Annotated in this window: 50 protein-coding genes (1 of these 50 running past the window's edge); 33 read left to right on the forward strand and 17 right to left on the reverse strand. The window is 46.7% G+C overall.

The window, feature by feature from the left end; genetic code table 11:
• Positions 1 to 181 precede the first annotated feature (181 nt).
• The 3 genes from MJO46_RS01835 to MJO46_RS01845 all read right to left on the reverse strand — a co-directional run bounded on the left by MJO46_RS01835 (position 182) and on the right by MJO46_RS01845 (position 3,172).
• Positions 182 to 637 carry a hypothetical protein gene (locus MJO46_RS01835; protein ID WP_253987858.1) on the reverse strand — a complete coding sequence of 152 codons (456 nt, stop codon included), beginning with the start codon at positions 635 to 637 and terminating at the stop codon, positions 182 to 184.
• 629 nt (positions 638 to 1,266) lie between these two features.
• Positions 1,267 to 1,626: a tyrosine-type recombinase/integrase gene (locus MJO46_RS01840; RefSeq protein WP_253987859.1), complete on the reverse strand. Its 360-nt coding sequence runs from the start codon at positions 1,624 to 1,626 to the stop codon at positions 1,267 to 1,269.
• Positions 1,627 to 1,981: 355 nt separating this feature from the next.
• Positions 1,982 to 3,172 carry an amino acid aminotransferase gene (locus tag MJO46_RS01845; RefSeq protein ID WP_253987860.1) on the reverse strand — a complete coding sequence of 397 codons (1,191 nt, stop codon included), beginning with the start codon at positions 3,170 to 3,172 and terminating at the stop codon, positions 1,982 to 1,984.
• A gap of 435 nt (positions 3,173 to 3,607) precedes the next feature.
• Here MJO46_RS01845 and aroA point away from each other — a divergent pair, with 435 nt between their 5' ends.
• The 10 genes from aroA (at position 3,608) to MJO46_RS01895 (ending at position 13,661) form a co-directional block, all read left to right on the forward strand.
• Complete coding sequence (aroA, locus tag MJO46_RS01850) at positions 3,608 to 4,888, forward strand: 3-phosphoshikimate 1-carboxyvinyltransferase (RefSeq protein ID WP_253987861.1); 1,281 nt, start codon at positions 3,608 to 3,610, stop codon at positions 4,886 to 4,888.
• A 184-nt stretch (positions 4,889 to 5,072) separates the two neighbouring features.
• Positions 5,073 to 5,765 carry a (d)CMP kinase gene (gene cmk, locus MJO46_RS01855; RefSeq protein ID WP_253987862.1) on the forward strand — a complete coding sequence of 231 codons (693 nt, stop codon included), beginning with the start codon at positions 5,073 to 5,075 and terminating at the stop codon, positions 5,763 to 5,765.
• Positions 5,766 to 5,867: 102 nt separating this feature from the next.
• Positions 5,868 to 7,535, forward strand: coding sequence for a 30S ribosomal protein S1 (gene rpsA / locus MJO46_RS01860; protein ID WP_007647759.1), 1,668 nt, complete (start codon positions 5,868 to 5,870; stop codon positions 7,533 to 7,535).
• 75 nt (positions 7,536 to 7,610) lie between these two features.
• Entirely contained in the window at positions 7,611 to 7,898 is a 288-nt protein-coding gene (gene ihfB, locus MJO46_RS01865) for an integration host factor subunit beta (RefSeq protein WP_007647758.1), read from the forward strand.
• Positions 7,899 to 8,020: 122 nt separating this feature from the next.
• Complete coding sequence (locus MJO46_RS01870; RefSeq protein ID WP_198780033.1) at positions 8,021 to 8,296, forward strand: LapA family protein; 276 nt, start codon at positions 8,021 to 8,023, stop codon at positions 8,294 to 8,296.
• A 1-nt stretch (position 8,297) separates the two neighbouring features.
• Complete coding sequence (gene lapB / locus MJO46_RS01875; protein WP_253987863.1) at positions 8,298 to 9,458, forward strand: lipopolysaccharide assembly protein LapB; 1,161 nt, start codon at positions 8,298 to 8,300, stop codon at positions 9,456 to 9,458.
• Between the two features lie 42 nt (positions 9,459 to 9,500).
• The gene (gene pyrF / locus MJO46_RS01880) at positions 9,501 to 10,196 is read left to right on the forward strand and encodes an orotidine-5'-phosphate decarboxylase (RefSeq protein ID WP_253987864.1); all 696 of its coding nucleotides are present in this window, start codon (positions 9,501 to 9,503) and stop codon (positions 10,194 to 10,196) included.
• 51 nt (positions 10,197 to 10,247) lie between these two features.
• Positions 10,248 to 11,069, forward strand: a complete 822-nt coding sequence (locus MJO46_RS01885; RefSeq protein WP_253987865.1) for an SDR family oxidoreductase — start codon at positions 10,248 to 10,250, stop codon at positions 11,067 to 11,069.
• Positions 11,070 to 11,140: 71 nt separating this feature from the next.
• Positions 11,141 to 11,683: a DUF2058 domain-containing protein gene (locus tag MJO46_RS01890; protein WP_107947622.1), complete on the forward strand. Its 543-nt coding sequence runs from the start codon at positions 11,141 to 11,143 to the stop codon at positions 11,681 to 11,683.
• Positions 11,684 to 11,903: 220 nt separating this feature from the next.
• Complete coding sequence (locus tag MJO46_RS01895; protein WP_253987866.1) at positions 11,904 to 13,661, forward strand: acyl-CoA dehydrogenase C-terminal domain-containing protein; 1,758 nt, start codon at positions 11,904 to 11,906, stop codon at positions 13,659 to 13,661.
• A 39-nt stretch (positions 13,662 to 13,700) separates the two neighbouring features.
• On the opposite strand, the gene MJO46_RS01900 is transcribed toward MJO46_RS01895, so the two are convergent.
• From MJO46_RS01900 to MJO46_RS01910, 3 genes are all read right to left on the reverse strand, one after another.
• A protein-coding gene (locus tag MJO46_RS01900) for an IS3 family transposase (protein ID WP_253987867.1) occupies positions 13,701 to 14,929 on the reverse strand; the annotation gives its coding sequence in 2 pieces (ribosomal slippage) (positions 13,701 to 14,587 and positions 14,587 to 14,929; 1,230 coding nt in all).
• 108 nt (positions 14,930 to 15,037) lie between these two features.
• Entirely contained in the window at positions 15,038 to 16,531 is a 1,494-nt protein-coding gene (gene dacB, locus MJO46_RS01905) for a D-alanyl-D-alanine carboxypeptidase/D-alanyl-D-alanine-endopeptidase (RefSeq protein ID WP_253987868.1), read from the reverse strand.
• Positions 16,532 to 16,557: 26 nt separating this feature from the next.
• Positions 16,558 to 16,737, reverse strand: coding sequence for a hypothetical protein (locus tag MJO46_RS01910; RefSeq protein WP_253987869.1), 180 nt, complete (start codon positions 16,735 to 16,737; stop codon positions 16,558 to 16,560).
• A 305-nt stretch (positions 16,738 to 17,042) separates the two neighbouring features.
• Here MJO46_RS01910 and MJO46_RS01915 point away from each other — a divergent pair, with 305 nt between their 5' ends.
• The gene (locus MJO46_RS01915; RefSeq protein ID WP_253987870.1) at positions 17,043 to 17,375 is read left to right on the forward strand and encodes a DUF1904 domain-containing protein; all 333 of its coding nucleotides are present in this window, start codon (positions 17,043 to 17,045) and stop codon (positions 17,373 to 17,375) included.
• Between the two features lie 12 nt (positions 17,376 to 17,387).
• The gene (pssA, locus tag MJO46_RS01920; protein ID WP_198780025.1) at positions 17,388 to 18,701 is read left to right on the forward strand and encodes a CDP-diacylglycerol--serine O-phosphatidyltransferase; all 1,314 of its coding nucleotides are present in this window, start codon (positions 17,388 to 17,390) and stop codon (positions 18,699 to 18,701) included.
• 57 nt (positions 18,702 to 18,758) lie between these two features.
• Here pssA and emrD read toward each other — a convergent pair whose 3' ends face one another.
• Together emrD and ampC are read right to left on the reverse strand one after the other, a co-directional pair.
• On the reverse strand, positions 18,759 to 19,988 hold the full coding sequence (gene emrD / locus MJO46_RS01925) for a multidrug efflux MFS transporter EmrD (protein ID WP_253987871.1): 1,230 nt from the start codon (positions 19,986 to 19,988) through the stop codon (positions 18,759 to 18,761).
• A 390-nt stretch (positions 19,989 to 20,378) separates the two neighbouring features.
• Positions 20,379 to 21,563 carry a class C beta-lactamase gene (ampC, locus tag MJO46_RS01930; protein WP_253987872.1) on the reverse strand — a complete coding sequence of 395 codons (1,185 nt, stop codon included), beginning with the start codon at positions 21,561 to 21,563 and terminating at the stop codon, positions 20,379 to 20,381.
• A gap of 284 nt (positions 21,564 to 21,847) precedes the next feature.
• Here ampC and MJO46_RS01935 point away from each other — a divergent pair, with 284 nt between their 5' ends.
• The gene (locus MJO46_RS01935; RefSeq protein WP_253987873.1) at positions 21,848 to 22,612 is read left to right on the forward strand and encodes a tRNA-uridine aminocarboxypropyltransferase; all 765 of its coding nucleotides are present in this window, start codon (positions 21,848 to 21,850) and stop codon (positions 22,610 to 22,612) included.
• Between the two features lie 119 nt (positions 22,613 to 22,731).
• On the opposite strand, the gene MJO46_RS01940 is transcribed toward MJO46_RS01935, so the two are convergent.
• Positions 22,732 to 24,789, reverse strand: a complete 2,058-nt coding sequence (locus MJO46_RS01940; RefSeq protein WP_253987874.1) for a PhoX family phosphatase — start codon at positions 24,787 to 24,789, stop codon at positions 22,732 to 22,734.
• Between the two features lie 271 nt (positions 24,790 to 25,060).
• On the opposite strand from MJO46_RS01940, the gene MJO46_RS01945 reads away from it, so the two are divergent.
• The 3 genes from MJO46_RS01945 to MJO46_RS01955 all read left to right on the forward strand — a co-directional run bounded on the left by MJO46_RS01945 (position 25,061) and on the right by MJO46_RS01955 (position 27,948).
• Positions 25,061 to 25,384 (forward strand): hypothetical protein, encoded by a 324-nt coding sequence (locus MJO46_RS01945; RefSeq protein WP_253987875.1) that lies wholly within the window; start codon positions 25,061 to 25,063, stop codon positions 25,382 to 25,384.
• A 287-nt stretch (positions 25,385 to 25,671) separates the two neighbouring features.
• Positions 25,672 to 27,654, forward strand: a complete 1,983-nt coding sequence (locus MJO46_RS01950; protein WP_253987876.1) for an ATP-dependent DNA helicase RecQ — start codon at positions 25,672 to 25,674, stop codon at positions 27,652 to 27,654.
• An 18-nt stretch (positions 27,655 to 27,672) separates the two neighbouring features.
• Complete coding sequence (locus MJO46_RS01955) at positions 27,673 to 27,948, forward strand: hypothetical protein (protein WP_253987877.1); 276 nt, start codon at positions 27,673 to 27,675, stop codon at positions 27,946 to 27,948.
• A gap of 74 nt (positions 27,949 to 28,022) precedes the next feature.
• Here the strand turns inward: MJO46_RS01955 and eco are convergent, their stop codons facing one another.
• The 3 genes from eco to MJO46_RS01970 all read right to left on the reverse strand — a co-directional run bounded on the left by eco (position 28,023) and on the right by MJO46_RS01970 (position 31,993).
• The gene (gene eco, locus MJO46_RS01960) at positions 28,023 to 28,574 is read right to left on the reverse strand and encodes a serine protease inhibitor ecotin (protein ID WP_253987878.1); all 552 of its coding nucleotides are present in this window, start codon (positions 28,572 to 28,574) and stop codon (positions 28,023 to 28,025) included.
• A gap of 220 nt (positions 28,575 to 28,794) precedes the next feature.
• Positions 28,795 to 31,602: a TonB-dependent receptor gene (locus MJO46_RS01965; protein WP_253987879.1), complete on the reverse strand. Its 2,808-nt coding sequence runs from the start codon at positions 31,600 to 31,602 to the stop codon at positions 28,795 to 28,797.
• A gap of 244 nt (positions 31,603 to 31,846) precedes the next feature.
• A complete protein-coding gene (locus tag MJO46_RS01970) occupies positions 31,847 to 31,993 on the reverse strand; it encodes a hypothetical protein (RefSeq protein ID WP_253987880.1) in 147 nt (48 codons plus the stop codon).
• Positions 31,994 to 32,174: 181 nt separating this feature from the next.
• Between MJO46_RS01970 and MJO46_RS01975 the strand changes: the two genes are divergently transcribed.
• From MJO46_RS01975 to MJO46_RS02005, 7 genes are all read left to right on the forward strand, one after another.
• Positions 32,175 to 35,540 (forward strand): LamG-like jellyroll fold domain-containing protein, encoded by a 3,366-nt coding sequence (locus MJO46_RS01975; protein WP_253987881.1) that lies wholly within the window; start codon positions 32,175 to 32,177, stop codon positions 35,538 to 35,540.
• 259 nt (positions 35,541 to 35,799) lie between these two features.
• Complete coding sequence (locus MJO46_RS01980; protein WP_253987882.1) at positions 35,800 to 36,696, forward strand: SMP-30/gluconolactonase/LRE family protein; 897 nt, start codon at positions 35,800 to 35,802, stop codon at positions 36,694 to 36,696.
• Positions 36,697 to 36,945: 249 nt separating this feature from the next.
• A complete protein-coding gene (locus MJO46_RS01985; RefSeq protein WP_253987883.1) occupies positions 36,946 to 38,619 on the forward strand; it encodes a ribulokinase in 1,674 nt (557 codons plus the stop codon).
• 1 nt (position 38,620) lies between these two features.
• The gene (locus MJO46_RS01990; RefSeq protein WP_253987884.1) at positions 38,621 to 39,316 is read left to right on the forward strand and encodes an L-ribulose-5-phosphate 4-epimerase; all 696 of its coding nucleotides are present in this window, start codon (positions 38,621 to 38,623) and stop codon (positions 39,314 to 39,316) included.
• 38 nt (positions 39,317 to 39,354) lie between these two features.
• The gene (gene araA, locus MJO46_RS01995) at positions 39,355 to 40,857 is read left to right on the forward strand and encodes an L-arabinose isomerase (RefSeq protein ID WP_253987885.1); all 1,503 of its coding nucleotides are present in this window, start codon (positions 39,355 to 39,357) and stop codon (positions 40,855 to 40,857) included.
• Positions 40,858 to 40,933: 76 nt separating this feature from the next.
• Positions 40,934 to 41,542, forward strand: a complete 609-nt coding sequence (locus tag MJO46_RS02000; RefSeq protein ID WP_253987886.1) for an HAD family phosphatase — start codon at positions 40,934 to 40,936, stop codon at positions 41,540 to 41,542.
• A gap of 233 nt (positions 41,543 to 41,775) precedes the next feature.
• Positions 41,776 to 42,492, forward strand: coding sequence for a FadR/GntR family transcriptional regulator (locus MJO46_RS02005; protein WP_253987887.1), 717 nt, complete (start codon positions 41,776 to 41,778; stop codon positions 42,490 to 42,492).
• A gap of 105 nt (positions 42,493 to 42,597) precedes the next feature.
• Here the strand turns inward: MJO46_RS02005 and MJO46_RS02010 are convergent, their stop codons facing one another.
• Positions 42,598 to 43,557, reverse strand: a complete 960-nt coding sequence (locus MJO46_RS02010) for a glycoside hydrolase family 43 protein (protein WP_253987888.1) — start codon at positions 43,555 to 43,557, stop codon at positions 42,598 to 42,600.
• Between the two features lie 185 nt (positions 43,558 to 43,742).
• Between MJO46_RS02010 and MJO46_RS02015 the strand changes: the two genes are divergently transcribed.
• From MJO46_RS02015 to MJO46_RS02060, 10 genes are all read left to right on the forward strand, one after another.
• Positions 43,743 to 45,476, forward strand: a complete 1,734-nt coding sequence (locus MJO46_RS02015; RefSeq protein ID WP_253987889.1) for an IlvD/Edd family dehydratase — start codon at positions 43,743 to 43,745, stop codon at positions 45,474 to 45,476.
• Between the two features lie 60 nt (positions 45,477 to 45,536).
• Positions 45,537 to 46,307: an SDR family NAD(P)-dependent oxidoreductase gene (locus MJO46_RS02020; protein WP_253987890.1), complete on the forward strand. Its 771-nt coding sequence runs from the start codon at positions 45,537 to 45,539 to the stop codon at positions 46,305 to 46,307.
• A 79-nt stretch (positions 46,308 to 46,386) separates the two neighbouring features.
• A complete protein-coding gene (locus MJO46_RS02025; protein WP_253987891.1) occupies positions 46,387 to 47,442 on the forward strand; it encodes an aldose epimerase family protein in 1,056 nt (351 codons plus the stop codon).
• A 97-nt stretch (positions 47,443 to 47,539) separates the two neighbouring features.
• The gene (locus tag MJO46_RS02030; RefSeq protein WP_144346532.1) at positions 47,540 to 48,481 is read left to right on the forward strand and encodes an ABC transporter substrate-binding protein; all 942 of its coding nucleotides are present in this window, start codon (positions 47,540 to 47,542) and stop codon (positions 48,479 to 48,481) included.
• A gap of 29 nt (positions 48,482 to 48,510) precedes the next feature.
• Entirely contained in the window at positions 48,511 to 50,022 is a 1,512-nt protein-coding gene (locus MJO46_RS02035) for a sugar ABC transporter ATP-binding protein (protein ID WP_253987892.1), read from the forward strand.
• On the forward strand, positions 50,023 to 51,222 hold the full coding sequence (locus tag MJO46_RS02040) for an ABC transporter permease (RefSeq protein ID WP_253987893.1): 1,200 nt from the start codon (positions 50,023 to 50,025) through the stop codon (positions 51,220 to 51,222).
• Positions 51,219 to 52,181 (forward strand): galactofuranose ABC transporter, permease protein YjfF, encoded by a 963-nt coding sequence (gene yjfF / locus MJO46_RS02045; RefSeq protein WP_253987894.1) that lies wholly within the window; start codon positions 51,219 to 51,221, stop codon positions 52,179 to 52,181. The genes MJO46_RS02040 and yjfF overlap by 4 nt, the downstream gene beginning before the upstream one ends.
• On the forward strand, positions 52,156 to 53,298 hold the full coding sequence (locus MJO46_RS02050; RefSeq protein WP_253987895.1) for a family 43 glycosylhydrolase: 1,143 nt from the start codon (positions 52,156 to 52,158) through the stop codon (positions 53,296 to 53,298). The genes yjfF and MJO46_RS02050 overlap by 26 nt, the downstream gene beginning before the upstream one ends.
• Positions 53,299 to 53,363: 65 nt before the next feature.
• A complete protein-coding gene (locus tag MJO46_RS02055; RefSeq protein ID WP_253987896.1) occupies positions 53,364 to 54,365 on the forward strand; it encodes a family 43 glycosylhydrolase in 1,002 nt (333 codons plus the stop codon).
• A 276-nt stretch (positions 54,366 to 54,641) separates the two neighbouring features.
• The gene (locus MJO46_RS02060) at positions 54,642 to 55,232 is read left to right on the forward strand and encodes a DUF4303 domain-containing protein (protein ID WP_253987897.1); all 591 of its coding nucleotides are present in this window, start codon (positions 54,642 to 54,644) and stop codon (positions 55,230 to 55,232) included.
• A gap of 248 nt (positions 55,233 to 55,480) precedes the next feature.
• Here the strand turns inward: MJO46_RS02060 and MJO46_RS02065 are convergent, their stop codons facing one another.
• The 4 genes from MJO46_RS02065 to MJO46_RS02080 all read right to left on the reverse strand — a co-directional run.
• Entirely contained in the window at positions 55,481 to 55,918 is a 438-nt protein-coding gene (locus tag MJO46_RS02065) for a DUF6805 domain-containing protein (RefSeq protein ID WP_253987898.1), read from the reverse strand.
• A gap of 36 nt (positions 55,919 to 55,954) precedes the next feature.
• Positions 55,955 to 56,086, reverse strand: a complete 132-nt coding sequence (locus MJO46_RS02070) for a DUF4986 domain-containing protein (protein WP_253987899.1) — start codon at positions 56,084 to 56,086, stop codon at positions 55,955 to 55,957.
• On the reverse strand, positions 56,083 to 56,280 hold the full coding sequence (locus tag MJO46_RS02075) for a beta-L-arabinofuranosidase domain-containing protein (RefSeq protein ID WP_253987900.1): 198 nt from the start codon (positions 56,278 to 56,280) through the stop codon (positions 56,083 to 56,085). The genes MJO46_RS02070 and MJO46_RS02075 overlap by 4 nt, the downstream gene beginning before the upstream one ends.
• A 93-nt stretch (positions 56,281 to 56,373) precedes the next feature.
• A protein-coding gene (locus MJO46_RS02080) for an MFS transporter (RefSeq protein WP_253987901.1) crosses the window boundary here: on the reverse strand, positions 56,374 to 57,671 show its 3' portion. It continues 109 nt past the right edge of the window; 1,298 of the gene's 1,407 nt are visible here — the last part of the coding sequence; the start codon falls outside the window, past its right edge; its stop codon occupies positions 56,374 to 56,376.

The following is a 57,671-nucleotide window of genomic DNA, read 5'->3' on the forward strand; positions in this document are numbered from 1 at the left end:
ACGATTATTCACTGCGAAGGTGAAAGTTATCGTCGTAAAACGGCCCTGAGTAAGGGCGATTAAAATTCGGTATCAACCGGCCAAGATAATTGTCGGAAAACCGGCCAAGATAATTGACGCTAGATATTGCCCACAGATAAGGCTTCGACATCCTGTAAAAATGCGGTTGCTGTTATCATTTTTACCTCATTTTTTGGGGGAGTGTTATTAGTGCTTCTAGGGTGAGCTTTTTAGGTATAAGTCTGTTATTAATCATATTTAACCAAACAATTTGCGAGCTGTTTTCTGGGCCAATACTAATGTGGATGGGTTTGTCATCGCCATAATAATAAAGTCGATCAAAGGGCAAATGGCTCGCGACCCAAATAGCGACTGCTTGCGATGAGGTGTTGTTTATCCGTAAATCCATTGCAGCACCGAGGCGAGGGCAGATAGGCTTGCCCTTGGAATTGAGCTCATAGGCAGCATGTTGATCTAACGCTGGGGCGATTCTTGGGGAAGCATTTTTGCGGATTAAACTTCTAAGTTGTTGCCCACAAAATCCAAACGTGAGTTGTACTGGGCCAAAGTGGTCGGTAATGGGGTCGAGTATATCTTGCGCGAGTTTTTGGTAGGCTTCCCAGCTTTGTGTTTGCATGGGCAGGTTATCGCATTTGGCCTTGTGCCAGGTTTCGCCACAGTGAAATAAATCTCTAAATCGATAGTAATGGCTACAGTATTCATCAAGTTTTTCATTTAGCGTTTGAAGTGATATCTCACTTTTCAATTGCTGGGTCACGGTGATTAGTCTGTTGTTTTATTCCTTTGCTATCAGAATCAATGTTGCGGATTAATTTTGCAAACATCTTTTCAAATTTAGGTCATTTCTTATGCCATTTATCTTTATTAGAACGGAGATAAAGTTACAATTAATGTCCAAACTTGAAAAATTTTGTTGAATTAACGGAAAATTCAACTAATGATAATTAGTTTTAAATACAAAGAGTTAATAAATCAATCCTGTTCTTTGATTAGGAACCCGCTTGGAGGCGTATCTTATTGTTCTCCATACGGATTATGATGATGGAATAAAGTAATGCTTAAGGTAATGCCAATTGTAATGCTAAAATTTTAAACTTTATATTTATATTTTATTATCAATAGATTAAGTTGTGAAGTGGACTCCCTCTCTCACCGCCAAATTAAAGCAAAGGGAATCAGTATCTTACTGGTTCCCTTTGTTGTTTTGGGACCAATTGGGGACCATTTCAGCGTTTTTTAGTCCGCTTATGTCCGCATAAAGCCCATCATTTCAGATATACGACTTGCCATGCGTTGCGAGTCTTTGGGGATCCATTTGCCGTAATGCTTCTTGATCATGGTGGCATCACTATGACCAAGTTGGCGCGCTACCCATTCAAGTGGAACGTAGTTTGAAAGTAACTGACTAGCGAAAGTGTGGCGGTTTTGATTGGGCCCACGGTGTCGCAACTTGGCGTGCTTAAGTATGCTGGTAAACCAGCGGCGCACGGAATTGTCATACCACGGTTCATTACTTTTACCGTTCAGGAAAACCAAACGGATGCTTTCTTGCCTGCTGGTGATATTGTCCCGTTGCTTCACGCCCTGCTCAGCTGAGCCAAACATGATTGAATATTTTATTTGGCGCTTTTATAGGACCCAAAAGTACGATGACTCTGGTACGTTCATGTTCCTTAGTTCTCCGTCCCATCAATCCCTTTTTTACAGCAAAATCAGCAGATTTTTACTCTTCAAATAACAGAGTGACTTAATAATTTAATAATAAAAATCCAAAGCTTGTATGGAATTAAAGTAAAGGTATTCTTCGGTTTTTAGTTCGTATGTATGAGAAAGCGATTTATAAAATAATCGCTCGAATTTTGATTGGGAGAGTAGGTGATATTCTGCTATGGGATCTATCGGTGTAGCCCCAATAAATATTGGGCTACACCGATAAAGTCAGTCTATTTTTTGACAAGACTTAAAGTACTTTAGCGATTGATTGGGCTAAATAGTCAACATTGTCTTCACTGATCCCGGCGATGCTGATGCGGCTTGAGCCTACCATATAGATGCTGAATTCTTTTTGCAGGCGCGCCACTTGCTCTGGATTCACCCCGAGGAAGGAGAACATGCCTTTTTGGCGGGCGATAAAGCTAAAGTCCCGGTCCACGCCATTGGCTTTGAGTTTATCCACTAAAATGGAACGGTTACCATTGATACGATCGCGCATGACTTTTAATTCATCAAGCCATTCTTGGGTTAATTCTTTTGATCCTAAAATCGTCTCAACAATGGCGGCTCCGTGGGCAGGTGGCATAGAGTAGAGGCAACGAACCACATAAAGCAGTACCGATTGCGCGATATTGGCGGTATTGGCATCTTTAGCAATCACAGAGCAAGAACCAATACGCTCACGGTACAAACCGAAGTTTTTCGAGCATGAGCTGCAGAGGATCATATTGTCGACCGCTGCCGCCATTTGGCGTACGCCATAGGCATCGATATCTACGCCATCACCAAAGCCTTGGTAGGCCATATCAATCAGTGGGGTAAAACCTTGATCTTTGGTCAGGGCAACCACTTTATCCCATTGCTCTGTGGTGAAATCCATTCCGCTGGGGTTATGGCAACAGGCGTGGAATAATACCACATCATCAGGACTCACTTGCGATAATGCAGCGAGCATCTCATCAAATTTCAATGATTTGCTATCGTAATCATAATAAGGATAGGTTTTAACGGTAATCCCCGCCGCTTCGAATAATCCTGTGTGATTTGCCCACGTTGGGTCGCTCACCCATAACACCGCATTCGGGTTACAGCGTTTGATAAAGTCACCCGCGACACGCAAAGCGCCTGTACCACCTGGGGTAGAAACTGTGCGGATACGATTAGCGATAATGGCGCTGTGGCCAGCACCAAAGGCTAATTCAGTCATTAAGGTGTTGAATTGTGGTGAACCCGTTGGGCCGATATACACTTTGGTGGTTTCGGTATCGAGACGGAATTTTTCGGCTTTTTTGACGCAGTTAAGGATGGGAGTATGGCCAGCGGGATCTTTATAAACCCCTACACCTAAATCCACTTTTTGTGGATGAGTGTCTTCGCGGTACTGAGTCAGCAAGCCAAGGATAGGATCTGCAGGCATTGCGGTAAGTTTATTAAACATAGCTCCATCTACCTTTCTGGTTGTATAGCAATCGTGATTTTCGGTTCAGATCTGCATTATTTATCGTTTGAGGCCTAGAATAGCGTGGAAAGGTAACGCTTTTAAAGTGAAAACTGTGATTAAACGCCAGTGAGCTTGGCAAAAAAGCCTGCCAAAAGTGCGATTAAATCATAAATTAACCGCTTAAATTTTGCATTTTTGTTATTTTGGCACTGACTTAAGTAAATAAAGCCACCCAAAAGGCATTTTTATCGAAAAAACGGTTGAATCCTTAGCGACAATCGGTAATTTTATAACAACGAAGCACCAACAGGGCCCCAATCTCCTTTTATTTGTAATTTTAACTTGACGCGCCGTAGCGTGAAGTTGCCATTTTGCCTATTCAGTCTGCGTGATCGTGATGATGACGCCCTCATTGAGAAAGAAGATTTATTCATGAAGCAATTACGTCTTGAACCTGTTGTGCAAGTCCGCGGTGAAATCAACATTCCCGGCTCAAAAAGTATTTCCAATCGTGCCCTTTTATTGGCGACCTTAGCCCAAGGCACGACCACACTCACCAATTTGCTCGACTCAGATGATATTCGCCATATGTTGGCCTCCCTCAAACAGTTAGGGGTGAACTTTCGTTTATCTGCCAATAACACTGTGTGTGAGTTAGAGGGGTTAGGCGGTGCTATTTCTGCGGCATCTGCACAGGAATTATTTTTAGGTAATGCGGGTACGGCAATGCGCCCCTTGTGCGCTGCTTTAACCTTAGGCCAAGGTGAATTTACCCTCACGGGCGAACCGCGTATGGAAGAGCGCCCGATTGGCGACTTAGTCGATGCCTTAAGGCAACTCGGTGCTAATGTTGTGTATCTTAAAAATGACGGTTTTCCACCACTGACCATTAATGCCACAGGCCTTAATGGCGGTGATGTTGAAATAGCAGGGGATTTATCAAGTCAGTTTTTAACGGCCTTATTGATGGTGGCGCCGCTTGCCAAGGGCAGCGTGAATATCCATGTCAAAGGCGAGTTAGTCTCTAAGCCTTATATCGATATCACCATCGCCTTGATGGCGCAGTTCGGCGTAACAGTTATCAACCATGATTATGCCCGATTTGAGATTATTGCAGGTCAGCGTTATATATCACCGGGTAAAGTACTGGTAGAAGGTGATGCGTCATCGGCATCCTATTTCCTCGCCGCAGGGGCGATTAAGGGCGGCGAGGTCAAAGTCACTGGTGTTGGCCGTTTGAGTATTCAGGGCGATGTGAAATTTGCCGATGTGCTGGAGAAAATGGGCGCCGATATTGAGTGGGGCGATGACTATATTATCGCCCGAGGCTCGCCATTAACGGCAGTCGATTTAGACATGAACCACATTCCCGATGCGGCCATGACCATTGCAACGGCCGCGTTATTTGCCAAAGGCACGACGGTTATTCGCAATATTTACAATTGGCGCATTAAAGAGACAGACCGGTTAGCGGCGATGGCAACGGAGCTGCGAAAAGTGGGCGCTGAGGTAGAAGAGGGTAACGATTACATCAAAATTACGCCACCTGCCGTCATACATACGGCTGAAATTGATACCTATAACGATCACCGTATGGCCATGTGTTTTTCTATGCTCGCATTTGCCGATTGCGGTATTACTATCAATGATCCTGGTTGCACATCTAAGACCTTTCCGGATTATTTTGTGCAATTTGCAAGCCTTCAATCCTAACTTGCCCAGTCTGACTAAAACCAAATTTGTCTCCCTTCGAAGATGAAGCCGTATTCGTGCGGCTTCTAATCTTCATAAAAAATCCACGGATTTTGTTTATCTTTTGTTGTACAATGCGGCGCGCTCATTTTCGGGGCTCATTTGATGAACTCACGGATGATGATTATTTTTTGCGGAGGAATGTATGTCTGAACGGGCTCCTGTAGTCACAATCGACGGCCCAAGCGGTGCTGGTAAAGGAACAATAAGCCAATTATTGGCACAGCATTTAGGTTGGCAACTGCTTGATAGTGGCGCTATTTACCGAGTTCTTGCGCTTGCCGCAATTCATCACAATGTTGAATTGGAAAATGAAGAATCCGTCACACTGCTCGCGGCACATCTTGATGTGAAATTTTTAACGGGCAATGAGAAAGATCCAGTTCAAGTGATATTGGAAGGTGAAGATGTCACGAGTGCGATTCGCACCCAAGAGTGCTCTAATGCTGCCTCTATAGTCGCAGCATACCCACGGGTCAGGGAAGCATTATTACGCCGTCAACGTGCCTTTAGAACGGCACCGGGATTAATTGCCGATGGCCGCGATATGGGGACTGTGGTTTTCCCTACCGCACCGGCAAAATTATATTTAACTGCATCGGCAGAGGAGCGGGCTCAAAGACGCTATAATCAGTTGCAGGACAAGGGCTTCGATGTTAATATCGAGCGCCTTTTAAGTGAAATTATCGAACGTGATGAACGTGATATGAATCGTCCGGTGGCTCCTTTAGTCCCCGCCGAGGATGCGCTCGTTATCGATACTAGCGGAAAAGGCATCAACGAAGTGCTTGAGCTCGCGCTCAATCACATCAACCAAAAGTTATCCAGTGCTAACTAAGGTTATTCTCTGGGTAGGTATTCGTATTATGGACGATACGGATAATTAGACTGACTCCACGTCCAGGACGGGCTGTGGTTTATTAAAGAAAGTAACCTAAACATGACTGAATCTTTTGCTGATCTATTTGAACAATCCCTTCAAACTCTGGAATTCCGTCCAGGTTCTATCGTTCGTGGTACTGTTGTTGCCATCGAAAACGGTATGGTACTGGTTGACGCAGGTCTGAAGTCTGAAAGCCCAATCCCAGCTGAACAATTCAAAAACGCTCAAGGCGTTTTAGAAATCGCCGTTGGTGATGAAGTTGACGTAGCTCTTGACTCTGTTGAAGACGGCTTCGGTGAGACTCAACTGTCTCGCGAAAAAGCGAAACGTCATGAAGCTTGGATCGTTCTGGAAAAAGCTTACGAAGATGCTGAAACTGTAATCGGTATCATCAATGGTAAAGTGAAAGGCGGTTTCACTGTTGAATTAAACGGTATCCGTGCCTTCTTACCAGGTTCTCTAGTTGACGTGCGCCCAGTTCGCGACACCGCTCACTTAGAGTACAAAGAATTAGAATTCAAAGTTATCAAACTTGACCAGAAGCGTAACAACGTTGTTGTTTCTCGTCGTGCAGTTATCGAATCAGAAAGCAGCGCTGAGCGTGATGCACTGTTAGAAAACCTGCAAGAAGGTCAAGCAGTTAAAGGTATCGTTAAGAACCTGACTGACTACGGTGCATTCGTAGATTTAGGTGGTGTTGACGGTCTGCTACATATCACTGATATGGCGTGGAAACGTGTTAAACACCCATCTGAAATCGTCAATGTTGGCGACGAAATCAACGTTAAAGTGCTGAAGTATGACCGTGAGCGTACTCGTGTGTCTTTAGGTCTGAAACAACTTGGCGAAGATCCATGGTTAGAAATCAGCAAGCGCTACCCAGAAAACACTAAGTTAACTGGTCGCGTAACTAACCTGACTGACTACGGTTGTTTCGTTGAAATCGAAGAAGGCGTTGAAGGTCTGGTTCACGTTTCTGAAATGGATTGGACTAACAAGAACATTCACCCATCTAAAGTGGTTAACTTAGGTGACGAAGTTGAAGTTCTGGTTCTGGACATCGATGAAGAGCGTCGTCGTATTTCTCTAGGTCTGAAGCAATGTAAGACCAACCCATGGGATGACTTCGCAACTCGTTACAACAAAGGCGACAAGGTTTCTGGTAAGATCAAGTCAATCACTGACTTCGGTATCTTTATCGGTCTTGACGGCGGTATCGATGGTTTAGTTCACCTGTCTGACATTTCTTGGAACGGTACTGGCGAAGACGCAGTTTCTGAATACAAGAAAGGCGATGAAATCCACGCAGTGGTTCTGTCTGTAGACCCAGAGCGTGAGCGCATCAGCTTAGGTGTTAAGCAAACTGAAGATGATCCATTCAACGCTTATTTAGCTGACAAGAAGAAAGGTACTATCGTAAACGGTACTGTTTCTGCTGTTGATGCTAAAGGTGTGACTGTGGAACTGGCTGACACTGTTGAAGGTTACATCCGTGTAGCTGACATCAGCCGTGAGCGCATCGAAGATGCATCTACTGTTTACAATGTAGGTGACGCTATCGAAGCTAAGTTCATGGGTGTTGACCGTAAGAACCGTTCTATCAGCCTGTCAATCAAAGCGAAAGACGAAGCTGAAGAAAAAGAAGTAATGGCGACCTTGAATAAACAAGAAGACGCTGTTATTAGTAATGCAATGGCTGAAGCGTTTAAAGCAGCTCGCAAATAATCGCCTGTTGTTAGAGGGTGGTTCGCCACCCTTTATAGGTGACTGTGTTTGGCTTGATAATAGGGGATAGCTAGGATGACAAAATCCGAACTGATCGAAAAACTCGCCACCAGGCAGTCGCAGCTGTCGGCGAAGGAAGTTGAAAGTGCAATCAAAGAGATGTTGGAGCAAATGGCAACAACATTAGAAAGCGGTGACCGTATTGAGATCCGTGGCTTTGGTAGTTTCTCGCTTCATTATCGTGCGCCGCGTACTGGCCGCAATCCAAAGACAGGTTCATCTGTCGAATTGGAAGGCAAATACGTCCCGCACTTTAAGCCAGGCAAAGAACTGCGCGAGCGCGTTGACGCCGTTAATGTGTGATTGACCGCATAGTGAAAAGCCTCCGTTAGGGGGCTTTTTTATATCTATTGCAAGGCAAAGCTGGTCAGCCCAGTGAATTTCTTGGATAATCAGAAAATTGAAACGCGTTTAGGGAGTGCAGCGTGAAATCTTTTGTGGTGACTGTCCTTGTGGCACTGTTATTTATTCTGGCATTAATCTTTGGTGCACGTAATGAGCAAATGGTGACGATCAGCTATTTTGTGGCCCAAGGTGAATATCGTCTACCCGTAGTATTAGCGATTGTTTTCTTTGCTGGCTTTATGCTGAGTTGGTTATTTGCTTGCTATTATATTGTGAGACTGAAACTGACTTTAGCAGCAACCCAAAAGAAGTTAAATGTGCAACTTGCTAAAATGCCCCAGGACGTAGACGCCTAATATGCTTGAGATCCTCTTTCTGCTGCTTCCGATTGCTGCCGGTTACGGTTGGTATATGGGGCGGCGGAGCATAAGGCAAAATCAAACTAATCAGCGTAAGCAACTAAGCCGTGATTATTTCACTGGCCTTAATTTCCTGTTGTCTAACGAGTCAGACAAAGCGGTTGATTTATTTATCAGCATGCTCGATGTTGACGATGAAACTATCGACACTCATCTGTCCTTAGGCTCACTTTTTCGTAAACGCGGCGAAGTCGACCGCTCCATCCGTATCCACCAAAACCTGATCGCTAGGCCAACGCTCACCAATGAGCAGCGCGATATTGCCATGATGGAATTGGGCAAAGATTATTTGGCGGCGGGATTTTACGACAGGGCGGAAGAAATTTTTATCAACTTGGTTAGCCAAGACGATCACAGTGAAGAGTCTGAAACCCAGCTAATCGCTATCTATCAAGTGATTAAGGAATGGCAAAAGGCTATCGATATCACTAAGCGCTTAAGCCGCAAACGCCAGCAAACGTTAAAGCCCATCATAGCCCACTTTTATTGCCAGCTCGCCGATGAAGCCAATGATGATGTAGAGAAGATTAAACTGCTACAGCAAGCACTTAAACAAGATCCTAAGTGTGGCCGGGCCTTACTCACACTCGCCAAAAAATTCCTCGATATTCAAGATTATCCACAGTGCAAAGCCATGCTAGCGGCACTTAAAAAAGCGGATATTGAACTCTTTGCCGATGCCCTGCCGACGGCGAAACAAGTGTACCGCGATACCCAAGATAAAGAGGGCTATCAGGAATTACTGGCGGGCGCCATGGCTGAAGGCGCTGGCGCATCTGTGGTGGTGGCGCTAGCCCAACATATGATAAGCCTTGATGAGCTAAAAGCTGCCGAAAACATGGTCCTCGATGCGCTGTATCGTCATCCGACGATGAAAGGCTTTCAGCATCTGATGCAGATGCATTTGCGTCAGGCCGAAGAAGGGCAGGCTAAGCAAAGTTTAACTATGCTAGAGCAGCTGGTTGAGCAACAAATTAAATTCCGTCCAAGCTACCGTTGTAAGGAGTGTGGTTTTCCTTCCCATGCGCTTTACTGGCATTGTCCTTCCTGTAAAAACTGGGGCAGTATTAAACGGATCAGAGGTTTAGACGGCGAATAACCTTTTGAAATACCTAGTTAGTGTAACCCCGTTGGAGAGATGATGACGACTAAACCTATCCTCGTAGCGCTTGATTACGATAATAAAAACCACGCTTTACAACTGATAGACAAACTCGATCCCAACATGTGCCGCCTTAAAGTCGGCAAAGAAATGTTTACTCTGTTTGGCCCGCAACTGGTGAAAGATATCCATGATCGCGGTTTTGATTTGTTCCTCGATTTGAAGTTTCACGATATTCCCAATACTGTCGCTAAAGCCGTAGCGGCTGCCGCTGAGCTTGGCGTTTGGATGACAAACGTGCATGCTAGCGGTGGTTTAGCCATGATGGAAGCGGCAAAAAAGGCTTTAGTTCCCTACGGTAAAGATGCACCAATGCTGATCGCCGTGACGGTATTGACCTCTATGAGCGATGAGGATCTTAAATTGATAGGCATCGATGTGCCTGCCTTTGAGCATGTTCAGCGTTTAGCTAAGCTGACCAAACAAGCAGGCCTTGATGGTGTGGTTTGTTCGGCTCAAGAGGCGAGTGTACTTAAGTCATTATTAGGTCAAGATTTTAAACTTATCACCCCAGGTATTCGCCCAGTGGGCAGTGATGCTGGCGATCAACACCGAGTGATGACACCACCAGAGGCGCTGGCTGCCGGTTCTGATTACCTAGTCATCGGCCGCCCCATCACCAAAGCCGCCGATCCATTAGCAGCATTGCAAGCGATTTATCAATCATTGGCATAGAATAATAAATCACTCCTAGAGTGCTTATCTCACTGTTCACGGAGAACGCCCATGTTTAATGCTACGATGTTTAACTATCAGGGTAAGAATGTTGTCGTTGTCGGTGGTACCAGTGGGATAAATCTGGCGATTGCCATTGCGTTCGCACAGGCTGGCGCCAATGTCGCAGTCGCGAGTCGCAGCCAAGATAAAATTGATGCCGCGGTATTGCAGTTGCAACAGGCTAATCCTGACGGTATTCATTTAGGGGTGAGTTTTGATGTGCGCGATCTTAGCGCCCTTGAAATCGGTTTTGATAAAATTGCTGCTGAGTTTGGTTTTATCGATGTGTTGGTCAGCGGCGCGGCGGGTAATTTCCCCGCCAGCGCGGCTAAGCTTTCGGCCAATGGATTTAAGTCGGTGATGGACATTGATTTGCTTGGCAGTTTTCAAGTGCTAAAGCAGGCGTACCCTTTGCTGCGTCGCCCCAATGGCAATATTATCCAGATTTCGGCGCCGCAGGCTTCGATTGCTATGCCAATGCAAGTACATGTATGTGCAGCAAAAGCGGGTGTGGATATGCTGACGCGAACCTTAGCCTTAGAGTGGGGCTGTGAGGGGCTAAGGATTAATTCGATTATGCCTGGCCCCATCGCGAACACTGAAGGCTTTAATCGCCTTGCACCCAGCGCCGCATTACAGCAAAAGGTTGCCCAATCCGTTCCATTAAAACGCAATGGTGCAGGTCAGGATATTGCCAATGCCGCGTTATTCTTAGGCTCTGAATTAGCATCCTATATTACGGGTGTTGTGCTGCCAGTTGATGGCGGTTGGTCACTTGGCGGTGCCAGTATCGCGATGACAGAGCTTAGCGAATTGGCCGCAAAAATGTAGTTTGGTTTTAGATATTTGATATTAAAATTTAACACTTTGATTTTATAGATAGATTAAGTAGGTAATGATCCATGGCTAACGCATTACAAGAGCAGCTACTTAAAGCTGGGCTTGCCAGTAAACAAAAGGTTCGCGACGTTAAGACCCAAAAACGCCGTGACAAAAAATCCCGAATAGACGATGGCTCAAGTGCTTTTAAGCAAGAAGTGGCCGAGCAAAAACGGCTTCAGGCGGAAAAAGATAAAGCGCTAAACGAGCAACGTTTTGCAGAGGCATCCGAGCGTGGACAGGTGCGCGGTTTAATCACTGAGTTCACTAAGTCTGCGATTAAGATCCCAACTTATGCCGAAGTGAAGTTTAACTATACCCTTGATAATAAAATCTATTCTTTGTACATAGATGAAAAACTACAGGCTGAATTGCTCAAAGGGCAGTTAGGTATAGTGCGTTACGAAGATAAGAGTTACTTAGTGCCCCATAAGTTAGCCGAACGGGTCAAACTGCTGGTGCCACAGTGGTGTGGTTATCTGTGGCAACAGGATGAATCTAAAGCTGTAGTGGTTGAAGATGACCCCTATGCGGATTATGCGATCCCCGACGATTTAATGTGGTAATTGCTCCAAGCCTGTGAGCTACCGCCGCGACAATCTTGTGGTAAAGCTTATAAAATAGAGACCCTTAAGTTCAAGCTTAAGGGTTTTTTATGGGTTGAATTTGTACTTTGTTCACGTACCTTCATATTATTCGCGGCTGTATTTGTAATGAGATTGTGTTCTACAGTGAACTGGTATAAATTAAAACAACTGTTTTAATCCTACGTTTAAGAGTCTACCAATGAACCCTTATCAAGCCCCGTTAACGGATATGCGTTTCCTACTGGAACAGGTATTTGATGCCCCTAACACTTGGGCACAATTGCCTGAAATTGCTGAAATGGTCGATATTGACACGGCTAATGCCATTCTTGAAGAAGCCGCCAAGATCAGCAGTGAGTTGATCCATCCGCTGAACCGGACGGGCGATGAGCAGGGCGTGTTGCATCAAGATAATCAAGTGATTACCCCTGATGGCTACAAAGCCGTTTATGAGCAGTATTCCCAGGGCGGTTGGGTTGGTTTATGTGGCGATCCTGAATTTGGCGGCATGGGGATGCCGAAGATGCTGGGGATCTTAGTCGATGAAATGGCCTACAGTGCCTGTAATGCGTTTACGCTGTATGGCTCCTTAACTGCAGGTGCGGCGTTATGTATCAATGCCCACGGCAGTGAAGCATTAAAACAAGCTTATTTGCCTAAGTTATATTCCGGCGAATGGGCGGGCGCTATGGATATGACAGAGCCGCAAGCGGGTTCTGATCTACGTAATATTCGCACCCGTGCTTTACCGCAGGATGATGGCAGTTATTCCATCACGGGCAGCAAGATTTTTATTACGGGTGGCGATCATGATTTAACTGAAAACGTCATCCACTTAGTGCTTGCCAAGTTACCGGATAGCAAAGGGATTTCACTCTTCCTTGTGCCTAAAATATCGGTGAATGCCGATGGCAGCTTAGCCAATGCCAATGGAGTATCAGTGGGGTCTATCGAGCACAAGATGGGCCTTAAAGGTTCAGCAACTTGCGTGATGAACTTTGATAATGCCCAAGGTTTCTTGATTGGCGAGCCCAATCGCGGCCTAGTATGTATGTTTACTATGATGAACTACGAGCGTTTAGCGATTGGTATTCAAGGGTTAGGCAGTGCGCAGGCGGCATATCAGATGGCAGCCGATTACGCGAAAGAGCGAAATCAAGGTGTTGCCGCTGGCGGTTCGCCGACGGGCAGCGATTCTGATCCTATTATCGTTCACGGTGATGTACGCCGCATGTTGTTGACCATTCGCGCGATGACAGAGGCAGGTCGTGCTTTGTCTGTGTTTACTGGACAACAGTTGGATCTAGCTAAATATGCCCAAGATGAAGTGAAGGCCAAAGCGGCGCGCTATGTGGGCCTATTAACGCCAGTAGCAAAGGCATTTTTAACCGACCGTGGTCTAGATGCGACGATCATGGCACAGCAAGTCTTTGGTGGACATGGTTATATCCGTGAAACGGGCATTGAGCAATTAGTCCGTGATACCCGTATTGCACAGATTTATGAAGGCACCAATGGTATTCAAGCCATCGATTTCCTCGGCCGTAAAGTTACGGGTGATAATCTTGCCGCCTTGAAGGAATTTGTGGCGGACTTGAAGTCACAAATGCGCTCATTCACCCAAGTTGATGCGGTGAAAGTGGCGGCAGTATGTGCGCGTTTAGATGCATTAGTGATCGTCGCCGAGTCAGTCAATGAGCACAAAGTGGCTCAGCCTGCGCTGATCAATGCCTGCGCGGTCGACTTTTTAGATGCCTTTGGTTATACCCTCTATGGTTTCTATTGGTTGGCTATGGTTGATAAAGCCGCTGCCCATGAGGATAAAACCTTCGCCGAGCAGAAAACCTATTTGGCTAAGTTCTATTTTGATAAGTTATTGCCTAAAGCGGATTATCACTTAGCTCAAGTGCGGGCTGGGGATACAAGCACTATGGCGATGCCTGCGGTCTTGTTCTAATTTTTCATTTTGTCCCGTCCTAAGATAGGTTGACAGTTTTTAGGCCAGCTCCAGTAGCTGGCCTTTTCTATTGTGCACCTGATTAGGGGTTGCCATATTCAAACTCAGATGCGGTCTCATATCGTTGTATATTGCTATCGATTCTCTAACAAGTATCTTCAGCTCCGCAAATGTCCTACATCGGTGCAGTAAAAACTCCTGCTTCAGTATGCCATTCACTCTTTCTGCTAATGCATTTTGGTAGCAATCATAACCATCCGTCATTGACGGCTGGATTTGGCTCGCCTGAAGCGCATTCTGATAAACTGCTGAGCAGTATTGTAAGCCTCTGTCTGAGTGATGCACCGCGTTGCCAATATAGCGTTTATCTTTTATGGCCATTTTTAACGCTTTCACCACACTCTCGGCTTTCATGTCTTTACTCACGTGATGACCGACTATCTTACGAGAACTCGCATCGGTGACCAGTGACAGGTAGTGCACACCTTGGTCTGACTCAAGATAGGTGATATCGCTGACCAGTACATGCCCTGCATCATGTAGTCCTTCCTCTTTCAGCAGATTAGAATGCTTCTTCATCCAGTGTTTGCTGAACGTGGTTTTTGTGTAGCTTTTCTTCGGTTTAACCAGCAAACCTTCACTTCTCAAATAGGTAAAGAACCCATCTCGCCCGAGTTTAATATCGTGTTCAACCAGCTTGGATTTTATCAACGAGTAGAGCTTACGGGCCCCTAACCTTGGCATATATTTACGCCAGTACTGGACCCAGTCTTTGATGACCGATAGCTCAGCTCTACGACGTTCCATTCGAGCAACTGCCTGATAAATACCTTGCCTCGACATACCCGCAGCACGACATGCGGCTGCGAGGTTTATTTCTCCGTTGCCTTTTGCTTGCCAGACGTACCGGATAAGTACTTTTTTTTGAGGCCAGCTCCATATTCATTGTCCATGATATCAACCATGCCATTGAGGATTTGGTTGCGCAGTTTCTCTTCTGCTAACTCACGTTCAAGGCGCTTGATCGTTTCGGCAGGGGTTTCTTTTGACTTAGGCATAAGGGGATGCTGAAAAGGTTTCGACCAATCGAGTCTACCATGTTTTCGAAGCCAAACGAGTACGGTTGAACGGCCTTGAATACCAAAACGGCCTTGGGCTTGTTTGTACGTCATTTCGCCTTTTTCAACACGCTCTACAACGCCTAATTTAAAGGCTAAGGTGTAATCTCGTTGTGTGCGCTTACGGCTTGAGTTAATTGATGTTGTCATAAAGAAGTCCTCTTTATGTCAACGTATTTCAGGACGGGACATTTATTCATAAAAAAGCACTGAGTAATCAGTGCTTTTTTATTGCGTTATTGGCGATAGTCGCGGTCGTTAATGGCTCAGCTTCATGGTATTAGCATCGGTTTGGCTTGCGGTGTTTACCTGCGCCGCTGGGGGGATTTCTCTTAACAGTGTGGTGAGAAAACTGGCGCTAAAGGCGGGCTTATTTGATTTGTTAGACTCCGGAGCTATGCCATTTTCGAGCACCACAAATAAAATGTCCTGCTGCTGAGGTAAGCGAATAAACCCCGCTAAATTTGCCACCCCCTGCATTGACCCTGTTTTGGCGAAGATAAGGTTTTTCAGGGGCGGCTTGGTATAGCCTTGGCGATATTTAAGAGTACCACTCACACCCGCCTGGGGCAGACTCGCAATGAGCCCACTGAAACGTGCATCCCTGTGTATTAGACTCAGTACATCGGCGAGTTGCCTAGCATTCAATAGGTTATACCGTGATAGACCAGAACCATCGACAATATTGGCACTCGATAAATCCACACCTAAATCGGTTAGAATGTGCTTCATCGCCGCGGCGCCATGGGTAAAACTGCCTTGGGTGCGATAATAGGTTTTGCCCACTTGCTTAAAAAGACTATCGGCGATCAAATTATCCGATTTAAGCAGCATAGTTGTTAGCAATTCAGGTAAGGGAGCTGAGCTATGGCTGGCAATCAGTTTTGCTTTTGGTGGAATATGCTCCCCGACTTGGACTTTGCCAGCAACCGTTACTTCGCCCTTAAGCATGGCGCTGAGCGTATCCTTGGCAAATTTCTCAGGATCGCTCACGGCGATAGCGAGGGGAATGGCCTCACTGCCAGGATAGCAGCCACGCAAATGATACTGGTTCTGTCCTAGGCGCACGAGATCGAGCTGACAAAAATCGCGATTGGCCTGTTGATCGAATACGGCATCGCTGCTCACTTTGACCCCATAACTTGCAGCACGGAGTTTGACCATAGCAGTTTGTGTTGCACTGCTTGGGATGAACTGACCGTAAACGCAATTTTGGTTGATAATATAGCTAGAGACGGGGGCGGCAAAACAAATGCCCAAATCGTCCCATACCCAGCCAGGTGCTTGAAGTTGTTCCTGTTTATCGCCAATCAAATATAAATGACCCTCGATACGAGTGATCCCCTGTTTGGCTAAACTCGCAAAAATCCCCTTAAGATCTGCCTGCGTTAATGTGGGATCGCCATTAAAACGTAAATAAACACTGCCCGCGATATGGCCATGGCGAATGGGGGCATCGCTCCACAGTTCGGTGACATAACGGAACTCTGGGCCAAGTGCCGCCATAGCCGTGACGGCCGTCAGTACTTTCTGTGTGCTGGCGGGGATCAATAAGGTATCTGGCTGATGGCTGTAAATGAGTTGATTGTTGGCTAAATCAATGGCCATTATTGCGGTTTGCGAATGGCGCGGACTGATGTCTGCCATTTGTTTAGCAAAGAGGGTCGAGTTTTCAGGGGGCAGAGTCTCGGCTTGCAAGCCTAGGGTTGCCAGTAGCAAGCTAACGTAAAGCGTCGTTTTTAAGCTATCCATGTGAGGGTTTAGCCTGAGTATCAAAGTTAATGTTCATTATTTCCGTCATCTTTCTCCATAAGACGATACAACCTTAGGGTGACAAATAACACTAAACCAATAAACAGTGGCAGGATCAATAACCCGAGTTGGGTTTTGAAATGGAAAATCCCCCAAGCCAAGATAAGCGTCAGTGCGAGTGTAAGCAGAATTTTTTTATTCTTCATAGTCTCTATCATTCATAGTAACTGTCTGAGTAACCATAGGTGTTTTAGTTTACGCTAAAACAGTCGACAGGGGATGGGGCAAAACCCAAGAAGCTAGATTTTGTGATTCATGTGTCATTTACGGTTCTTTTAGCCATAAATGCGTCACTTTTGCCCGTTAGCTTCGGCATTAAATCGTTTCAGGTCAAATTACCAGCAAAACAGGTGCGTTTCAGTGGGCTTTTCGCGAAAAGTCTTGCCGAGACGCAGTGAAGTCGGTAATTTCTACCCCTTACGATTTTAGGATCTCAGGTAACCACTAAACCATGCCTCATATTAGTATGCGCGGCTTACCACAGGCAGTCGTTGCAGAGTTTAGCCAAGCATTACTGCAGTCTTTGGCGGCGATATGCAAAGGTAATGCTGAGAGTTTCACATTAGATTGGATCCCGAGTATCAGTTACCGTAATGGGAAAATTGATCAACGCTTCGTCCAAGTCGAGTTACTCTGGTTTCCGGTTGACCCAGATATCCATCTCAAAGTAGAACAAACGATCAGGCTGGCAGTGACAGAGGCCTATCCAGAATTAACTCATATTGCTGTGATGTTTTTGTCACTGACCCCAAGTGCTTCCTATCGGGGTGGTCAGCATGTATAAAGGAGGATTGCCTTGCTAGATAAGCTTGGTGGAATAGCCGTTCAACCCGAGGCTTTAACGTGGTTGCTTACGCCATGCCGATTTAAGGCAGAGTTACTCGCTCGCATCGAGAGTGCTAAAAACAGTATTTATATTGCTGCACTCTATTTAGAAGATGACGAAGCGGGCCGTGAGATTTTACAGGCCTTGATGGCTGCCAAAGCGCAAAATCCCGCATTAGATGTCAAGATCCTCGTCGATTTTCACCGGGCAAGACGTGGCCTAATTGGCCATAAAGGCGACAGCGGTAATTATCTTATGTATCGCCGCGTGATGGCCGAGGCTGAGTATCCTATCGATATTATGGGAGTGCCAGTTAAATCCCGTGAATTTATGGGCGTACTGCACCTTAAGGGCTTTATTATCGATGATGCGGTGATTTACAGCGGCGCTAGTCTTAACAATATTTACTTACAACAGAATGAGAAATATCGTTTCGACCGCTACCATGTGATTGAATCGGCCGAATTGGCCCGTAGTATGCGGGCGATGATCCAGCGCTATATTATCGCCGATCCCGCAGTGACGTCACTCACCCAGGATGCGCAGCAGGAAGTGCTACCGCCCAAAAACGATGTGCGTAGCTTTAAATTGCGTTTATCGGAAGCGGAATACGAATTTGCATCTACCCGTAGAGGCAATCGGATCACGCCTTTGCTGGGGTTAGGCCGCAAGAAAAACCTATTGAATAAAGTGGTAGTTGCTTTAGTCGAGGAGTCTAAAGACTCGCTATTTATCTGCACTCCTTACTTTAACCCCCCTTACATTTTAGTGCGTGCCTTAGCTAAGCATCTACGTAATGGCAAACGTATCGATATCGTTGTCGGCGATAAGACGGCGAACGATTTTTATATTCCGCCAGAGCAGGACTTCTCGACCATTGGGGCGCTGCCCTATATGTATGAGCAATCTTTGCGTAAGTTTGCCAAACGTCAGCAGTGGGCAATTGATAATGGCCAGTTGAATATCCATTTGTGGAAGCACGGCATCAACAGTTATCACCTTAAAGGGATCAGTGCAGACGGTAAAAAGCATTTGATCACAGGTTCCAATCTTAATCCTAGGGCGTGGGCGCTGGATCTGGAAAATGGCCTGTTGATCCACGATGAAACTGCTTGCTGGAAAGCGCAATTTGAAGCCGAGCAGGCACATATTCTTGAACACACACAGCGGTTATATCACTACAGCCAAGTGGATACGCTGCAAAGCTATCCTGCGCCAGTGAAAAAAATCATGACTCGTATTCGACGATTAAAAGCCGACTTTCTGTTAAGACGTATTCTGTAGCCTTAGACGATTAAAGAAAAAAGCCCACATAGTATAGTGGGCTTTTTAGTTTTTAACTTACTGATTTTGAGGCATTAGATTTTGATGGGTATCATTTTGGTCTTTAGCGTAATGAAGTGATGCTATCACGAGAATAACCATCATAGTACTTAGTAATCCAATACTTAATTGTCCTCCCATGGGCATGACTGACATGCTAAGCGCGGCAAGACCTGCGCCAAAATTCTGTAACCCACCCAGTAATGCCCCCGCAATACCCGCTTGACGCGGAAACGGTTCCAGTGCCGCAGAGGTGAGGGTAGGAAACAGCATACCTGCACCACTAAAAAATAATATAGAACCTACAAGTAAACTCCATGTGCTGACGAGCAGGAATATCCCAGGGATAAGCATAAATAAAGCCCCAGTCCCTAATAGTGCAACACCTTGATAAACAGTACGTTGTGTTTTAGTTTGCTTACCAGCAATCAAGGCTCCTAACAAATAGCCAGGAATAGGGGCCACAAAGTAACAACTCACCATAAAAGGCGGAAGCCCTAAATATTGACCGTAGAGTACACCTGCAATCGCTTCAAAAGCAGCAATACCTGCGAATGTGGCTATTAACGAAGACAGATAGGCTCTAAATCCTCTATGCCGTAGTACATGTCGATAGGACTCGATGATGGGGTTATGCTCACGTTTACCCGAAGGGAGGGACTCTTTAAATCCGACTAATAATAGTAACCACACAAATACGCCAAATCCTGCGAGTACCCAATAGACAGCTTGCCATCCAAAATAAGCGGCCATTATGCTACCCAAAAAGGGGGCAATGAGTGGGAGAAAAACCACGGCCATAGAGACATAACTATTAAATTTTACTAAGTTGTCACCAAAATAGTGATCCCGAGGAATACTACGACATAAGGCGCCTGCACTTGCGGTTCCTAAACCTTGGATCAAGCTTGCAAAGATAAGTTGATTAAAATGTTGAGCCTGTGCGGCCAAAAATGCCCCTAAGATAAAAATACCGATACCGATGAGTAAAGGTGTTTTACGCCCAATACGGTCAGACAAAGGTCCATACACAAATTGGAATAATCCATATGCAATAAGGTAACAGGCCATCACAGCCTGTAATTGACTGGCATCTACATTTAAGCTGAGGGCAATTTGCGGCAATGCGGGCACAAAAATGGTTTGTGCCATTTGGCCACAAGCCACCATAAATACCAGCATAAATATTAAGCTTACAGAAGAAGGTACTGAGTTTGACACGAAAGAGTGTTGAGCTTTGCCAGACATGAAATCGCCATAAAAAGAACATAAGTTAATGGCGCGCATCTTACGCGCTAAAAGAGGAACTTCAAGTATGAATCATGCTGATTTAGCACAATAATATTTTATGTTATGCATAAGTTTTTCTCTTCATTTTGGATTGTAAAGTTAAACTTACGTCGAGTTATTTGCTTGTTAATTGTGTGGGGTAATTGCAAATGTATTAATGTTTGGCTCAACTTTGATGAACCTATTTCCTTACAAGGGGATTTGTTTAAAACATTTGGTATCAAAACGCTAATGACAAACCAGTGGATAACATATTTGATACAAGGAAGTAATGCTAAAAATAGGGGTAAGCTACAAATAAAATAGGAGATCGTAAATAGACCGATCTCCTTTAATGCTAAACGGATGCTACTTTTGCAATTTTTCTATGCCAGTTAAAATTTGATAACCCACAGTCACCCGTGGTGGAACGGGATAATTTTTATTGCTTAGTAAGACTAACCCAAGCTTTTGCGCTGGGATAAAGGCGACATAGGCGGCAAAACCACCGGTTGAGCCAGTTTTATTGATCCACACATTTTGCTGCGGCCCAAGGGGCGGCACTATGGGTTTTACGGGCGTGCTGCCAAACACCACTTGTTGAGTGTGGCCCGCAAGCATCTTTTCAAGATCAATAGGATACGGATAATGTTCCCAAATCATATCCTGGGTCATCATGCCGACATCAAAGTATCCTGTGTGGGTCCCATCGATTGCCATTTGCAGTGGCTTAGCCAGCGGGTGCATTTGCATATTGGCTTCCACAAATTGCAGCAGATCCGTGGCTGTGGTTTTCACACCATAGGCTTCATCGGCCAATACACCGGGATTGACCCGCACGGGTATATCTTGCTTATTGTAGCCTTGGGCATAATCGGTCATTTTACTGCTTGGAACCTTGAGATAGCTGCTGGTCATACCTAATTGTGGAAATAGCGTTTGCTCAAGCGCTTGCTGAAATGTTTGCTCTAAACTCTGCGCGGCAATCATCCCTAGTAGACCAATGCTTGGATTGGCGTAATTCCTGTGGGTCCCAGGGGCAAATGACGGCTGCCAATGCTTAAGATAATCCATTAACTCTGCGTTATTCGTGACCTTATCGGGCACTTGCATCGGCAGATCTCCCGCGGTGTGGGTTGCTAAATTGATAAGACTAATCCCATCAAAATGACTGCCTTTTAATGCTGGAACATAATCGCTGGTCATATCCGTGAGGATTAACTTGCCTTTAAGCTGTGCGTAGTTTGCCAGTGTTGCAGTAAAGGTTTTGCTGATAGAGCCAATCTCGAATAGGGTATGCTCAGTCACACCTTGCCCTGTGGTTTTAGAACTGACGCCATATTGATAAAAATACTGTGTACCATCAAGGGTAATACCAATCACAGCGCCGGGAATACCGTACTCGGCCATCAGGGGGTTGACTGCGGAATCTACAATTGACTGGATGTCTTTGGTATTAATCGTTTGGGCTACAGCGATATTAGAAAATAGCGTTGCACTGAGCAGTACGCCGCTTAATAACGGCATGGAAGCGAGTAGGGGGTGTCGTTGCATAATTGACCTTTCATCGAAATTGCATTTATAGAGTCGAGATTGAACTCGATATTACGGCAATTCCCCATTAAGTTAAGCCCTTACTGATATTTAGCATTATTTTCCCTCTGAAGGTAACTAAAGCGTTAACTTCGCTAACCCTGTGTTAAAAGCGATGTGGTGACATTGAGTTTGGCATTACAGCTGTTGCGCCCTTTACGGCCAAGGGATAAACTGCGCCGCCGCGAGAGGAAAGTGCCGAATAACCTACCGCCCCCTAATAAGTTTGCAAGAGAATTGGTTTTATGGCTTTAGCCCCACATGCAGTGCACCATTTATATCAGTACCGTAAGTCTATTTCGACTAAGCCCTTTGGTGCCCGTGGCAAAAAATTGATCCGTTGTCCACTATGCCTTTTGGGTGAGCAGTTTTGTACCTGTGCGCTGCGCCGTCAGTTACAGACTCAAGCCAGTTTTCTGCTGATCATGTATAACGATGAAGTGCTAAAACCAACTAACAGCGGCCGATTGATTGCGGATCTTATCCCTGATACGCACGCCTATATTTGGTCGCGCACGGAACCCGACGCGGCATTACTTGCCTTGCTCGATTCGCCGCAATATCAACCCTATTTAGTGTTTCCGGCTCAATATGCGGAGCAGGGGCAAACCGTACTGAACCAAGTGCCGATGTCGACGTTAGCCGAAGGTAAACGGCCGCTATTAATTATGCTCGATGGCAGTTGGCGTGAGGCGATTAAGATGTTCCGTAAGAGCCCTTATTTACATTCATTGCCTATGCTTTCCTTCGATCCCGATACGCTGGCGACCTATGCACTGCGTAAGGGCAGCCATGATTTTCAACTTGGCACCGCCGAGGTCGCCTCCTTGGCCTTAGGGGCGATAGGCGAGGCGGCTAATGGCAAAGCGTTAAGTGCATGGTTTGATTTGTTTGTCGAATCATCTTTACTGGGGCGTAATCGTCGTTGCCGGGAAGATCTTCTGCCGATCACCGAGTTTACCGATGCCTTCGAGCTTGCCTTTGAACAGGCGAGTGGCCGTACAAGTTAATCTTTTTTGATAATCAATTCAGTCAAATAAAAATCCCCTACTGAGAGGGGATTTGTTACGTGTAGCAATTAGCTTATGGGGACTCTAGATTAAGAGGACCCCATGCACAAACATTTTGCTTATACGGCGACTTCTTTGCCATCTAATTTACGAATCACGACGGTTGCAGCGCGGGGGCGTAAGCTTGTGCCCGCTGGTGTTACTTGCGCCGCATTGGACGAATAAGGCCAGTTACCTGGATGCTGAATGTTAGCAAACACAGAAGTGTAATCTGGGCTAATGGCAAAACCTGTCACTTCACAGTCATTAGGGCCGACGAAGAAACGCTTTAATTCCATTTGGTTTTCGGCCGTGACGCCTAGCTGTTTTTCTTGGCCATCCACCAGTGTCGAAGGGACAATCGCTAGCATTTGATCGTTGGTCTCTTCTGCGACTTCCTTGGCACCGTTATCGGTTTGAACCCATAAAATACCGCGCTTATCGAAGGCTAAACCATCTGGACTGGCAAATTGATTAAGATCGGTTAAGCCCGATAGGTTAGTCTCGGCATTGCCATCGCTGGGTGAACCAAAGACAAAAATATCCCATGTAAATTCAGTGTCTTTATCGCCTTCATCCCAACGAATAATATGGCCAAAGTAATTTTTAAGTCTTGGGTTTGCAGGATTTGCTTCACTACGTTTTGAGTTGTTGGTCAACGTCAAGTAGACAGAGCCAGTGAAAGGATCAACCGCACACCACTCAGGGCGATCCATAGGTGTCGCACCCACTAAATCCGCAGCACCCGCAGTGTTTAGAATAATGTCGGCTAAGGTTGCGAAGCTATTGCTTAAGGTTTTGCCGTCTGTGGTTTGGCTATCTAAGGTTAAAGGTAACCAGACACCGCCGCCATTTTCATTGAATTTAGCGACGTATAGTGTCCCTTCATTCATGTACTTATCACCCATTTGTAAACGGTTGCTGCTGGTGGCATCTTTTGCATCCCAAACCGCATTTGAAACAAATTTATATAAGTATTCGAACTGAGAATCATGGCCAGAGTAAAACACTACGGGTTTACCTTCGACCAATTTACCAAAGGTACAACCTTCGTGGCGGAAGCGACCGAGTGCGGTACGTTTGATAGCACGCGAGCTTGGGTTATAGGGATCGATTTCAACGATATAGCCGTGACCATTGGCTTCGTTGCGGTAATCGTCTTGGGCACTGGCGCCCTTTGGTGTCACATCAAAACGGGCAAACTCATCGAGACGCTCTTCATCGTGGCCAGCAAGATCGTCCCAGCCATAACGTGTGCTGGTTTTGCTGATCCCGATGCGTTCTTGTTCGGCAGTTAAGGTGCCACGATTAGCAAAGTAACCCGGCCAGTTTTCTTCGCAGGTGAGATAAGTGCCCCAAGGGGTGTAGCCATTGCCACAGTTATTGAGTGTGCCACGGGCTTGACTGCCATCGGGTGAATAGCGGGTTTCAAGTAGCGGAGAATAAGCCAGCGGGCCAGCCATATCCATCACAGTCGCACCGGTAAAGCGGCGGTTATGGGCATCATTTGCAACCACTTCCCACTGAGAATTAACCAGTTTGATGCGTACCACAGTCACGCCGTGGGCATTAATTTCTTTTCGCACTTCATCGACAATAGTGCGTAGACCAGAAGTTGGATCAAATGTTTGACCCATAGGATGCAGGGCAATTTCATCGATATATTCATGGTTAATGCACAATAAGCCGTCATTGCCTGCGTCATCTAGGGGGAAGAAATGCATGCCATCGTGGTGCATACCAACAGAGTTTGCTTGGTCATCGGCGGTATTAGTGCCATCACTTTTCCAAGGGGCAGCTTTTGAATTTAAGGGCGTTCCCCAAGGGGCAAGAACCTGTGCTGTATAGCCTTCAGGCACAACCACTGCATCTAAGCGAGAGCCTGCAACTGAAGTGAAATTCAGTTTTGCACTGCTTTTAGTGGGTGGGACTGGCACAACAGGATCGACAGGTTTGGAAGTCGAAGAATTATCAGAACCACAGCCCACTAAACCTATACCTGCAAAGGCGGTCATGGCGCTAATACCGAGTCCGCCTTTTACAAAGTTACGACGGGATAAATGTTTATCCAACACTTGGTTAAAGGGTTCATTATTGCTTTTATTATAAAGTGTAGGATCAAAGGTGGCCTTGCTCATATTGCACTCCAGTTGAAGGATAGAATTAAATATCGAGCCATAGCCTGTCATAGGAATATGACAGTAAAGGTGAATTTACATGACAATAAAACGACAAAAGTGGGCTACATTTCTTTTATGTTAACGATGCAAACGGCGAAAAATAATCTTAAATTTCACTAAGATTAAGGTTCAACGTGACTTATTTTCTTGGTCACGTAAACTCTTTAGCATGCCGCTTAATAGGCGGCTTGCTGTGCCATTTGCAATGCCATTATTTTAGGGAGAGATCATGTCGGTTGAGAGGAAAATTGCCGTATTATGCCGAGTGGAACCCGGTTGTCTTGGACCTGACGGCCGTGACCATATAGAGGCTTTTTGTGCCTTGGCGCAAAGAGCAATGCAGCATTTTGATGTGGATGTGGGCACTTGGATCCTAACGCCAAGGTACGATAAAACCTTAGAGGAAATGCAGTACAGCGTGGCAAATAAATTACTCTCACACGCACAGGCGACCCAGTATTTTGCCTTAATCGGCCGGGATATAGACGCATTTGAAGAGCGTTTTCAAGATAAGTTAACCTCGCTCATTAATCTGTACCTTGCAAGAAAGTAGAACATTTATCTTAGGTGAGCCGTGAGTTGCCTTATTATAAACTCAATAGATTGATTTTATTGAATTATGCTTAACTCTTGGCAAGAGGTCCATGGTCTGAGTATCGACTGAAACAGGATCAATATCAGCGGTTTAGGGATTCGCCAGCAGTCATAGGGGCAATTAAGCCCGTAAAGTCGAGCATAATTTGGTAGACTAGCCCACAGATTTCAATGTTAGCTCGTTGCAGGCTTTATCGGGGCGTAGGCCCCTAAGTGATTGAGCCCCAATAGAGCAAAGGGTAGTCCATGGTTCATTCCCCCCAAACACTTCAGGCTCACAGTGCTGATGGCCCTCACTATGCGCCATTATTGCAGCAGCAATTTGGTTTTACGGCATTCCGTGGTGGGCAACTAGAAACCATTTCTCAGTTGTTGGCGGGTCACTCGAGCTTGGCAATCTTCCCGACAGGTTCAGGTAAGTCCCTTTGTTATCAATTTACTGCACTACAATTGCCCCAGCTCACATTAGTTATCTCTCCGTTACTGGCATTGATGAAAGATCAACTCGAGTTTTTACGGGCCAAGGGTATAGCCGCGGCCAGTATTGATTCCACCTTAAATGCCGAGCAGAGCAAACAGGTGATGATGGACGCGCGCGCTGGCCGCTTAAAAATTTTAATGGTGTCCGTTGAGCGCTTTAAAAATGAACGCTTTCGACAGTTTATCCAGTCGGTTGCCATTTCAATGTTGGTTGTCGATGAGGCGCACTGTATTTCAGAGTGGGGGCATAATTTTCGGCCAGATTACCTAAAGTTGCCCGACTATCGCCGAGAATTAAATATTCCCTTAGTCTTGCTGTTAACCGCAACGGCCACTCGAAAAGTCAAATTAGATATGGCGACACGGTTTGATATTGCGCCCGAGCACATAGTGCAAACGGGGTTTTACCGCGCAAATCTCGATTTGAACGTGCTGCCAGTCACCAGCCAAGATAAGGTCACACGGCTTCACCAGGAGATTAGCCGTTTTTCCGGTGCCGGGATTGTGTATGTCACCTTGCAATCTACCGCCGAAGAGGTGGCAAAGGCCCTGTGCAGTAAAGGGATCGTTGCTAGTGCATACCATGCCGGGTTTGAGGATATTAAGCGTCAACAGATCCAAAACGATTTTATGCAGGATCGCATTCAGGTCGTCGTCGCGACAATTGCCTTCGGCATGGGGATTGATAAAAGCAATATTCGCTTTGTGATCCACTATGACTTACCTAAATCGATTGAGAATTACAGCCAAGAAATTGGCCGAGCGGGTCGTGATGGTTTACCTTCCCACTGTGTGACTTTGGCCAATCTTGATGGGATGAACACGGTGGAAAACTTTGTTTATGGTGATACACCTGAACGTGGATCCATTGAATATCTAATTGAAAATATTAAACAAGAACAGAATGATGCTCGCTGGGAACTGCAATTAAATACCTTGTCCAATGCGAGTAATATTCGCCACTTACCGCTTAAAACCCTGTTAGTTCAGCTCGAAATCTATGGCGTGATAAAACCACTTTATGCCTACTATGCCGATGTTAGCTATCGCTTTATTGTCGAGCCGTCAGAGATTTTGCCAAGGTTTAATCCCGAGCGGCAGGCATTCTTGTCACAGATTTTTACCTATACACAAATGAAGCGGATCTGGGGCATATTAGATTTTAATGCGCTTTATCAGGCCACAGGTAGCGAGCGCGGTCGCGTTTTAGCGGCGCTAGAATATCTCGCGGATCAGCAATTGATTGAGCTTGAAACTAAGCGTATTACGGATGTGTATCAGGTTAATGAGCTAGCCTTAGGGGATCCCTCGTTAGTGGATAAGCTTTATGGGTATTTCGTTGAAAAGGAACACAAAGAAATTCAACGAATTGCTCAATTAGTACGCTTTTTCGAGTTAGAGACGTGTCTAAGCTACAATTTATCACGCTATTTTGACGATAATGCAGCACCTAAGCACTGTGGCCATTGTAGTGTGTGTCGTGGGCAGGTGGCGAAGTTGGCTTTTTCGACTGAGCCCGTTTGGCCCAAGGAAAGCCAGATACTCGCGGATCTTCAAAAGTTACAGCATCAAGTACAAGCGAAAGGCGGGGCACCTGTGTCCCTTGATACCCAATGCCGTTTCCTTGCGGGAATGGTCGTTCCCCTGTTTAGTCGATTACAGCTCCGTAAACTCGAGGGCTTTGGTCGTTGTGAAAAATTAAGATATGCGGAGATAAAACAGAAAGTGTCGTCGCTGGTGACGCGCTAAGATAGCAAAGGATCGAACATGAATAAGGCTGTAAAAAAGATGCTCGCCAAGCATGAGCGATTAGTTCATTCGGAAGGCGTAACTGTACTTTCCCACACCCAGAGAGAGAAGGGCGAGTGGATACAACATACCATTATGGTGGATGATTATGATGTGCCCTTTAAGTTTCGACGGGTAAAAAAATACAAGGATTTACAGGGGCAAAAGGTGAGTCTAGTGTATTATCCTGACACTGAAACGGTGGCGGGTTTCGATATCGAAATTATGCAAGTGGTTAGAATTAAAAGATTTTAATTGATGCCCTTCGGATCGTTGCTGTTTAATATCAGTGGCGATCCGAAGGGTATTTGATCTAAGCCGTCAGCAGCTTATTTAGCATACTTGTATGTTGAATCGACTTTCCAGGTTCTAAAACGCAATTCTGTGCCTTCTGGCAGGTAAAAAACTTTAGGTAAACGGCTGTCGTAGCGCATTTTCAACTCACCCGGGATCCGCACAAAGGCTTCCTTCTTCGCCATTTCAAAGCATGCCATCATAGTGCTTGGCCCTTGGGAAACTGTATCGACTTGGTAATAGTTATATCCCCAACCCGTTACGGTCAACTCTTTTAATTCACCACTTAGTCCATGCTTGTTGCAGTCAACTAACTGAGTCTGACCAATTTGAATTTCAACGAGATAATCGTCCTCGTTCTCTAGGGTGGGTAAAGTTAAAATATGTTGAACCATTCCTTGCTTAGGTGCAGGGAACATTTTAGTGACTTCCTGTGGGGCATAGTTCGCTGAGTTGAAGCTGGAAACACTGATCATCGGCGCATTTAATCCCGTAGGGTGTGGTGGGCTCACGGCGGTAGCATTAAAAGACAATAGGGCAAAGGTTAAAGGCAGGGCCGCAGCGGCCAATAAATGAGTCAGTTTCATATGTTCTCCTTGTCGATCCAATGATTCGTCAATGGGTTAGCCAATCCAGCCCATTATCGCGTTTCTGTTCCTATAAACGGATATAACTTTAAAAAGGGTTAATCTTTTTTGTGCCGATCGTAAAAATAATCAAGAAAAAACAATATACTGATTTTATTAAAAAAGTAAAAAAGCTAATCCTAGGATTAGCTTTTTGGGTTTAAACAAAGGATGTGTTTGATTAGAACGAGTAACGCACACCCAGTGCAAAGGTTCGAGTGTAAATACTGTTGGTACGGTTAAAGAGTACTGAGTCTTCGTAGTATTCCTGATACACATCATCCAGTAGATTGGTCGCATCGAAGCTCAATACTAAGTCATCCGTGATGTTATAGCTTAACTGGAAGTCCAGTGACTGCTCGGGTTTACGATAAATACCGCGTGGCATTGCAAAGTTAGGCGCATCATAGGAGTTTAAGAACTCGCTACGCCACGTATAAGACATACGCGCGCTGAAAACCTCTTTATCGTAAATTAACACTGCGCTGTAGGACTCATCGGACACCCCAAACATATCACGGGTTGTCACACCAATTTGCTCTCCCGTGTCTGAATCATATTCAGGAATATCCTGCGATGAATCCAGCAGGGTCGCACTTAACTGTGTGCCTAAGCCATCTAACATGCTTGGCAAACCATCAGGGAAGTAGACTGTACCTAACTCAATCCCAGTCAATTTACCGTTAGAAGTGTTACCAGGACGACTTAGGATATAGGTTTCATCAACTCCATCGCCATCATAGTCGTAGAGAGTGGTCGATAGAGAGTTATATACCAGACCTTCGATATCGCGGCGGAAGTAGGTGCCGTAAATCGAATTGCCATTCCCAAAATAGTACTCTAGGGTGAAGTCATAGTTTTTAGAGGTCACAGGCTCTAAATCAGGGTTACCGCCACTGGCTGAACCATAATTTGTATTAGTTAAGTCAGGTACGTAATAGGTAAAAGAGTTCAAATCAGCAAAGGCGGGTTGACGAATGGTCTCGGTATAGGCAAAACGCGCAACAAAATCATCGGTTAGCCAGTATCGCATCACCAAACTCGGTAACAGTTTGGACGTATCTGTGGTATCGCTGCTAACGGCAGTATAGACATTGTCATTTGCATCTTTAGCATCATTGTCAAAGAAGTCCATATCCGCTTTAGTGCCTTCGTAACGAACACCCATCTGGCCATCTAAACGCTTACCAAAGACTTCAGTGTCAAAGTCGGCCATCAGGTAACCAGCCCAAGCTTGTTCAGAGATATCAAAGGTCTTCATGAGTTGTAGCTGTCTGGCGTCAAAGCCCCAGAGTTCCTCATACTGACTTCGGTTTTTGTGTAGGTTATAGCCATTGATTACCGTCCATGCATCAGGCACATTCGCGCGGCCTTCAAAGAAGCCCGATGTCACCGTATACATGGAAGGGTCTAAATCCGCATAGGCAATCTTTTTTGCGCTACTGACAGCACGGCTGAAGTTAGTCGCACTGCGTTTTTCATAGCGCGCACCAAATTGTAATTTAGTGAAAATAGCGTAATCCACATACAGACTGCCATCCATAGTCCAAGACAAGGAATCCCCTTCGTCTTTACTACCATTATCAAAGAAATCAGCAGTTTGCCATAGTTCTGGATTAGTCATATCAGACTCATCCAGAGCGGTATCTGGATTATCTAAATAAGTCCAACTTGGGATACCATCGTCAGCATTGGCATCAATTGCTACACCATAAGCCGTTGTATCGCCGCGCATTGCAGCAAATTCATTTTCATAGGTGCTTTGTTGGTAAACAAATTCAGACTTTAATTGGAACTCATCGGTAAGATCCCATTTACCCCCTAAGGCAAACACATAACTGTCAGTACTGGCTTTAGTGTAATCGCCACTGGTAAAGTTGTAGGCATTATAGGCAGTACGTGATTTAACGACGTTTGTCCCATCGTATACTTCGATACCATCCTCGATGACTTGCTGCCAGTTTGCCGCAGAATCGACAAAGCTAAACAACATAGAGTTAAAGTTTTCATTGCGATAGCCATTATAGAAGGCTTCAAAGGTATATTCTGAAGTGTCAGTGGGAGCCCACTGCAGCGAAATATTAAAAGCAGGACGTTCACGCTCGCCCTCGAGAACATTACCAAACATCGCGTCGCGAGCGAGTAGATATTCTTTACCATCGATGGTGGCACCAGCGCTGGTATCGATACCATGGGCAGAACCGACGTTCCAACCAGTGAGAATCCTTGAACCATCTTCCACAAAATAGGGGTAAGATGCGCCGGGTGACACACTTTCATCTTTATAGTTAGTACGAATATAGGAGACGTTAACTAAGGCGCCGACTTCACCAATGCCAGTATCCCAGCGATCACTCGCTAGGGCACTGAAGTTAGGGTCGATAGTATCGGGCTGATCGGAATAAATGCCTTTTGCAGCAACAGAAACTTTACTGTCTTCAAAATCAAAGGGTCTATGGGTGCGAATATCAATTTGACCTGCAATGCCACTACCCACTTGCGCCGATGAACGGGTTTTAAAGACTTCAACGCTACCTAACAGGGCGGCGGGAATATCGGCAATCGCGACAGAGCGGCCCGTTGAGGTGAAGATCTGGCGGCCGTTGACTGTGGTTGTCACATCCGTTAAACCACGGATACTGACAGTGTTAGTTTCACCGCTGGCGCGGTCCGTCACCTGAACACCAGTGACGCGTTGCAGGGCTTCAACCAGGTTATTATCCGGAAACTTACCAATATCTTCGGCAACGATGGCATCAACCACTTGGATATTTTGGCGTTTAAGTTCTACTGCTTTATTTAAACTGCCGCGGATCCCTTGAACTTGAATGATCTCCATCTCTTCATTGTTATTTTGCGGTTTTGGCGCGGTTTGTTGAGCTGGCTCTTCGACCTGAGGCTCTTGTGTGGCTTCAACATCTGCCGCATAAGTCGCTTGACTGGCAAGAGCAAGCAAAATAGCACTTGCCAAATAAGTCTGTTTAAACATCTAGTTAATCTCCGGTAGTTTATTATTTGACCCGGTAGCCTAAGACACCATCTGACGTCCCGGTCTTTTTTTATTCCACTTCAGAGTCACGGACATCCCCACTGTGTCCCTGAAAATTTAGAATTTTGTAGCGTACTTTGCACTTCGGTATGCCGATAACACTTCAGCAGGCGAAGTTAATAACTTATCAAAAGTGTTAAAATCATATTGTATGACTATTGTTATGTCAACTCACTGTTTGCCGTTATGGAAAGGCTGCGTCACATTTCTTTAAAATGCGTTTCAAGTAAAACAAATCAGCATTATTTACATTTAAAACAGTATCTTGTGCAGATTTATTTTGTGTCGCTAATGAAGTGACAACTCTGTTTGAAGTTTTTAATCCCCCCATTTTTGCTGACCTTAAGGTAAAAACTCATAAATCTCCGTCACAAGATATTTACTTCTTTGCCTAGCATGTTAATGTAACTTTAGTGTTACAGTAGTATTGTATTACTTTTAAATTAATGCAGTAATACATTGATACACGATTACCCTAACTATCAAACACAACAATAAAAGGAACGACGCTCATGGTGCTTAAACGCTCATTCGTGTCAGCAAGCTTGATCATGGCACTCGCCGCCTGTGGTGGGGACGACAGCAGCTACAGTGCTAACGACACAAATACCTTTACACCTCCCGCCCCAGTGATATCCGCGGACCCGACAGTCGCAGGTGAGGTGAGCTATAAAAATGCAGTGGTTCATGATCCTTCCATCATTAAAGATACCGATGGCACTTATTATGTTTTCGGCTCTCACCTTGCCGTAGCCAGTTCAACGGATTTAATGAACTGGACTCAACTTGCTTCGGATGGTGTTGCCACAAGCACGCTGTTTAACACCTATGCCACTGAAATTGCTGAAGGAACGACATGGACGGGCGGGTTTGTCGGCTCGTGGGCGCCGGATGTGATAAAACTTGCCGACGGTAAGTACCATTTCTATTACGACTTCTGTGTTAGCCCAGATAAGGTTGATTGCGTATCGCGCTCTTATTTGGGGATCGCAACTTCGGACAATATTTTAGGCCCCTATGTTAACCAAGGGTTGATCTTAAAATCAGGACATGTTGGGGCTGAAAACCCCGGCGCTAATGGCCAAAACTATGATGGTTTTGTCGATCCGAACGCCATCGATCCTGCGGTGTTTTACGATAAAGATGGCGGTCTATGGATGACCTATGGTTCCTATTCTGGCGGGATCTGGGTGATGCAGTTAGATCCGGCGACGGGCAAACCGCTCGCTGATCAAGGCTATGGCACTAAGATCATGGGGGGCAATTACAGTGCGATTGAAGGCTCCTACGTCATCTATAGCCCAGAATCTGAATACTATTATATGTTTACCTCCTTTGGTGGCTTTGCTCAAAAAGACGGTTACAACATCCGTATCTCACGTTCTAAAAATCCCAACGGCCCCTATGTCGATGCCGCTGGTCTCGATATGATTGGCGCGACAGCCGCGGGCAATATTGCCGACTATGGCGTCAAGCTGATGGGCGGTTTCCAATTTGTGGCTCATCCTGGCGATGTTGGGAATGACCACGGTTATCTGTCACCCGGCCATAACTCAGCTTTTTATGATGCACAAACGGGTAAATACTTCTTAGTATTCCATACGCGTTTCCCCGATATGGGTGAAGGTCATAGCGTGCGTGTGCATGAAATGTTCCTTAACAGCGATGGTTGGTTAGTCGCCTCACCGCAACGTTATGCCAGCATCAACGGCGCTAATATTGTCGACGAAATCGATGTGACGGGTGATTATCAATTTATTAATCACGCTAAGGATATTAATAACGCGGCCCATAAATCAGTCCATGTGAAGTTATCACGCACTTGGACCAATAAGGGCAGTGTGTCTGGCGATGTCACCGGCACGTACCAGCAGGGCGATGATAATCAAATCACGTTAACATTGGATGATTTGGGGACATTCGAAGGCGTGCTCGCCTGGCAGTGGGACCCTGAGCAAAACAAACTGATGCCCACCTTTAGTGCCATTTCTAATGATGGTGTCAGTATTTGGGGCGTGAAGCTTACCGATAAAACCACCGATGAGATTTTATCGGCAGCGGCAAACGGCATTAGTCTACCGACCGAGGCCACCGAAGGCATGATCGCCTTACCGACCGAAGGGACCCGTGGAGCGACTATTGCGTGGCAATCGAGCGATGAGTCAGTGATCCGCGCCGATGGCACCATTATTCGGCCCAATGTGGGCGAGGGCGATAAGGTCGTGACCTTAACCGCGACTATTATGGTTAATGGCAAGAAGGTAACTAAAACCTTCCAAATTACTGTATTTGCCCGTAAGACTTATAACCGTATTGCACAGTACAGCTTTGAGAATAACCTCAAGGATTCCTTAGGACTCTTTGCCGACGGTCAACCCACTGGCGATCGTATCTTCAAAGCGGCAGATGCCATAGATTACGCCACAGGCTTTGAAGGACAATCATTGTCATTAGATGGTGCCCACGGGGTTTTACTGCCATCCGGTATTATCTCAAGCTATGAGTACACTGTGTCTTTTTGGGCTAGTCCTGCGGTTATTACAGGGTTTACCACCGCATTCTTCGGTGCGGCTAATGAGCAAACCGCCGAAGATGGTAGCAAGTTCTCTAATACTTGGGTAAGCCTGCTGCCACAGGGTTGGGACGGCAATACCATGTTCTGGAGTCACAATATCGATAACAGCGGTAGTTCGGTGATTGAAACTTGGTTTGACGGTGTGACAGGAGAGCGTATTGCAGAAAACACTTGGTCGCACTTGGCTTTCTCAGTTAATAAGGGGCTGGTAAAAGTCTTTATTAACGGGGTAGAGAAGTTCAGTAGCGGTAACCTGAGCAACTATTTTACCGGTGCAGAGGGCGTTTTCGGTCTAGGCGTGAACTACTGGGATCTGCCATACAACGGTCTTATCGATGAGCTTAAAGTGTATGAGGCGGCATTAAGTGCCGAAGAAGTCAAAGCTCTGGATATCGATAAGTTACCCGACAGTGAACTGTTATCCTCGGCAACCGCAATTCTTGCTCTAGGTGACTTATCGGCGGTGCGTGACAATATCGAACTGCCGATAACGGGCCCCTATGCCTCCGCGATTTCGTGGACCTCTTCCGAGCCAACGATTATCGACACCCGTGGCACAGTGACTCAGCCGGGTCGTGAGGACACCGATAAAGTGGTGACCTTAACGGCAACCTTAAAACTCGGTCAAGCGACACAGACGAAAGTCTTTACAGCAACTGTTAAGTCTAAGGCGCCGCCATCACCCGTTGCTGCCTACAGCTTTGAAGACAATCTGAGCGACAGTACGGCTAACTTCGGTGCGGGTACGGTTGTGGGTGATAAGATTGGCATTGCCGGTGGTAATATCAGCTACGCCGATGGCGCCGTAGGTAAAGCGGCGGTCTTTGATGGTGTTTCAGGAATTGTGCTGCCAAATAACCTTATCAAAGACTACACCTACTCGGTATCTATGTGGCTCAATCCAGAGCAACTGAATAAATACACCACGGCATTGTTTGGTTATGCGACGGATTCCAGCTGGACCAGCGTTTTACCGGGCGGTCAAAATGATTATGAGCGCGTTGTATTATGGTCAGGCACGGCTTGGTACGACGGTAAAACCGATTTTGTGATGCCAAAAGCGCAGTGGACGCACCTCGCGTACACAGTAAATGGCGGTGATGTGAAAGTGTACATCAACGGCGAGCTGAAGTTTACTGGGGCTAACTTCCCGAATATCTTCTCTGTGCCAACGACTAAGTTTGCTGTAGGTGTGAACTTGTGGGATGTGCCTTTCAAAGGATCAATCGATGAAATCAAGTTCTACGACGAAGCGATTACTGAACAAGATGTAACTGATTTGTTTGGCGAATCTAATCAATAATCCGCATGAACTGGCGATACTAAAAGCACCCATTCGGGTGCTTTTTTATTGCCTGATGCCCAATTGTCACTCGATACTCAAGCGTTTTGCGCTAAAGGGTGACAGTATCGACGCCAAATGGCTTTTAAAACATGACCTTTGGTACAGTTGCCACAAATTGAGTAGCGATACATTTATCTTTTACTTTGTCCTTGCTTCATCCCATAGGTTGTTTAAGAATAAGGCTTTTGGGATAAATGGGCGGGTTTCTGAGTCAATCATGCAAACGGTGACGGTCGGCGAGTTGTTGATGACCATTCCTGTGGGAAACCGCCTTGGTGAAGGCGTGTTATGGGATGAGTTACACCAATTGATTTGGTGGACCGACATTTTATCCTCCGTCATTTATCGTTTTCATTTACCCACCCATACCCTCGAAACCCTCCCCATGCCGCACCGTGTCGGTTCCTTCGGCCTTACTGCAAATCCAATGATGCTTATCGTCGCTTTCGATATAGGCATTGCACACTATGATATTGAACATCAAAAGATTAAATGGCTGGCTCAGCCAGAATCTCAGATTGAGGGAAATCGTTTCAATGATGGTCGTACCGATAGGCAAGGGCGCTTTTGGGCGGGCACTATGGTGGAAAGGCGCGATCATCAGCAGCAATGTGCAGCCCTGTATTGCATCGACGAAAAGGGTGATTGTCATCTGCGTCTAAGCGATCTCGAAATCTCCAATGGCTTGTGTTGGAGTCCAGATGGGCGAACGCTTTACCATGCTGATTCACCCAAACATCAAATTTATCAATATGATTTTGATATTCGAAGCGGTCTGTTAAGCCATAAACGCCTATTTGCAACCACTAGTAATAATATGTTCCCTGATGGCTCCGATGTCGATTGTGCCGGTTATCTCTGGAACGCGCAGTGGGGCGGTGGCCAACTCGTGCGCTATCGCCCCGATGGTGAAGTTGACCTCATCCTTAAATTACCCGTCACGCATCCAACCAGCATTGCCTTTGGCGGCCCAAAGCTAGACTTGCTGATCGTGACCAGCGCCAAACACGCCATTGACCCTTTAGCATTGAGCCAAGAGCCACAAGCGGGAGATGTGTTTATCTACCAACTTGATGGAATATTGGGATTAAATAGCCCGCGTGTTCGCGGTTAGATTCTAGCTGCCTAAAAGTCATCATAAAAGCATTAACTCCCTCGCTTAGTCGGCTAAACCAAGCCATTTCATTGTTATCCAATTCCCCTAGTGTCGTTACGATTTCAGTTTGAATGTTAAAATTTTATCACTCTACAACTAAAATCATATTGTAATACTATTAAGCTATAGTAATATTGTAGGACTAAATGATATTCACTCTACCTGCGAGAACCGAATAGGGCGCAGAGTTAATGTACGGGGATGCAAATGTCGAATGTTTTAGGTTCTTACGCATTAGGGCTAGATTACGGCTCTGATTCAGTGCGCGCGTTATTGGTTGATACTCAAACTGGCGCAGAAGTGGCGACCAATGTAGTGTACTACCCACGTTGGAAGAAGGGACTTTTTTGCGAGCCCGCAAAGAATCAATTTAGACAGCATCCCCTCGATTACATCGAAAGCTTGATCGAAGTAGTGCAAGGCCTATGGGCCAAAGCCCCCAGTGGCGCTGCGCAAAGAGTCTGTGGCCTAAGCGTTGATACCACAGGTTCAACCCCAATTGCGGTCGATGAAGCTGGTGTTGCCTTAGCCTTAAAACCGGAATTTGCGAATAACCCCAACGCGATGTTTTTGCTTTGGAAAGATCACAGCGCCATCCTCGAAGCCCAGCAAATTACCGTCGCGGCAAACAATGCAAGCGAGAATTACCTGAAATATGAAGGAGGGATTTATTCCTCTGAATGGTTTTGGGCCAAAGCGCTATTTGTACTGCGCCATGACAGCGCGGTAAGACAAGCCGCCTACAGCTGGGTCGAACACTGTGATTGGATCACGGCATTAATGACGGGGACTACGCATCCAAAAGTCTTTAAGGCAGGGCGCTGCGCCGCCGGTCATAAAGTGATGTGGCACGAGTCATGGAATGGCTATCCACCCAATGACTTTTTCGTTGGCATCGACCCCTTACTCGATGGCTTGAGAGATAAATTACCCCTTGAAACCTGCACATCCGATACGGTTTGCGGCCAGCTAACACCAGCGTGGGCGCAGCATTTAGGACTATCGACCGAGGTTATCGTCTCATTTGGCTCATTCGACTGCCATGCGGGCGCCGTTGGGGCCAATGTTAAGCCCGGCGTATTAACCAAGGTGATGGGGACCTCTACCTGCGATATCACGGTTGCCAGTTATGAAGATATAGGTGAGCGTTGTATCAAAGGGATTTGCGGTCAGGTCGATGGTTCCGTATTGCCCGGCATGATTGGCCTTGAAGCGGGTCAGTCCGCCTTTGGCGATCTCTACGCTTGGTTTAGGGATCTCACCGCATGGCCGATTCAACAGCTCGACACTTCAGCGCTGTTTGATGACGACACTCGAGCCAAACTTATTCAGCAACTCGAGGCTGAAACCTTAACCGTGCTGGGCAATGCGGCCGCGAAACTCCCCGTTGGCGAGACTGGTATTGTCGCGCTGGATTGGATTAATGGACGCCGCACGCCCGATGCAGACCAATCCGTTGCCATGGCTATCACAGGCTTAACCATGGGCAGCCAAGCACCGCAAGTCTTCAAAGCCTTAGTGGAAGCCAGCGCCTATGGTGCACGGGCCATCATCGAGCGCTTCAAGCAGGAAGGCGTTTGCATTGACCATGTGGTCACCATAGGTGGGATCTCGAAAAAATCCGACTTTATTATGCAAACCTGCGCCGATGTGTGGAATTGCAACATCGACGTACTCGAGAGCGAGCAAAGCTGTGCCCTCGGCGCCGCCATTTATGCCGCAACCGCAGCCGGGGTTTACCCCGATGTGTTGAGTGCCCAAGCCGCCATGGCCTCAAACGTTGCGAAAACCTATCAACCAAATCCTGAAAACGCACAGAAATATCAAGCGCTTTATCAAGCGTACTTAGCCCTTGGCCACTATGTTGATGGAGCGAAATAAGATGTCTTTTTTAGAGCTAAAACGCGAAGTATACGAAGCCAATATGGAGCTTGAGAAACGCAAACTAGTGACTTACACCTTTGGCAACGTTTCACAAATTGACCGTCAACTGGGCGTGATTGGTATCAAGCCCAGCGGCGTGCCCTATGAGAATTTGAAGGTTGAAGACATTGTGATTGTTGATCTTGAGAATCAAATCGTCGAAGGGCGCATGCGTCCTTCATCGGATACTAAGACGCACACCTATTTGTATCGCCAGTGGCAGAGTATCGGTGGCATCACGCACACCCATTCGACCTATGCCACCGCGTGGGCGCAGGCGCAGATAGCCATTCCCTGTTTAGGGACGACGCAGGCCGATTATGTGTACGGTGAAATTCCATGCACAGCTGTGATGCGCAATGATCAGATAAGCCGCGACTACGAAGAAGAAACCGGCGTGCAGATCCTCGATTGTTTCGCCGACCGAGATCCCAACGAGTCGCCCATGGTGATAGTGGCAGGCCACGCGCCGTTCACTTGGGGCGCGAATGCGGCTAAATCCGTGTATCACGCCGTGTTGCTCGAAGAAATCGCGCGGATGGCGTATCTCACCAAGACATTATCACCAGGTATCAGTCAGTTAAAACAAGAGCTTATTGATAAGCACTATTTGCGTAAGCATGGAAAAGACGCTTATTACGGCCAAAGCAAGTAAATGCCAGTCGGGTCTCATTTCAAACTAGAGAGAGTAATATGAAAGCCTTCAAACAAAAACAAGTGTGGTTTATTACGGGGTCACAGGATTTATACGGCCCGAAAGTATTAGAGCAAGTCGCTAAAAACAGTGAGCAAATTGTTCATGGCTTTAATGAATCGTCCGCCATTTCAATCGACGTGGTGTATAAACCAACCGTAAAATCCCCTCGGGAAATTCACGCCGTATGCCAAGCGGCCAACAGCGATGAAAACTGTGTTGGCGTCATTCTGTGGATGCACACTTTCTCTCCCGCCAAGATGTGGATTGCTGGCCTGAATGAATTAAGCAAGCCATTCATGCATTTACATACCCAGTTCAATGCCGAGCTCCCTTGGAGCGAAATCAATATGAACTATATGAACACCCACCAAAGTGCCCACGGTTGCCGCGAATTTGGTTTTATCGGCACTCGTATGCGTAAAGAGCGCAAAGTGGTTGTGGGTCACTGGCAATCCAGCGATGTACAGGCACAAATCGATGATTGGTGCCGCGCAGCGGCGGGTTGGCACGAGAGCCAAAACCTGCGTATCGCCCGCTTTGGCGACAACATGCGTCAAGTGGCCGTAACCGAAGGCGACAAAGTTGCCGCACAAATTCAATTCGGTTACGAAGTGCACGCCTACAGCTTAGGTGAACTCAATGAGGCGATTGCAGCCATTGCCGAAGGCGATGTAACCGCACAGCTCGACCGTTACGCCAGCGAATACCAAGTGGGTAACGAACTTTTTGGCGATGAATACCAATTAGACCGTCTAAGAAAAGAAGCCAAGATTGAACTCGGCTTAACCCAATTCTTAACCCAAGGCCAATTTGGTGCCTTTACCAACTGCTTTGAAAACCTCACCGGCATGACAGGCTTACCGGGACTCGCTACCCAACGACTGATGGCGAACGGTTTCGGTTACGGCGGTGAAGGTGACTGGAAAACGGCAGCCATGGTGCGCATTATGAAGGTCATGGGCCAAGGCCGTGCGGGCGGTACTTCCTTTATGGAGGATTACACCTATAACTTTGGCGAGACAGATCAAGTTCTCGGCGCTCACATGTTAGAAGTGTGCCCATCCATTGCTGCGGCAAAACCGCGTTTAGAAGTTCACCGCCACACCATTGGTGTTCGTTGTGACGTGCCACGTCTGTTGTTTACCGGCAAAGCGGGCCCTGCAATCAATGTATCGACAATCGATTTAGGTAACCGTTTCCGTATTATTCTCAATGAATTAGATACCGTAACGCCGCCACAGGAACTGCCTAACTTGCCTGTAGCGTCTGCGCTATGGGAGCCACGTCCGAATTTATCGATTGCGGCAGCAGCCTGGATCCACGCCGGTGGTGCTCACCACTCGGCCTATAGTCAAGCCATCACCACAGATCAGATTGTCGACTTTGCCGAAATGGCCGGCGCAGAACTGGTTATCATCGATGCCGACACTAAGATCCGCGAGTTTAAGTATGAACTTCGCCAAAATTCCGTTTATTACGGTTTAGCAAGAGGGTTATAATTCTTGCGCAGGAACAAAGCCGCCTTTGGGCGGCTTTCATTTTTCTGGAACCATTCATTTCATAGGGTTAACACAGATGTATACAGAATTTGACGGTATTATTTTCGATATGGATGGCACCTTAGTCGACAGCGGTCAGTTGCATGAACAGGCATGGCGACAAACCTTAAAGCACTTTGGGATCCCGATTGAGCCGGCCTTGATGCGCTCGTTAGCGGGCGTGCCTACCATTGGCACCTTAGAGATCCTGATTGCCCATTTTGGTGTCACGCCAACGGCCAGTTGCGAAACCATGAATGAATATAAAGAAGCCCTAGTGCGTGACACTATGCATTTATATGTGAAACCGACGGCATTAGCAGAATTTGCCAAGCAGAACCAAGGCAAACGCCCGATGGCAGTCGGTACTGGCGCCTACACAGAGGAAGCCATTCAAATTTTAACCCTGTGTGGCTTGCTGGAGTTGGTGGACCATGTGGTGGGAGCCGACCAAGTCGATTCGCCCAAACCGGCGCCGGATACTTTTTTACGCTGCGCCGAGCTGATGGGCATAGCGCCAGCGCGCTGCATTGTGTTTGAAGATGCGAAAGCGGGCATCCAAGCCGCCGAAGCTGCGGGGATGCATGTGGTCGATGTGCATGCCGAATTACAGATTGAAAATGACTATTTTCTGTCTATCGAATAGCCTTTACTCGCTTGTACAACCACTGGGTAAAACCCAAGAATAGGCTTTACAATGTAAAACTTTGGGGTAAGGTAAGGAGTTAAGTTTGAGGAAACTCCCATAAATTCTTAGCGTTAACAAAAATTTTATTACCTTTAGCATGAAAGGTAGTATCATAACATTTGATTATTAGCGTTAAGCACCTTATCCAGCTGATTGGATTGAGTACAGAGATAGAGATTTAAGAGGGCACTATGGCAAATCAGGCAAATAACCGGCCGCAGAATATCCATAACTGGGTGGCAAGCGAATTAGGTTCGCGCATTGTGGGCGGCTTTTATGCGCCGGGTGAATATATCCCTAATGAAAATGCCATTTGTGAAGAGCTGGAAGTATCACGCACCTCCTTAAGGGAAGCCTTTAAGGTGCTCACGGCAAAGGGACTTATCGAGTCTCGTCCTAAGCTTGGCACCCGCATTCGTGAGCGCCGCCACTGGAATATGTTCGATCCGGTGATCTTAAATTGGTTTTCCCAATCTAAACCATCCCCTGAGTTTTACACGTCACTCTATGAAATTCGTGCCGTGTTTGAACCCGCCGCGGCGGAACTGGCTGCCAAGAAACGCACCCCAGAGCAGCTCGAGGTGATTGCGGCAGCCTACGCCAAGATGGAAGCGGCCGAGTTAGGTACGGATGAAGTCTATACCTCGGATATCGATTTCCATATGGCGATTTTAGATGCGACCAATAACGAGTTTATGGTCTCACTCGGCGTGTCGATTCAATCTGCACTGCTCGAAATCTTTAGACTCAGTAGCACGATTCAGGATGACTTTATCCAATCACTCCCTGGCCACAAGGCTATTTATACTGCGATAGCCGCAGGGGATAGCGAAAACGCGAAGGCTGAGATGAATAAATTGCTCTCGACTTCCCAAGACACAGTGCATAAAAATATCGAGCGTAAATAACGGCTTACTGATTTTCAAGGCTGCTGATTTTTTAGTTATGATTATCAATAAAAAAAGGTGAACTTAGGTTCACCTTTTTTACTTTCGAGTGAGCAAAAAATAGGGTTACTGCGGCTCGCTGATGCCTTCGCTCGTCATATGAATGCGCTTTATGGTGCCATCGGCATTGTAATATAGCGGGTCAATCGCGACTGAACGTCTAAATTCGCCGCCGCCATCCTGCGATACGCCGGTATGGTAGATAAAGTAGGATTTCCCTTTAAATTCAATGATTGCTTGATGGTTTGTCGGCGAGTTGCCCGCCACTTCATTTAAGATCCCTTGATACTTCCAGGGGCCCAGAATGCTATCACTGGTGGCATAGGCAATTTTTTCGGGAAAGCCTGAAGCGTATGAAAGATAATAGGTTTTATCTTTTTTATGTACCCAGAGTGCTTCGGTAAAGTTTGGAATATCAATCGAGTGAATTGGGCCATCGAGTCCAATCATGTTGGGTTTTAACTTGGCAAATCTTGGCTTAGTGTTGCCCCAAAAGAGATAGGCTTGTTTATCATCGTCGATAAAGACTGCAGGGTCGATATCATCCCAGTCAATCTCAGTATCTGTGGTCATGTCATTGGTGATAATGGCACTACCGCGGGCATCCTTGAAGGGGCCAAGTGGGCTATCGGCAACCGCGACACCTATGGCAAAACCATTGATTTTGTTGTGCCTTGCCGTCACATACCAGTAAAACTTACCATCCTTCTCAATCACATGGCTTGCCCATGCATCTCCTTTAGCCCAGCTGAAATCCTTCACCGATAACTTGCTGCCATGGGCCGTCCAGTTGTGCATATCCTTAGAGCTAAAAACCAGCCAGTCATGCATTTCAAAGAAGGTACGATTGTCCTTTGCAACATCATGGCCAGTGTAAAGATACACTGTATCTTGATGCACTATGGCCGCAGGATCTGCGGTAAATACATCCGTAAACAAAGGGTTAGCAGCAACTGCCGCTGTACTGGCCGTGGTACTCAATGCCAAACAAGCACTCACACAAATACTAGAAAATGCCTTTTTCATACTTCCTCTATTGTTTTTTGATATTTTAGTATTATAGTAATACCAATACTTTTGCGTGCTAGCAATATTAAAGTACAAATTGTTAACTCAGGGCATAGCGTGCGTTTGATCTTAAAAAGCTGAGTTTTGTACGAATCGCTCAATAGGTCGGGCAGGGCACGTGCTTTGGAAGACGAAGGTGTCATATGAATAATAAAAAACCGAAAACACTTCGTTCGGCAGGTTGGTTTGGCAGTGATGACAAAAATGGCTTTATGTACCGCAGTTGGATGAAAAACCAAGGCATACCCGAGCATCACTTTCAAAATAAGCCTGTGATTGGGATTTGTAATACCTGGTCTGAATTGACGCCCTGCAATGGTCATCTGCGGGAATTGGCCCAAAGAGTAAAGAATGGTATTCGGGAAGCGGGTGGAATTCCGGTGGAGTTTCCCGTGTTTTCCAATGGTGAGTCCAATTTGCGCCCTAGCGCCATGTTAACGCGTAACCTTGCAGCGATGGACACCGAAGAAGCCATTCGTGGTAATCCTATCGACGGTGTTGTGCTGTTAGTGGGCTGCGATAAAACCACTCCGGCTTTATTAATGGGCGCGGCCAGTTGTGATTTACCAACCATAGTCGTTACCGGTGGGCCCATGCTCAATGGTAAGCATAAGGGCAAGGATGTAGGTTCTGGCACACTCGTGTGGGAACTGCATCAAGAATATAAAGCGGGCAACATCAGTCTCGCCGCATTTATGAATGCCGAAGCGGATATGTCCCGCTCAACGGGCACCTGTAACACTATGGGGACGGCATCGACTATGGCCTGTATGGTTGAAACCTTAGGGGTGAGTTTGCCACACAATGCCGCAATTCCAGCGGTGGATTCCCGCCGCCAAGTGCTGGCCCATATGTCGGGAATGCGAATTGTTGATATGGTCAAAGAGGATTTGACCTTAAGTAAAATCCTGAGTCGTGATGCCTTTATCAATGCCATCAAAGTCAATGCTGCCATTGGTGGTTCAACTAACGCCGTTATCCATTTAAAGGCCATTGCCGGCAGGATAGGGGTTGAACTGTCACTCGATGACTGGCGCCATGGTTACGCAGTACCGACCATAGTGAATCTTAAGCCTTCGGGTCAGTATTTAATGGAAGACTTTTACTATGCAGGTGGGCTACCCGCAGTATTAAAACAATTATTTGAACATGATTTACTGAGTAAAAACACGCTCACCGTCAATGCCGCTAGCCTTTGGGACAATGTGAAAGAGGCGCCCTGTTATAACCAAGAGGTGATCATGTCACTTGAAAATCCCTTGGTTGAAAATGGTGGCATTCGGGTACTGCGCGGCAATCTCGCGCCTCGCGGCGCAGTGATCAAACCCTCTGCCGCCAGCGCGCACCTGATGCAACACCGTGGCAAAGCGGTTGTGTTTGAAAGTTTTGATGATTACAACGCCCGCATCGGTGATCCCGAACTGGAGATAGATGAAACCAGTATTATGGTGCTTAAAAACTGTGGCCCTAAGGGATATCCGGGCATGGCCGAGGTCGGCAATATGGGACTTCCACCTAAGCTTTTGAAAAAAGGAATTAAAGACATGGTGAGGATTTCTGATGCGCGTATGAGTGGCACCGCCTTTGGTACCGTTGTTCTCCATGTTGCGCCAGAAGCGCAGGCACTCGGGCCGCTCGCCGCGGTACAAAATGGTGACATGATAGAGCTCGATACCTATGCAGGGATATTACAGCTGGAGATCAGCGACGAAGAGTTACAGGCGCGCCTAGCAAAACTCGCGGCGGTGAAATCCATTCCAATCAATGGTGGTTATCTCTCGCTCTTTAAAGAGCATGTGCTGCAGGCGGATGAGGGATGTGATTTTGATTTTCTCGTGGGATGTCGAGGTGCAGAGATACCCGCACATTCCCATTAAATATGAACTCGTTTTCTTTTATAATAAAACCAAATAATTATTTTAATAAAAGGTTGAGTTATGAAGTTGACTAATCAATACCCGAGTTTACAAGGGAAGACCATTTTTATCAGTGGTGGAGGTACGGGTATTGGGGCTTGCTTAGTACGGTCTTTTTTAGAGCAGGGCGCTAAGGTGGCATTTGTCGACATTTTAGTTGAGGAGTCGACTCAACTTGTCGCAGGCCTTAACCACACTCTGCCTGACGCTAGCGTGAAGTTTTATCACTGTGATTTAGTCGATGTGACGGCACTGAAAAGCGTGATTGCTCAGGTGGAAGACGATTTAGGCCCTATCTCGGTATTGATTAACAATGCCGCGTGCGATGAAAGGCATAGCATAGATGAAGTCACGCCAGAATATTGGGACCAATGCTTAAATACCAATTTGCGGCACTACTTTTTTGCCGTACAAGCGGTAAGGCCGCAAATGCAGCGGCTCGGCGGGGGGGCTGTTATCAACTTTGGATCTATGAGTTGGCACAATCGTCAAGCGGGAATGGCGGGATATACGGCCTCAAAAGCAGGCGTCATGGGCTTAACTCGAGGCTTAGCCGCCGATTTAGGGAAAGATAAAATCCGGATTAATACTTTAACGCCGGGTTGGGTCATGACAAAACGACAACTCACTCACTGGGTTGATAAAGATACGGCAAAACATATCGAAAATAACCAATGTATTAAAGAATATGTAATGCCCGAAGATATTGCTGCTATGGCATTATTTTTAGCAGCAGATGATAGCAAACTCTGCACCGCACAAAATTTTATTGTCGATGGTGGTTGGATTTAAATATCACAATAAAATTTCAGTTCATTGAATAATGAGGTGAGTGCTGAGTTTATTTTTAATAAAAGGTAAAGCACTCACCATGCAACTCTCAGTATCTAAAAAAAGCTTAGTTCACGCCGCATTTACGGATGAATTACAATTAGTTACCCTCACTAATAGCCATGGGCTAGAAGTTGTTCTCTCCAATTATGGCGCTAGCATTTGGTCGGTAAAACTTTATGGCAAAGATGAGCAACCCATTTCATTAAGCCTAGGTTATCAAGATATAAAAGATTGGGCGACCAATCCCTATTATTTTGGGATCACCGCTGGCCGTGTCGCCAATCGTATTGGCCAAGCACAATTTCCCTTAGCAGATAAAACCATTCAATTGCTGGCCAATGAGGGCAATAACCAACTTCACGGTGGGCCAAAGGGGTTAAGCCACTGCACTTGGCAGGTTGAAACCTTAGCGGGCAATGATAGCGTGGCCGCTATTTTCAGTATCACCAGTCCCGATGGGGATCAAGGATTTCCGGGTAATCTCAGTATCCAACTAGAGTACCGCTTGATGGAAAACAATGAGTTAATCTTGAGTTATCAGGCCGTCTGCGATCAAACCACGCCAGTCTGTTTAACCAATCATGCTTACTGGAACCTCGCCTCAGACAAACAGCAAGGTATTTTGGAGCATGAGTTAACCATCCATGCCAGCCATATTCTTGCCCTAGATAATGAACAGATCCCAACCGGCGAATTAATCTTAGTCGACGATAGCGCCTACGATTTTAAACAACCAAAGGCAATTGCCACGGATATTAAGCAATTAGCTAATGGTTATGACCATTATTTTGTGATGGATAGAAATCCTGACAATAAAAATAGCCTGCAGACCATCGCTATTTTAAAAGATCCACTCTCGGGGCGAGAAATGGAAATTAGCACTACCGAACCTGGTGTGCAATTTTACAGTGGCAACTTTCTCGATGGCAGTCATATAGATGACGAAGGTTATTCCATTAATCAATTTCATGGGCTCTGTTTAGAAACCCACGGTTATCCGAATGCGGTCAATATTGACCATTTTCCGAGTGTGATGCTTGAAGCAAATACTCAATATCAACAAATTACGGTACATAAGTTTAAGAATATTTAATTCAATAAAGGCGAAATAATATTTATTTATACGAGTTAGCCTGCTGATTTTAGCAGGCTGGGGATCTCTGTTACCTAAAATTATAAAGGGAATAATAATGAAACATAATAAAATCATTACTGCATTGGGATTATGGGCAGTGAGTGCCACTTGTGCCTACGCGACTACGGTAGGCTTTTCACAGGTTGGGTCTGAGAGTGGTTGGCGAACGAGCTTCAGTGAAGCTGTTAAAGCTGAGGCCAAACAGCGGGGTATCGATTTAAAATTTGCCGACGCTCAGCAAAAACAAGAGAACCAAATCAAAGCCGTGCGTAGCTTTATCGCCCAAGGCGTGGATGCCATTATCATCGCGCCCGTGGTGGAAACAGGCTGGAAGCCAGTACTGAGAGAAGCGAAACGCGCCAACATCCCTGTAGTGATAGTAGACCGTAATATCAAGGTCGATGATGATTCCCTATTCCTCACCCGTATTGCCTCCGATTTTACCGAAGAAGGCCGCAAGATTGGCCAATGGCTCATGGATAAAACCCAAGGCAACTGTGATATCGCAGAATTACAGGGCACAGTCGGGGCAACCGCAGCGATTGATCGCGCCACTGGTTTTAACCAAGTGATTGCCAATTATCCCAATGCCAAGATTGTTCGCAGCCAAACCGGCGAATTTACCCGTGCTAAGGGTAAAGAAGTGATGGAAGGTTTCCTCAAGGCCCAAAATGGTCAACCACTGTGCGCCGTTTGGGCGCATAACGATGAAATGGCCCTCGGCGCAGTGCAAGCCATTAAAGAAGCGGGTTTAAAACCGGGCAAAGATATCCTGATTGTCTCTGTGGATGGTGTGCCCGATTACTTTAAGGCCATGGCCGATGGTGATGTGAACGCCACGGTTGAACTTAGCCCTTACTTAGGTGGCCCAGCGTTTGATGCGATTGATGCTTATCTTAAGGGTAACAAGGAGCAGCCTAAGCTTATCAGCACTACGGGTGATGTATTTACCCAAGAAACCGCTGCCGCCGAGTACGAAAAGCGTCGCCAGCAATAGTCAGATTGACGCTTTCTTGGGGAATAGCTATGAGCCTTATTTTAGAACTCAAGCAGATCAGTAAGCACTATCCGGGCGTAAAAGCCCTTGAGGATGTGAGTTTGCGGTTATTTGCGGGGGAAGTTCACGCCCTGCTCGGCGAAAACGGTGCGGGCAAATCGACGCTGGTCAAAGTGATGACGGGCGCTCAGTCAAAAGATATGGGCGACATCCTTTTTCTTGGCGAGCCGCAACACTTCAACACACCAATGGATGCGCAAAAGGCGGGGATCAGCACTGTCTATCAGGAGGTGAACTTAGTGCCTAACCTGACCGTGGCACAAAACCTGTTCCTCGGTTACGAACCGCGTCGCCTTGGTCTTATTCATTTCAAAAAAATGTATGCCGATGCGCGCGCAGTGTTGACCCAGTTTAAGCTGGATATCGATGTTAGCGCGCCGCTGTCGGACTATTCCATCGCGGTGCAACAACTCATTGCCATCGCCCGCGGTGTTGCTATGTCGGCCAAGGTATTAGTACTCGATGAGCCTACGGCGAGCTTAGATGCCAAAGAAGTGCAAGTGCTGTTTGGGATCTTAAATCAGCTCAAAGCCAAGGGTGTGGCCATCGTTTTTATCACTCACTTCCTCGATCAGGTTTACCAGATAAGCGATCGCATTACCGTGCTGCGTAACGGACGTTTTATTGGCGAATATCTTACGGCCGAGCTGCCACAACCTAAGCTGATTGAAACCATGCTCGGGCGCTCACTGCAGGAGCAATTAGTCGATAAACAGGAAAAGGAACATACCGCCATCGATAACAACCGCTCCGCCGAGGCCGTGTTGCTATCCCTTGAAGCCGTGTCGGTAAAGGGCTCGATTCAAGCGATGAATCTCACAGTGCCAAAGGGGCAGGCGGTCGGGCTTGCGGGTCTTTTAGGCTCGGGGCGCAGCGAAGTTTGTAACGCTGTGTTTGGGCTGGATTTAGTCGATAGCGGCAGTATTCACCTTGCGGGTAAGAAGCTGAAACTGTCCCAACCTGTAGATGCGATCAGCGCTGGGATCGCCCTGTGCCCTGAAGATCGCAAGATTGACGGCATTATCGGCCCTCTGTCGATTCGCGAAAACATTATCCTCGCACTGCAGGCGCGTATCGGTTGGTGGCGTTATTTATCTAAAGCTCGGCAGCAGGAAATCGCCCAGTTCTTTATCGATAAATTACAGATTGCGACACCGGACGCGGATAAACCCATAGAACAACTGAGTGGCGGTAATCAGCAGAAAGTGATCCTCGCGCGTTGGTTAGCCATCGAACCCATCTTATTGGTGTTGGATGAACCGACTCGCGGCATCGACATTGGTGCCCACGCTGAAATCGTCAAGCTTATCAGAAGCCTGTGTGATGAGGGGATGTCGCTCTTGGTCGCATCATCCGAGCTTGATGAGCTTGTGGCCTTTTCAAATAAAGTCGTAGTGCTACGGGACAGATATGCCGTACGTGAACTTTCAGGCGCGGAACTGACCTCGCAACATGTAATGCAAGCGATTGCGGAGGGATAAATGAAAAACTCAGCCGAAACCCTATCATCCACGCGCATGTCATCCGATTTGATGCCATCACAGATGAAAGAATCTGAGCGACTGCCGCGGATGCAGGAAAGTCACAAGACCATGAAGCAAGAAAAAAACGCCCGTTACCAAGCGGGCAAATCGACATCCATTGGCCGTTACCTTTGGCCACTATTGGCCTTGAGCATTTTGCTCTTAGCCAACCTGTTTATTGACAGTAATTTCTTCAATATCAGCTATCAAGACGACAGACTCTATGGCTCCTTGATTGATATCTTAAATCGCAGTGCGCCCGTGGCCCTGCTAGCGATTGGTATGAGTTTGGTGATTGCCACAGGCGGAATCGATCTCTCGGTCGGTGCCGTGATGGCGATCTGTGGCGCGGTTTGCGCTAATTTACTGCTGGTGCCTGATATTAACTTAGTCACAGTTATCGCCGCAGGTCTGTGTGTTGGGCTCTTAGCCGGCTGCATCAATGGCGGTCTAGTGAGTTTCTTAGGGATCCAACCTATTGTCGCGACATTACTTTTGATGGTGGCAGGGCGCGGAGTGGCGCAGCTTATCAACCAAGGGCAAATCATCACCTTTCAACACCCAGGTTTTGCCGCCATTGGTGTGGGCCAGTTTTTAGGGCTGCCAATGCCAGTGTGGATTGTGCTTGGCATGTTGACCTTCACCCAATTACTGCTACGTAAAACCGCCTTAGGGCTTTTTATTGAAGCCGTGGGCTGTAACGCCAAGGCGAGTCGCTATCTTGGGATCAATGATAAATCCATTAAATTGTTCGCCTATGCCATTGCGGGTTTATGCGCGGCATTGGCGGGCATGATCAGCACCGCCGATATTCAAGGTTCAGATGCCAATAACGCAGGCCTGTGGCTTGAACTCGATGCCATATTAGCTGTGGTAATCGGCGGCGCCGCACTCACCGGTGGGCGTTTCTCCTTAGTCTTGTCGGTTGTGGGCGCGCTGATCATCCAAACCTTAGCCACTACCATTATCGTCAGCGGCTTACCCGCTAAGTTTAACTTGCTGATCAAGGCCATCGTTATCCTCACTGTGCTGCTGTTGCAATCGGATAAATTTAGGCGCCAATTATCGGCGCTGTTTAAAGCTAATCGTCTTGCTGCAGGATTGGCAGAAAAGGGCGCGAGTGCAAAAGAGTACAAAGCAACAGGAGACAACCAATGATAGCAAGACGTTTTATTCCGCTGTGGATCACCGCCTCATTGCTGTTGACTATGTTTCTGGTGGGGACGATACAGTTTGACGGTTTTGCCAGTGGCAGAGTGGTGACTAACCTGCTGCGTGACAATGCGTTTTTATTGATCACCGCATTAGGCATGACCTTAGTGATTATCTCTGGGGGGATCGATCTTTCGGTTGGCGCCGTCATCGCCTTAAGTGGGGTTGTCAGCAGTTTATTGATCACCGAGTACCAGTGGCATCCGCTGTTAGCCTTTGCGGTTATCCTGCCCCTTGGCACGCTGTTTGGTGCACTCATGGGCACTATTATCCATGTGTATAAGTTACAGCCTTTTATCGTAACGCTTGCGGGTATGTTCCTGGCGCGGGGCTTAGCGACGACGCTCAGCGAAGAGTCGATTGCCATTGACCATCCGTTTTACGATGCGGTGGCCGAGATGAGCATTGCACTGCCAGGCAATGGCGCCCTCGATTTAAGCTCACTGATCTTTATCCTGTTTTTTGTGATTATCGCCATTGTGATGCATTACAGCCGTTTCGGCACCAATGTGTATGCCATTGGTGGCAATCAACATTCTGCTGAACTTATGGGGATTTCTATCGCAAAAACCACCATCAGTATTTACGCCCTTAGCAGCTTTTTGGCGACTTTGGCGGGCATCATCTTTACCTTTTACACCTTCTCTGGCTATGCGCTCGGCGCTATAGGTGTCGAACTGGATGCCATTGCGGCCGTGGTGATTGGCGGTACGTTACTGACGGGCGGCAGTGGATTTGTGGTCGGCACTGTACTTGGAGTGATTTTGATGGGGGTGATCCAAACTTATATCACCTTCGATGGCAGCTTAAGCAGTTGGTGGACCAAGATTGTTATCGGACTCTTATTGTTCTTTTTCATCCTATTACAGAAACTCTTGAATGGACGCAAAGCAAACCATGGATAATCATCAATCACGCTTTAAGGCTTTCAGGCTTATGCCTGTTGCCAGTGCGCTATTGGGCTTAAGTGTTGTCGGTGCTGCTCAGGCGGTTCCAGTGCTTGAGATAAGCCGAACCCAAACCGCAGCGGTAAATCCAAATGCGGTAGATACAGTCACAGTAAACGAGCCATTTATCTCAAGAAGGGCGGATCCTTGGGTGATCCGCGATGATGACGGCAGCTATTATTTTATTGCCTCAGTACCTGAGTTTGACCGCATCGAACTGCGCCACGCCAAAACCATCGACGGTTTACGCCAAGCAACGCCTAAAACCCTGTGGCGCAAGCATGAAACTGGCCCCATGAGTATCGATATTTGGGCGCCAGAGCTGCACAAAATAGATGGTCGCTGGTATATCTACTTTGCGGCCAGCAATAAGGATGTGCGTTTTCATAACCGCATGTTTGTCTTAGGCCTTGAGGGTGACTCGCCGATGACGGGTCAATGGCAAGAGCTTGGCAAGTTGCAATCGGCGCAGGATGCCTTTTCCCTCGATGCGACCAGCTTTAGCCTGAAGGGTGAGCGTTATTTTATTTGGGCGCAGCAGGATAAGGCCAAGCGTTACAACACTGGTTTAGTGATTGCCAAAATGCTATCACCGACTCAACTCTCTGATAACGAAACCATTATCAGCGAGCCCTTATTGGATTGGGAGCGTTTAGGCTTTAAAGTCAACGAAGGCGCAGCTGTGCTGGTTAAAAACGGTAAAGTCTTCGTAACCTATTCCGCCAGTGCCACGGATGACCGTTATGCCATGGGGCTGTTATGGGCCGATGAAAATGCCGATTTACTCGATCCAAAGAGTTGGCATAAATCGGTAAACCCTATCTTTACCACTGAGCCTAGCCTGAACCGCTTTGGCCCTGGCCATAATAGTTTTGTACTGGCAGAGGATGGTAAAACCGAGCTGATGTTCTACCATGCACGTAATTATCTTGAGCTGCAGGGGACGCCATTGACCGACGGCAATAGGCACACTTACTACCGTGCCATTCGCTGGTCGGCGGACGGTTTCCCAGTATTTGATAATCAGCAGAGCGATAGCCAAACCCTGCATCGACAAGACACGCAGTCCCGCTAAATAAGCGAAATGCGTTTAATAGACACGAACAGCACACGTAAGTAATCGAAATAGACAGGTTTTCCATGATAAGAGCAACAAACAGCCCCCTAGTCGAGCAGCGCGCCGATCCCTTTGTGTACCGACATAGCGACGGTTATTACTACTTTACGGGTTCTGTTCCGACCTACGATCGGATTGAACTGCGTAAATCCAAGACCTTAGACGGTTTGCAAGACGCCCAAACCTTCGATATCTGGTTTAAACACCAAAGCGGCCCGATGAGCCGCCACGTATGGGCGCCCGAGATCCATTATCTCGACGGCAAATGGTACATCTACTTTGCGGCCAGCGAAGAGGAAAATATTTGGGCCTTACGCCCCTATGTGCTTGAGTGCCAAGGGCAAGATCCCTTGAATGATACATGGATTGAGCTCGGCATGATGCAGGCGGCCGATGGTGATAATAAGTCCTTTATCGACTTTTCCTTAGATGCGACCATTTTCGAAAACAACGGTAAGCGTTACTTCTGCTGGGCGGAGAAAACTGGCGGTCAATTCGCGGCATCCAACCTGTATCTTGCGGAAATGGCATCGCCCATCAAGTTAAAGACGGCGCAATTTATGCTCACCACCCCAGATTACGATTGGGAGCGAGTCGATTTTTGGGTTAACGAAGGGCCAGCAGTGCTTAAACACCAGGGGAAAATCTTCATTACCTTCTCGGCCAGCGCCACAGGCGCTTGTTATTGCATGGGTTATATGGAGGTCGATGAGCATGCCGACTTGCTCGATCGTAACTCATGGAAGAAAACTCGCCAGCCAGTGCTCAGCACTGATGTCGACAAGCAAATCTATGGCCCAGGCCATAACAGTTTCACCGTCGCTGAAGATGGCATAACACCCATCTGTGTGTACCATGCCCGCGATTATGAACATGCGGTGGGCGACCCTCGCGTGGTACCTAAGACAGATACCCGTCCATTAGCGCAAATTATTAAAGATCCACTCTATGATCCCAATCGCCATGCGCGAATGTTAGCGGTGTCATTTGATGAGAGCGGGCGCCCCTTGTTCAACCTCTACTAATCCATTTACCGCTACAAATGATTCGATAATCGCGGGGAATGCTTCAGCAGCCCCGCATTTTTATATCTGAGTGAAGCGATATTGATTAGACTCGCACGCGCGTTAAAAGTCTTACCACTTATTCCAATAGCTATTTCAATCACTTAAGCGATTCAATCTTTGAACCTAAAGATGTTATATTGCCGCCCGAGCATTCACATTGTGGGTAGGAGTCCTGCCTGAGTGTGGGAGTGAATTTCAGTGATGATGATTTTGCCAAGATCGAGGAGTAGGGATATGGCGATAAATAAGGACAAGCTTAGTGCGGATATTGAAGCTGGATTGGAAGACTTAGCTCAGGAACTCGCTCTGGCACTAGCGGAATATTACGATTGGTGGCTGTCGCAATATCCGGCGGAAACCGTATACGGTTTCTGTCTATACAGCACGCCCTTAGTGGAATATTTAGGCGTCACGCTTTTCACTGAGGAAGGTTTGACTGCCGTCGCACAGAAATATCAAAACGATCATCGTTTTCGGCATAAATCCCTTGCAGAGCTTAAGCAAACGCTGCGCTGGTCGGCCTGCGACTCTCCACATCACGATGAAAATGAAGATATTTTTGAGGCGATTAACGACAAACTGCAATTGCTGCATGAGGACGCTGAATCGCTCGAGTCCGAAGAGGCATTTGATGCTTACCTCAAAGCCTTGTACGCCATATTAGTCAGGGCGCTCAATGAAGTTAAAGCCAAGCGCCCGCTGAACCCGCAGGCAATATTGTTTTCCGTCTGGTTTGGCGATCAAAGCGATGCTGATATCGATTATTTTGTTCAGAGTTGCAATGATAAAGAGATGATTGCTCATTTTTATCAGCAATGGCAATAAATTTTGCCAGCAAAAATTTTCAACGCAACTGGCTTGTTAGCCTGCAACCGACGATATCCTACCCGATATGGACTGATATTTACGGATAGTGACTGATAGCAGCATAGAGCCACCAGCACACATCAGGTAATGCCTAGCGCAGAATCTATGGGTAAGGGGATAAAGAAACAAGGGAAAGCGTCTCACTTTCCCTTGTCTGAATGAGCGTTTTTAGCCCAAGTTCACATATTGCGCTCGGGATGCTCGGCTTATTGAGTCGAGCTTGGCTCGCTTTTTAGCAGGCGCACCTCATATAAACCGCTGGCAATCGAGCCCGGTTTTACCACAAATTTCACCCTGAAGGGCACTGTGCTATCTAAAAGCATGTCGGCGGGAATAGGGTAGTCGACGTTGTAAAATGTCGGGCCCTTATCGGCAGGCAGTGTGACTTCGGCTAGGCGCTTATCGTTGATCAAAATGTCAAAACGTCGCCCAGCATCCAAACCAAAGTAGGTTAAGCGCAATACGGGTTGGAGTTCACCTTTGGCATCGAGTTGATAACTAAACCAATCCTGGGCATGGCGCCAATGGCGATTACCATTAAGGCCCGCTTCACTCTTTGATGCCTTAAAGAAATGATCCGACTCAGGTTGCTGCTCACCGGGCTGCACACTATCTAAGGTTTGCGCCATCAGCTTGGCTTCCATCTGGGCTTTTTGAGCTAACGCTTGCTGTTTCTGCTGCTATTCATCGGGAGCACTCTGGCCAAAATACAAGGTATAGCGGCTGTCGTGCAGACGAAAGAAGGGGATCAGCGTGATTGAGCTAGCTTGATTAGTGCGGGCTTTCCCGGTGGTGAATTGCAGCTGACTCATGGGCTCACGGCGGATTTAGCATGGTTTTCGATGCTAGAACCGACACAACACCACATACTTTCCTGCGCAGATGAATAGACGCGGTAATGGTCGGGGCGCATCGGCGTAAAATACACTAGGCCGCCAGTTTGCGGATGCTGGGACGAGAGGATATGGTTGTAGAGTGCACGTTCGTAGTAATCGATATAACGCAAATGTCATACGGTGTGATAAAAAAGCCCCTTGGTAGGGGCTTTGTCATATTTAAGCGAAATGGCCATAGTTGAATTAAATGGTCATTAAATGAATTACGCCGAGACTTGGCTCGTCACGGCCTTTGGATTGACCTCACGGCTGGTATCAACTTGGCTTGAGTGCGTTTGCTCGGGTAAAGCCTGCTTGATTTCTTCATACACGCGGTCAGAAATCTTATATTTGAACATCAGTAATCCCATCAGCGCGTGGAATGCACCAGGGATAACCGTCAGCATTAATGAAATCCCCGTCAGCGCAAATTCGCTTTGGGTTGCACCGGGTTGATAGTTGAAATAGGTCAACAACATACCCACCACAAAGCCCGCTGCGCCCATGCCTGCTTTTTGGGCGAATGAGATCCCGCCAAAGGCAAGGCCCGACACCCTATGGCCCGTTTTGACTGTGCCGTAATCCACCGACTCGGAAATCACCGACCAGAAGATTGGCGCATGTAAGTCCACCACAAATGAAATGGCAAAATAGAGCACAAAGGCCAGTACTATGTCCCCCGGTTGTACGGCAAAGAACATAATGACACTTAAGATCCCGACGGCAATTTGGCTGTAGCGGAACAGTTTCAGTTTGCAGTAACGCTTAGTGATCCAAGTCGAAGCCACCATGGCCAGAATCGCCGCGCCCACACCGGTCGATAGGAAGGCCGAGAGCATTTTGGCATCGCCGCCCAAGTAGTAGGTGGCGTAGTAGGCCGCCACTGAGCCGCGGATCACATAGCCAATGGTGCCAATCACACAAATCGCGGTTAACACTAACCATTGGTCGTTTTTGAGCAATAATCGCAACTGCATGGCAACAGGCTTAGTTTCAACCTTGTAGGCCACACGCTCTGTGGTAGTAAAAAAGCAAAATAAAAACAACAGTGTTGCCATTAATGCCATCAAACCCATGGCCTTTTGATAACCCGCGGCGATGTCTTCACCGCCCCAGGCTGAAGCTAACATAGGCACAATAATGGTTACTAAAAAGGCGGCAATTTTGGCGAAGAACAAACGATAACCGTTGGCGGATAAGCGCTCTTTCGGATCGTCGGTGATAACGCTGATAATCGAAATATACGGAATAGTCACAGTGGTAAAGATGATAGTGACCAGAATATAGGTCGAGTAGGCCCAGATAAGCTTGGCATTGTAATCCCAGTCTGGGGTCGAGAAGGTTAAGAAGACGGAAATACCAAAGGGAATCGCCATAAACAGGAAGTAGGGGCGATATCTTCCCCAACGGGTGGTCACTTTATCGTTAATAATGCCCATCAAGGGATCGGTAACGGCATCGATAAGACGGACCAGCAGGAACAGGATCCCGACATCGGCGGGCTTTAGCCCAAAAATATCGG

This window comes from Shewanella sp. KJ2020, assembly GCF_024197625.1.
GTDB lineage: Bacteria > Pseudomonadota > Gammaproteobacteria > Enterobacterales > Shewanellaceae > Shewanella.

What these genes read in the sequence shown, in the direction of transcription:
- ihfB (WP_007647758.1), top strand. Translation starts at nt 7,611, where the DNA reads ATGACAAAATCCGAACTGATCGAAAAACTCGCCACCAGGCAGTCGCAG.
- MJO46_RS01935 (WP_253987873.1), top strand. Translation starts at nt 21,848, where the DNA reads ATGGCTTTAGCCCCACATGCAGTGCACCATTTATATCAGTACCGTAAG.
- MJO46_RS01845 (WP_253987860.1), bottom strand. Translation starts at nt 3,172, where the DNA reads ATGTTTAATAAACTTACCGCAATGCCTGCAGATCCTATCCTTGGCTTG.
- ampC (WP_253987872.1), bottom strand. Translation starts at nt 21,563, where the DNA reads ATGCAACGACACCCCCTACTCGCTTCCATGCCGTTATTAAGCGGCGTA.
- eco (WP_253987878.1), bottom strand. Translation starts at nt 28,574, where the DNA reads ATGAAACTGACTCATTTATTGGCCGCTGCGGCCCTGCCTTTAACCTTT.
- MJO46_RS01940 (WP_253987874.1), bottom strand. Translation starts at nt 24,789, where the DNA reads ATGAGCAAGGCCACCTTTGATCCTACACTTTATAATAAAAGCAATAAT.
- MJO46_RS01895 (WP_253987866.1), top strand. Translation starts at nt 11,904, where the DNA reads ATGAACCCTTATCAAGCCCCGTTAACGGATATGCGTTTCCTACTGGAA.
- MJO46_RS02020 (WP_253987890.1), top strand. Translation starts at nt 45,537, where the DNA reads ATGAAGTTGACTAATCAATACCCGAGTTTACAAGGGAAGACCATTTTT.
- MJO46_RS02050 (WP_253987895.1), top strand. Translation starts at nt 52,156, where the DNA reads ATGGACGCAAAGCAAACCATGGATAATCATCAATCACGCTTTAAGGCT.
- yjfF (WP_253987894.1), top strand. Translation starts at nt 51,219, where the DNA reads ATGATAGCAAGACGTTTTATTCCGCTGTGGATCACCGCCTCATTGCTG.
- MJO46_RS02030 (WP_144346532.1), top strand. Translation starts at nt 47,540, where the DNA reads ATGAAACATAATAAAATCATTACTGCATTGGGATTATGGGCAGTGAGT.
- MJO46_RS01890 (WP_107947622.1), top strand. Translation starts at nt 11,141, where the DNA reads ATGGCTAACGCATTACAAGAGCAGCTACTTAAAGCTGGGCTTGCCAGT.
- cmk (WP_253987862.1), top strand. Translation starts at nt 5,073, where the DNA reads ATGTCTGAACGGGCTCCTGTAGTCACAATCGACGGCCCAAGCGGTGCT.
- MJO46_RS01965 (WP_253987879.1), bottom strand. Translation starts at nt 31,602, where the DNA reads ATGTTTAAACAGACTTATTTGGCAAGTGCTATTTTGCTTGCTCTTGCC.
- MJO46_RS02025 (WP_253987891.1), top strand. Translation starts at nt 46,387, where the DNA reads ATGCAACTCTCAGTATCTAAAAAAAGCTTAGTTCACGCCGCATTTACG.
- aroA (WP_253987861.1), top strand. Translation starts at nt 3,608, where the DNA reads ATGAAGCAATTACGTCTTGAACCTGTTGTGCAAGTCCGCGGTGAAATC.
- dacB (WP_253987868.1), bottom strand. Translation starts at nt 16,531, where the DNA reads ATGGATAGCTTAAAAACGACGCTTTACGTTAGCTTGCTACTGGCAACC.
- emrD (WP_253987871.1), bottom strand. Translation starts at nt 19,988, where the DNA reads ATGTCTGGCAAAGCTCAACACTCTTTCGTGTCAAACTCAGTACCTTCT.
- MJO46_RS01970 (WP_253987880.1), bottom strand. Translation starts at nt 31,993, where the DNA reads ATGGGGGGATTAAAAACTTCAAACAGAGTTGTCACTTCATTAGCGACA.
- MJO46_RS01885 (WP_253987865.1), top strand. Translation starts at nt 10,248, where the DNA reads ATGTTTAATGCTACGATGTTTAACTATCAGGGTAAGAATGTTGTCGTT.
- MJO46_RS01990 (WP_253987884.1), top strand. Translation starts at nt 38,621, where the DNA reads ATGTCTTTTTTAGAGCTAAAACGCGAAGTATACGAAGCCAATATGGAG.
- MJO46_RS02070 (WP_253987899.1), bottom strand. Translation starts at nt 56,086, where the DNA reads ATGAGTCAGCTGCAATTCACCACCGGGAAAGCCCGCACTAATCAAGCT.
- MJO46_RS01910 (WP_253987869.1), bottom strand. Translation starts at nt 16,737, where the DNA reads ATGAAGAATAAAAAAATTCTGCTTACACTCGCACTGACGCTTATCTTG.
- pyrF (WP_253987864.1), top strand. Translation starts at nt 9,501, where the DNA reads ATGACGACTAAACCTATCCTCGTAGCGCTTGATTACGATAATAAAAAC.
- lapB (WP_253987863.1), top strand. Translation starts at nt 8,298, where the DNA reads ATGCTTGAGATCCTCTTTCTGCTGCTTCCGATTGCTGCCGGTTACGGT.
- MJO46_RS02055 (WP_253987896.1), top strand. Translation starts at nt 53,364, where the DNA reads ATGATAAGAGCAACAAACAGCCCCCTAGTCGAGCAGCGCGCCGATCCC.
- MJO46_RS01980 (WP_253987882.1), top strand. Translation starts at nt 35,800, where the DNA reads ATGCAAACGGTGACGGTCGGCGAGTTGTTGATGACCATTCCTGTGGGA.
- MJO46_RS01840 (WP_253987859.1), bottom strand. Translation starts at nt 1,626, where the DNA reads ATGTTTGGCTCAGCTGAGCAGGGCGTGAAGCAACGGGACAATATCACC.
- MJO46_RS02005 (WP_253987887.1), top strand. Translation starts at nt 41,776, where the DNA reads ATGGCAAATCAGGCAAATAACCGGCCGCAGAATATCCATAACTGGGTG.
- rpsA (WP_007647759.1), top strand. Translation starts at nt 5,868, where the DNA reads ATGACTGAATCTTTTGCTGATCTATTTGAACAATCCCTTCAAACTCTG.
- MJO46_RS01985 (WP_253987883.1), top strand. Translation starts at nt 36,946, where the DNA reads ATGTCGAATGTTTTAGGTTCTTACGCATTAGGGCTAGATTACGGCTCT.
- MJO46_RS01945 (WP_253987875.1), top strand. Translation starts at nt 25,061, where the DNA reads ATGTCGGTTGAGAGGAAAATTGCCGTATTATGCCGAGTGGAACCCGGT.
- MJO46_RS02035 (WP_253987892.1), top strand. Translation starts at nt 48,511, where the DNA reads ATGAGCCTTATTTTAGAACTCAAGCAGATCAGTAAGCACTATCCGGGC.
- MJO46_RS02065 (WP_253987898.1), bottom strand. Translation starts at nt 55,918, where the DNA reads ATGGAAGCCAAGCTGATGGCGCAAACCTTAGATAGTGTGCAGCCCGGT.
- MJO46_RS02040 (WP_253987893.1), top strand. Translation starts at nt 50,023, where the DNA reads ATGAAAAACTCAGCCGAAACCCTATCATCCACGCGCATGTCATCCGAT.
- araA (WP_253987885.1), top strand. Translation starts at nt 39,355, where the DNA reads ATGAAAGCCTTCAAACAAAAACAAGTGTGGTTTATTACGGGGTCACAG.
- MJO46_RS02000 (WP_253987886.1), top strand. Translation starts at nt 40,934, where the DNA reads ATGTATACAGAATTTGACGGTATTATTTTCGATATGGATGGCACCTTA.
- MJO46_RS01835 (WP_253987858.1), bottom strand. Translation starts at nt 637, where the DNA reads ATGCAAACACAAAGCTGGGAAGCCTACCAAAAACTCGCGCAAGATATA.
- MJO46_RS01915 (WP_253987870.1), top strand. Translation starts at nt 17,043, where the DNA reads ATGCCTCATATTAGTATGCGCGGCTTACCACAGGCAGTCGTTGCAGAG.
- MJO46_RS01955 (WP_253987877.1), top strand. Translation starts at nt 27,673, where the DNA reads ATGAATAAGGCTGTAAAAAAGATGCTCGCCAAGCATGAGCGATTAGTT.
- MJO46_RS01950 (WP_253987876.1), top strand. Translation starts at nt 25,672, where the DNA reads ATGGTTCATTCCCCCCAAACACTTCAGGCTCACAGTGCTGATGGCCCT.
- MJO46_RS01975 (WP_253987881.1), top strand. Translation starts at nt 32,175, where the DNA reads ATGGTGCTTAAACGCTCATTCGTGTCAGCAAGCTTGATCATGGCACTC.
- MJO46_RS02015 (WP_253987889.1), top strand. Translation starts at nt 43,743, where the DNA reads ATGAATAATAAAAAACCGAAAACACTTCGTTCGGCAGGTTGGTTTGGC.
- MJO46_RS02010 (WP_253987888.1), bottom strand. Translation starts at nt 43,557, where the DNA reads ATGAAAAAGGCATTTTCTAGTATTTGTGTGAGTGCTTGTTTGGCATTG.
- MJO46_RS02060 (WP_253987897.1), top strand. Translation starts at nt 54,642, where the DNA reads ATGGCGATAAATAAGGACAAGCTTAGTGCGGATATTGAAGCTGGATTG.